Here is a 57,671-nt window from a genome sequence, read left to right as displayed (position 1 = left end):
CAAGCCCCCATGGCGGTCTTCTGAACGCACAGGATGAGGAGTCGTTTGAGGGGTCTTGATTTCAAAAGCAGAACGTAATAACCAAGCGTGCAATTTATGGCGGATGTTATATCCGACAAAGTGGCGGAATAGGCCACGTCCACGCCATGCTACACGGTATAGGTTTCGCCACAGGGCTGCATTTAGTCGTAATAGCAAAGTTGGGTTAGGCGTTGCTACGGTGGTCGGAGGTGCCATTGTAATACCGCCAGCGGATGTTGAATTAACCGTTTGCTCTTGCATTCGATGGCGGATGGGCTCGACAAAACGCTCAGCAATTTTAGCCTGCTCGGTAGCGTTGCTCACAAACCAATTGGCATAACGCAGCGCATCGACACCTAACACATCGGGAAAAGCAAGCTTCAGGTCGGAACGTTGTTGATAAAGCTTGTACGCTAGTCGAGTAATCAGCGGGTGGCTGCGGCCAATTTCCACCGCGGGCTGATTGAGATATTCAATAAACGCTTGCTCGCCTTCAGTCTGTGCCAGATTAAAACTCAGATAATCACGCTGCTCGCGGAAAATTACTCGGGCAGAATCAGGAATAGGCGTACCATCACTGAATTTGGCAAACGCATAAGGAATCTTGCCATAGCGCGCGCCCTCATGTTTCCGCAGTGCTTCCACATAGCCCTCCATCAATTCGCGCACTGCTGGTGTGAGATTTTGCAAAGTGTAGCGATCTTGGTGCTTGCTGAAGGTTTTACCATCTAGACTCACGCCAGAAAAATGAAAGAACACCAATGGCTGTGCATTGACGGTGTAACCATTCTGCTCGTGTAATACAGTGCGGTGATTGATATTCCAATAAGCAGTATTCCAACCCGGATGGCGTTCAATATGTACCCCGTCATACATACCCGGCACCATATCCATCCACTTCTGATCGACGAACAGACCACGTGGAATATCCACCACGCATTCGCGCAACATCTTCGACTGCCACCACTTCATCAGCTTTAGTGCTTCGGGTGTATTGCGCAAACCGATGTAGCCGAGGTTATAACTACCACTTTGCAAAATTGAAAGCTCTTTAGGGTGTTTGCCATCGTCTAACCAGTCACTGAGGTGGGGTGTCAGCAAAATCTGGCAATTTTGTAAAATCTCGCTCATCGGCTGGAGTGAGCTATACACACGAATATCAGGATCGAAATAGAAAATCTGCTGATAGTGTTCACGCTGAGCCAGGTACTCGAACACAAATGGTTTAATTGCGGTGTTCAGCTCTAATATGGTGTACTGAAAAATAAAAGCATCGATTTCTGGTATTGGCAAATCACGCAATGTCATCAAGCGGAAGTTATAGTCCTGTGGATCGATTTCTTCAGCGCTGTCACATAGACAGACTACTCGCTCCATCCATGGAGCATATTCGGCTACACTTTCCATTAAAGTACAAGCAAAGTGCAAGTAATTGCGCGAAACTATGGTAAATAAACAAGTGGAAGGATTCATTATTACTCGCGACGGCTAAGATAAAATTCAATGGCGTCCAAGCAAACGACGCATGATATGACGTAGCGTAAAACGCTGAAGAAGAGCTAATTCGGTATGAGCAGCCTTGAGTTCTAACTCTTTACTATGAAGATGCTCATGAGCAGACTTAAGCTCCAACTCTTTACTATGAAGGTGCTCATGAGCAATCTTAAGTTCCAACTCTTTAATATTAAGCTGCTCGCGTAATGCATCTGCATAGCGCTTTGATTCGCTGAGTGCATGATTCAGCGCTTCCTCTTGGGTCGCTGCCTGCTGATGAAAGCTATCGAGCTCTACTCGACTGCGGTGTAAGTCTTCCCGAAGGCTTTGCAGATTAACTAATACTACCTGTGCGTTCAAGCAATGCCACCATTTTTCTAGGATTCGCTGCACGCTCGCTTGAATACGTTGCTGATCTCTCCAAATGCCTGAACCCATATTATCTATGCGATAGCTAGCACTGACGCCAGGGCAGTGCACAAACTCACCCAGTTGTAGGAGTTGCAACCAGAAATCCCAGTCTTCGTGTAAATCAAAACTCTCGTCAAAGCGACAACCCTGCTCCCATGCTCGGTGAACAAACAAAGCAGCGTGAATGGGAATGTAATTTTCCATGAGTAGCCGCGCTCGCGAGAACGCCGCATCAAATACATGGGTACGCTGCGCAGGTTCACCGCGCAAGCATTCAACCCCTGCATAGGCTAAAACTGCCTCAGGATGTTCCTGGAGCCTATCTACCAAACGCGTAATGTGTTGCGGATGCAGCCAGTCGTCATCATCCAGAAAAATCAGATATTTCCCTTTGGCGGCTTCAAGACCCACATTAGCTGCTCGGCTGCGGCCCAGCCGCTCAGCGTTACTGGTCAAGCTTAGAGGAAAACGTCCGCACCATTCATCCATTTTATGATGGTCAACACCTTTGGCATTAACCACAACGATTTCGATATTCGAATAAGTTTGTAATGCTATTGAATCCAAAGCTTTCAGCAAGGTAGGGCGATCCATGCTACGAATGATGACACTGACCAAAGGTCTATCCCGGCTATCTAGTGCCAATCCCAACTCTTTCTGACGCATGTGCTCAGATTGATAAAGTTTGAGCGGATCATTGGCCAACTCTTCGGCAGCAACCAGAAAATAAGCCTCGGCAGCAGTCACTTCAGCAGGTAGCGTATAAGTCCGATAGCGATTAAGCGCAGCAATATCCAGATCGTAGCGCTGCTTTTCATTCTGCGAAACAAAACATTGCATCGCCATCATCTTGCGCTCAGCAAGATCGCTGATATCCAGCAAACAGTTCGGACGCAACGGCATCCCCACTTCGTATAACGCTAATTGAATCGCTTTACCCATTCTCCGTACAGCTTCAACTGCTGCCATTCCCACTGCACGATGGTCTGGATGCATCTCCCAAACAGAAGGAGCATAAATCAGATCAACCTCTGTTTCATTGATAGCAGTCAAAATTTCCTGGACCAGTTTCTCACTATAGCAGACCTCTCGATCTCGATATGACCAGAAAACCAGACTACCATACCCCAATATTTTGGCAGCAGCCTCACATTCACGCTGACGTTGAAGCGTATAATTTGCATGTTCCTCTGCAAGAACGCCATAACCACCATCCGAAACCACAACGACACGAACTGGAATACCTTGTTCAACATGGCGCATGATGGCCCCTCCACATCCGAATACTTCATCATCTGGATGAGGTGCCAACACTAATACATTTTTACAGGGAATGAATGACGTCGCTTGATAGGGAATAAGTAAATTTTCCAATAACTTCTCTCGCTCAATGAATAAACACTCCAAACGATGATAAAACAGTCAAGCTGTTTTCACCTGAAATCCATATCCCCGCTCATCAGCCACCAGCGATTACGTAGCGTCTCTAGCGCTGGACCGGCACTCCAGGCATTGGCTGGAATACGAATAGGTAACGCTTGCTGAATACCGCCTGTCGCAACAAAATACGAAGCAAAATTTTCGGTAATTTGGCAACTTAACCGATGATGACCACTCATACCCGCTATCCTTCTTGCATGTATTATTAGTAACGGAATTTCCTTTAATGGCGAAACGAGATCGGTGATTTCACAACCTTCTGGATTATGTCGCAGCACTAACACTCCGCGTACTTTCCTACCAAATCGATTGATTACCAATACAATCTGGTAATGCTGGTGAGGATGACTGAGATAGCGATCGCGCAAGTATGTCCAATCGCGCACGCCGACTAACGCCTCCTGCAAATCCGCAACCATACTTTGCCAACATTGAGCAATCGCCGTAGCAATCCAGGCTTCATTAACGTTGGAGCTATCCACAACATGTAATCGCGTTAGCCATCGCGGTGTTTTGGCTAAGGGCTGCCACTCTATCTCACTCATTTGCCCCGTTTCAACATATAATCCCTGCCGTTCTGCTACTTTCATGGCTCGTTCGTTGGGAAATCCAAATCCTAGCAAATATGGCTTACCATAGCCTATATAGCGTTCCAGAAAGGTAGCCGCCATCAGGAAAAAGGGGCCTTTTTTTGTCAAAGTGCCACGTTTTGCTGAATCGACCATAACATCACCAATCTGGACTGCTATTTGCGGTTGACCAAAATAAAAAATTTTCCGAACGATACCGCCATAATGAGCAATTAATTGATTCTCATGCCATACTCCGATTGCACGACCTCGCCCTGTACCATATTTCCAGTGCCACATAGCAGGGGTCATGCTGTGACCAAAAGTTTGCTCAAATAAAGTTAGCATATCAGGAACCTGATTTTTTTCGAGTAAACGCAAACGCCACCGCGGTTGCTGTTTTTTTCTGAAGTGCAGTAATGCATAGCCAAATCGTCCGCACGCATATTTTTCTTGATATAGCTGGTTAGATTCGTCCAGTTTCTCAAGACACTCAGCATTCAAGGAAAGATCATTCATCAACCGTTGCCGCTGTAGCGTCGTCACACGAAGCAAATAATCCAGTGTAGGTGCGGCCATTCTAGATAAATCTAGCTGTTCAACCAATTCAAATCCCAAGCGAGTGGCTAATGCCAGCATATCACTTAGCAAATGCAATCCTTCCACACCGGCTTCGACTCGACGCAAAGCAAATTCGTCAACTATGAGCAAGCTACCGCCTTCTGGTAGTAAATCCAACCCTTTGTTAAAAATGACTAATGGTTCAATATATTGAGCAGACTCCTGAAATAAAAGGACATCAAAACTATCTTGCGCTGCTTCAAAATCCTCCAAACGCTGGCAAGCCACTTGTGCTTGTGTGCCTAAGCGTTTATGTATCAGTGTGATTTGTTGAGCATCCGGCGTGATGCCGTTAACCTGATACCCTTTCTGGGTAAGTAAAGAAAATGTTGTTCCCAGACCTATCCCCACTTCCAGGATGCGACAAGGTGCAGAAGGCAAGCGATTCAAAAGCAAATCTGTTGAATATTGCTGCGCTGCGCAAAGATCGGTTTGATTTTCCTGGAACAATCCATAATGCAAATAATCCGCTTGACCTTCTTGAAGCAACAAAGCATGAGCATAAACATTAAGTGGAAAAGCTAAATCCTTATAGGGAGAAGAAGTATCAGAGCTTATATAGACATTATTACCATGGGGAGAAAAAGGAAGGGCTCTGTTATTGGGAGATACTCTGTTTAGATCCAAGCGGGACAATCGATCAAACTGGAGTTCCTTATTTTCCATCATCAACTCTCCAGATATGCGGTACAGCAAAATAACCCTGCAATCTTCCTTCCTGTTCTATACGCAACGTAGCCACCCCGTTTGCTGAATCATATAGATGTATACCCTGCTCGCAAAGTAGATAAACACTGATCAAATACTCCCCTTTGAGTAAGGGCAAGCGCTCAAAAACAGCACTAATCTGTCCAGCCCCATTATGAGTACGCTCCAATGTAACCTGATCTTCCCAAGTAGCTGCACTCGTGAGCATACGTCCATCCATGGCATGCAGTGTAACCGCAACTGTCGGACAGGGAATCGCAGGATCAGAAACAAACGATACTTTCACCCTAACCGTGGATTGACCACTTTTAACAATAGCGTCACAAGAACTTTTTCCCTCGATATCAACATCTACTTTATCCAAACGCGCATGTCCACTCACATATCCACCAGTAGGGGGCGAATTAGCCGGTACAACTTCCTCGCGAGGTGCAGTAGCTTGCTCGGTTGTAGCTAGGACACTTCTGTCTAAAAATGTCTGATAAGCAGATACCACATGCTTTACATCCCCTTCTGCCATCAGCTTACCCTGATTGATCCAAAGCGCCCGGGAACACATTGACTCAATTTGGAAAAGAGAATGGGAACAAAATAAGATCGTCTTGCCACTTTCTTTCAATTGCATGATGCGATTAAAAGATTTTCGTGCAAATGAACCATCGCCAACTGATAATGCTTCATCAATGATCAGAATATCAGGATCAATGCTCACTGCTACCGAAAACGCCAATCGCACATACATTCCACTCGAATAAGTTTTGACCGGTTGATCAATAAAATGCCGAATTTCTGAAAAATCGATAATTTGTTCGATTCGATCTGCGATTTCTTCTTGAGTTAGGCCCAGAATGGCGGCATTTAACCAGATATTTTCACGCCCAGTAAACTCCGGATTAAATCCAGCTCCTAGTTCCAGTAAGGCTGCCAAATGGCCATTTACCTCTACTTTGCCACAGGTTGGTGTCAATGTGCCACAAATGAGTTGTAATAAAGTTGACTTACCTGAGCCATTGCGCCCAATAATTCCTATTACTTCACCCGGCATTATTTCTAGATTGATTCCCTGTAGAGCCCATAACTCCCGGTAATACTGGCGTCTACCACGCCATAAAAACTGCTTTAAACGATCTTTAGGTTGTGCATATAGCTGATAACATTTACCAAGATCATGTGCAGAGACGGCAGGCTGTAAGGACGCTGATTTTTGGCCGATATCCAAGCTCATCAACAATTCCTTATATATTTTTAAAATTGGAATTTGGTGCTGCTGTTATAAGCACTAATAGCAAGAATCGAAAAGTAACTTCATATTGATAAACACGGCGCCTATAATAAATAATAAGCTTATTTCCACACGAAAAATACTAAATCACAAGCGCTTTATTATACTATTGTTGATTACAAAACGACGGCCTCTCAAAAATTTGGTATCAATCCTCCTCTTTAAAAGTGCAAACTTTGTTCTAATGATCAAGCACTTTTAGAATTTTTGGAAATGAGATTTCCACGCATATTCATACATCAGTGTAGAATACACCATGTAAAAATTGCAGTTTAAGATAAATTTCAGATTAACTAGAATCTTCCACTTATGCAGGCAATAGAAACTTTCTGGTACTCTTGTCTTAAGCATTTCAAGAAAGAGCTAAATGCCCAACAATTTAATACCTGGATTAAACCATTACAATTAGATATTTCTGGAAGTTGTGACGATCAACCAGTATTGATTGCACCGAATCGATTCGTCCTACAATGGGTTAAAGACAATTTTATACCTCATATTGAGGTGATGGCTCAACAACATTTTTCTAAGAAAATTCACTTTCAGTTAATAATTGGAAATACAGTTGAAGCAAAAATCTCTGACGACAAAAATTCACGCAATGTAAACAATAACTCTGTCCAGTCACTTGCTACTAAGCCTGTACCCAAAAAAAGAAATGCTAGTCATCTTAACCCAAATTTTACTTTTGATAGCTTTGTTACTGGGAAAGCCAATCAACTCGCTCGGGCTGGTGCAATCCAGGTTGCCGAACGTCCTGGAATCGCTTATAACCCGTTATTCATATATGGTGGAGTTGGGTTAGGCAAAACGCATTTAATTCAAGCTATTGGTAATTATGTCTTAGAAAACGATCATGAAGCAAAAGTACGCTACGTTCATGCTGAAAAATATGTTTCTGATGTAGTCAGTGCCTACCAACATAAGTCATTTGATAAATTCAAATTGTATTATCACTCGCTAGACGTTTTACTTGTTGATGATGTTCAGTTTTTTGGTGGCAAAACGCGCACTCAAGAAGAATTTTTCTATGCTTTCAATACACTAGTTGAAGCTCATAAACAAGTTATCATCACTTGCGATAGTTATCCAAAAGAAATATCAGGTTTAGAAGAGCGTCTTGTATCAAGATTTGGCTGGGGTTTAACAGTCGCAGTTGAACCACCAGAGTTAGAAATGCGGGTGGCTATTCTATTGAAGAAGGCATCGATAGAAAAAATCGCTCTAGATGAAAATGTCGCTTTTTTTGTCGCTAAGCATATCCGCTCCAATGTTCGTGAATTGGAAGGTGCTCTAAAGCGAATACTGGCTTATTCTCGTTTTACAGGTCATCCTCTCTCCTTGGAGTTAGCGAAAGAGGCATTGAAAGATTTGTTAGCCGTCCAGAATCGACAAATTTCCATCGAGAATATCCAAAAAACTGTTGCTGATTACTACAAAATCAAAGTAGCTGAGATGTACTCTAAAAAACGTACGCGCATCGTGGCAAGACCTAGGCAAATTGCTATGGCAATTGCAAAAGAACTCACGCAATTAAGCTTACCTGATATCGGTGAAGCCTTCGGAGGACGAGATCATACAACCGTATTACATGCCCACCGAAAAATCACAGAATTACGCTCTTCTGACCCCACTGTAAGCCGTGATTTTAACGCTTTATTGCATATTCTGCGGGGTTGACGCCGATAGTTTGTAAATAAAATTTGAATAATTTGGGGATAACTGTAACTAAAATTAAATTCTTAAATTTATCCACAAATTATCCAATTAAAATTCTTATTTTATACAAGGCAAAAATTCCATTTATATCATTGATTTTTAATTTATTTTTTAAGATATACCAGAATTACCTTATCTTTATATATTATTATTGAAATTTAAATTTTATGAATTTAATAAAAGCTAACCGGGATTTTTTGCTAAAACCTTTGCAAACTGTCAGTGGTATTGTCGAACGGCGTCATACTTTACCAATACTTTCCAACGTCCTTATCAAGAAAGAGAATGGAAAGATTATTTTTGTAACTACTGATCTTGAAATAGAAATTGAAACGTATTTTCATGCTTCTGAAACGGTGATCGCACAGGAATTCTCCGCTGTTACTGTTTCAGCAAAAAAGATGTTAGATATCTTGCGTACTTTTCCTTCCAATACAGAAGTTACCCTATCAAAAATTGATAATCGGCTACAGGTTAATGCAGATAAAAGCCGTTTCAGTTTGCAAATACTTTCTGCAGATGATTTTCCGAGAATGACTAAGGAAGAGATTCCTGAGATCGCACTTAGACTCTCGCAACAAAATTTTAAAAATCTTCTTCACTTAGTCCAATATGCTATGGCACAGCAGGATATTCGCTATTATCTGAATGGTTTATTACTTTTAATCGAAGGCAACCAATTGAAGGTTATAGCTACTGATAGTCATCGTCTTAGCTATAGTTCTATTGAATTGGAAAATGAATGGGAAAGAAAAGAAACAATCATTCCTCGGAAAACCGTGCAGGAACTTTCAAAATTGCTTAATGATAATGATGAGCCTGTTGCTATCGAAATCTTTCCAAAAAAGATACGCTTTATCTTTTCTGATGTTGTATTGATTTCCAAAGTTATCGAAGGAAAATTTCCAGATTTCAATCGTGCGATTCCTATAAATAATACCAAACAATTCAGTATAAATCGCCAAAGCTTTCTGCAAGGGTTGCAACGAGTTGCCATCCTATCCAATGCGAGTGAAAAATTTCGAGGAGTAAGACTAGTTATTTCAAGTGGCGTGTTAAGTATCGTTTGTAAAAATAGTGAACAAGAAGAAGCCCAAGAAGATCTCGAAATTGACTATAACCAAGATACTATCGATATCAGTTTTAATATTACTTATTTATTGGATGTACTGAATAATCTCAATAATGACAGCGTTCAATGTGCTTTTGAAAATGCCAATAGTAGTACTTTGATAACCATTCCAGGGAATGATCATTTTAAATATGTTGTGATGCCGATGCGACTGTAAAAAAAGAAAAAAATCCCCAAATTATTTTTATTAGGCAAAATATTTTTTCAACAAGTACTACTAAAAGTGATCAAGCATGATAAACGAAAAAAACCCCAGTAAATCTCGCGAATATAATTCAGATAGCATCAAAATTCTAAAAGGGCTTGATGCTGTTCGTAAACGTCCTGGTATGTATATCGGCGATACCAGTGATGGCACTGGGCTACATCATATGGTATTTGAAGTAGTCGATAATGCCATCGACGAGGCCTTGGCTGGTCACTGTGACGAAATTATCGTGATCATCCACCCTGACAATTCTGTTAGTGTGCACGACAATGGTCGTGGTATTCCCACTGGAATAAAGCAGGATGATGAATTGAAACGATCAGCGGCAGAAATCGTTATGACCGAATTACATGCGGGTGGAAAGTTTGATGACAATTCCTACAAAGTATCGGGAGGATTGCATGGCGTCGGCGTGTCCGTAGTAAATGCACTGTCAGAATGGTTGCGTTTGACAATTCGACGTGAAGGGAAAATTCATTACATAGAATTTCATAAAGGTGTGCCGCTTTCACCGTTAAGTGTGATAGGTGAAACTGAAAAGCATGGAACTGAAGTCCATTTTCTGGCAAGTAAGGAAATTTTCGGTGATATAACCTTTCACTATGATATCTTCGCAAAGCGATTACGTGAGCTTTCTTTTCTGAATAATGGTATCAAAATTAAACTGATTGATCAGCGTAATGATAAGGAAGAAGTATTTTCTTTCGCAGGGGGTATTCGTAATTTTGTCGAATATATCAATCGAACAAAGACAGTCTTGCATCCTGCCATCTTTTACGCTAATGGCATGAAAGATAATATGGTGGTAGAAGTCTCGATGCAGTGGAATGATAGTTATACTGAACAAGTTTTGTGTTTCACAAATAACATTCCTCAAAAGGATGGGGGCACCCACTTGACTGGATTGCGAGCTGCGATGACGCGCACGCTCAATAGCTATATCGAAAAAAATGAATTGGCCAAAAAGGCTAAGGTTGATACGACAGGTGATGATATGCGTGAGGGATTGACCTGTGTCCTATCGGTAAAGCTGTTTGAACCCAAATTTTCATCACAAACAAAAGAAAAACTTGTGTCATCTGAAGTGCGCCCTGTTGTGGAAGAAATCGTGACACAAAAACTTTCAGAATTTTTACTTGAGCACCCAAGTGATGCAAAAATGATCTGCAACAAAATCATCGATGCAGCCAGAGCACGTGAAGCAGCTAGAAAAGCACGTGAATTAACTCGACGTAAGGGTGTACTGGACAGTATGGGATTGCCGGGAAAGCTTGCTGATTGTCAAGAAAAAGATCCAGCATTATGTGAGCTTTATCTGGTGGAAGGTGATTCAGCTGGAGGATCTGCTAAACAGGGTCGGGATCGAAAATTTCAAGCGATCATGCCGCTTAAGGGAAAAATACTGAATGTGGAAAAATCTCGCTTTGATAAATTGATTTCTTCCCAGGAAATTATTTCACTCATTACTGCGCTCGGAACGGGCATTGGTAAAGATGAGTTTAATCCTGACAAACTACGCTATCATCGCATCATCATCATGACTGACGCAGATGTCGATGGTTCACATATTCGCACACTCTTATTGACGTTCTTTTATCGGCAAATGCCTGAATTGATTGAGCGTGGACATATTTACATCGCCCAGCCACCACTTTACAAAATTAAAAATGGTAAAGAGGAGCGTTATGTCAAAGATGATTATGAACTAAAACAATATATGCTTGGCTTAGCGTTAACCAATGCTGAGCTTTATGCTCATGAAAATAAACCACCTCTTACTGGTGAAACTCTGGCAAATATTGCTCGTGAATATTTGTTGGCAGAAGCGGTTATCGAGCGTATGAGTAGGCTTATTGATAGCGGTGTCTTGTATGCTTTGCTTAAGCAGCCTAATATCGATTTAAGTAACGAGGTAGCAGCATTGAATAGTGCAGCCAGGCTAACTTCAATACTTCACGATGTTGAAATCGAAGCAGAATTCAATGACGTATTGGAACATTTCCGTCTTAAGATAATTCATGTATATCATGGTAATGTTCAGATCAGTTATCTGGATCATGATTTTGTACAAAGTTCTGATTTCTTACAAATTCAAAAAGCTGCACAAGTCCTTGATGGTTTAATAGGGGAAAACGCATTCGTCAAGCGTAGAGAGGAAAAGCAGTCTGTCAAAGAATTTAAAGAAGCGCTTGATTGGTTGTTGGAAGAAGCAAAAAAAGGAGTAAATATTCAGCGTTATAAAGGATTAGGAGAAATGAATCCGGAACAATTATGGGAAACCACCATGGATCCTGCTAACCGTAGTTTGTTACGTGCACAAATTGAAGACAGCATTCTTACAGATGAAATTTTTACAACACTCATGGGAGATGTAGTAGAGCCTCGTAGAGAATTCATTGAAAAAAATGCATTGCGAGTAACCAATCTTGATATATAGAGAAATTCAGTCTCTATGAAACAAAACACTTGATCTATTTCACAAATCATTTTGAAATCATCACCTGGTATTTTATTTTTTATATTTTTTGAATCAGCCCGCGTTGACTGATAAGCCTAAGCGGGTTAAAATCAAACTCTTTTATAATGTGCGTGTAGCTGAAAAATTTTCGGTTCTAAGCGAGAACAATAATGCCTTGGATACGAAATAAACCACTGCACGTGGTGATACGCTGGCAAGTATTATTTACAGCATTTATAGCGCTAGTATGTTGGGGAGTATTTGGGTTGCATGAGGCTATTTCAGGATTTCTTGGTGGAATGGTCAGTGTGATTTCTTCAATAGTCTATGCGCTCATAATTTCTCGTCATAAGGGTTATACAGCTGGTGGTGCAATACGTACAGCGCTCAGAGCAGAGGCAGTAAAAATAGTCGTTATAATAGCTTTGCTTTGGACAGTATTTGCAGTGTATGAAGAAGTTAATGCTAACGCGTTTATCGGGGTATTTATCATAACAGTAATCATCTTTAGTATGGCTTTGTTTGTGCATGATGATTCTAAAGATATTAAATAACAAAATTAAATAGCAGATAATTCAATAATGGCATCAGATCTTGAGCTTACTCCAACCTCATATATAAACCATCATCTCACTAACTTAACTACATCTCTAGGAGAAGAGCCGTTTTGGACATTACATGTGGACACATTGCTGATGTCTATCATTCTCGGCGTCCTGGGAATGGGTGTTTTGTGGTTAGTCGTACGTAGAGCAACACCTGGCGTACCTACGAAACGACAGGCTTGTGTAGAATTACTTGTTGAATTTGTCGATACACAAGTAAAAAATACATTCCATGGTAATAGGCACACATTTATAGCACCGGCAGCATTAACTATTTTTGTTTGGGTGTTGCTGCTTAATACAATGGATTTGTTGCCAATTGATATTATGGCGTGGATTTATGAGCATGTGTTTGGGCTGCATAATTGGCGCACTGTTCCAACTACAGATGTGAATACCACTTTTGCATTAGCGCTCTCAATATGGCTCTTAATGATATTCTTTAACGTTAAGGTAAAGGGGTTAGGGGGATGGTCGTATGAGTTGTTTTGTACGCCATTCGGTAAAAATCCTATACTTTGGCCGCTGAATTTACTGTTTAACATTATTGAATATGTATCAAAGCCACTGTCTCATTCTCTGCGGCTTTTTGGGAATATCTACGCAGGAGAAATCATTTTTCTACTTTTGGGTATGTGGGCTGCTACTGGCGTTACAGGCTCTTTTTTTAGCGTGATTCTGGGTGCGGGATGGTTAATTTTTCATATTCTTATAGTAACACTCCAGGCATTTATTTTTATGATGCTTGCAGTGGTTTATCTATCAATGGCGCATGAATCACATTAAATAGATACAAGTTTTTTTAACATAAATTTTTTAAAGGAAGGAAAAAACAATGGAAAATTTGCAATTTCTCGCAATGATACAAGCTTATACCGGAATCGGAATTGGTTTGATGATTGGATTGGGTGCAGCAGGAGCATGTATTGGTGTGGGTGTTATGTGTAGTCGCTTTCTTGAGGGTGCCGCACGCCAACCAGAAATGATTCCAACTTTACAAGGTAAAGTTTTCTTGTTATTAGGATTGACTGACGCATCATTCATTATTGCCGTTGGCTTGGCCATGCTATTTGCTTTCGGTAACCCCTTATTAGCGGTAATTCAATAATATTTATTTGCAATTAATAAAACTTACACGAAGCTGGCTATGAATATTAATTTCACTCTCATATCTCAAGCAGTAGCCTTTTCGATATTTGTATGGTTTACGGTCAAATTTGTATGGCCACCTTTGTTGCGAGCAATTGAAGAGCGTCAAAAGCAAATTGCAGATGGCTTGGCTGCTGGTGAGCGTGGCAAAAAAGAGTTAGAGCTTGCAAGTCAAAGATCTTCAGAAGTATTGAAAGAAGCCAAGCAACGCGCTACAGAAATTATTGCACAATCTGAGAAGCGAGCAACGGAGATTGTTGAAGAAGCCAAGGAAAATGCAAAGATAGAAGGGGATCGAATATTGACAGCTGCTAAAGCTGAAATCGAGCATGAAATGTTTAGGGCAAAAGAAGCTTTGCGTCAACAAATTGCCGATTTAGCATTAGCAGGGGCAACAAAAATATTGCGGCGTGAGGTGAATGCCAAAGTCCATGCCGATCTACTTGCATCTATTCAAAAAGAGTTGAAGTAATGGCTGAGGAAATAACAATTGCTAGACCTTATGCTGAAGCAGTATTTAAATTAGCAAAGGAAAAGAATGCATTATCGTCTTGGTCGGATATGCTAAATGCTCTTATTGAGACAACATCAGTAGAGCAAATACGAGCACTTGTAGCAGATCCGGGTGTACCAACCGGCAAATTAGCTGAAATAATTTTAGAGGTTTGTGAAAATAAGCTCGATAATGAAGGAAAAAATTTAGTTACTTTACTGATTGAAAATAATCGTTTAGAACTGCTTCCGCAATTAAGCGCCTTGTATGAACAGCTAAAATCTGAGTATGAAGGAATACTGGAGGCAAATATTATTTCTGCGTACGCTATTTCAGATGGTCAACTAGAACAATTAGTATCGGTGCTTGAAAAAAAATTCAAATGTAAAATTAAAGCAAAAGTAAACATAGATCCAGAGTTAATAGGCGGAGTAAAGATAGTAATTGGCGATGAAGTTATTGATAGCTCCGTACGCGGTAAACTCGAGACCATGTCTGTTGCCCTCAAAAGCTAGGAGTTATTAAAATGCAGTTAAATCCATCAGAAATCAGTGAGCTGATTAAAAATAGGATTGAAGGACTTTCTATATCTACCGAAGTTCGTACTCAAGGCACCATCGTATCAGTAACCGATGGGATTGTCCGAATTCACGGTCTTTCAGATGTTATGCAAGGTGAAATGCTTGAGTTTCCAGGCAATACCTTTGGTTTGGCATTGAATTTAGAAAGAGATTCAGTCGGTGCGGTTATTCTGGGTGCTTATGAACACCTCACTGAAGGCGATACTGTCAAATGCACAGGACGGATATTGGAGGTACCAGTTGGTGAAGGTTTGTTAGGACGGGTAGTTAACGCATTAGGACAACCCATAGATGGGAAAGGACCTATCTCTGCTAAGGGAACAGAGCCCATAGAAAAAATTGCACCAGGCGTCATTTGGCGGCAATCTGTTGATCAACCAGTTCAAACTGGGCTTAAGGCCATTGATTCCATGGTGCCAGTTGGTCGAGGCCAGCGCGAATTGATCATTGGAGACCGTCAGACCGGGAAAACGGCTGTAGCAATAGATGCAATCATTAATCAGAAAGGTGAGAATATGATCTGTATCTATGTGGCAATTGGGCAAAAAGCCTCATCAATTGCAAACGTCGTGCGTAAGCTTGAGGAGCATGGCGCAATGGAGTACACCATTGTCGTTGTGGCATCTGCTTCTGAGTCCGCCGCGATGCAATTTATAGCTCCTTATTCAGGTTGCACGATGGGTGAATATTTTAGAGATAGAGGGCAAGATGCGCTCATCGTATATGATGATTTGACCAAACAGGCTTGGGCATATCGTCAAATATCGTTATTGCTCCGTCGACCTCCTGGTCGGGAAGCTTATCCAGGGGACGTATTTTATTTACATTCTCGCTTATTGGAACGTGCAGCAAGGGTAAGTGCAGATTATGTCGAAAAAAATACAAAGGGAGCGGTTAAGGGAAAAACAGGTTCGTTAACAGCGTTACCAATAATTGAAACGCAAGCAGGTGACGTAACTGCATTTGTGCCAACCAATGTTATCTCCATTACTGATGGACAGATATTTCTAGAAACAGATCTATTTAATGCTGGAATCCGTCCCGCTATTAATGCAGGTATTTCTGTATCGCGCGTCGGCGGGGCAGCACAAACAAAAGTAATTAAAAAACTAGGTGGTGGTATACGATTAGCATTAGCGCAATATCGTGAACTTGCTGCTTTTGCACAGTTTGCATCGGATTTGGATGAAGCAACACGTAAGCAACTTGAGCGGGGAAAAATGGCGACTGAGCTGATGAAACAGTCGCAATTTGCTACATTGAGTGTTTCAGAGATGGCATTGACACTTTTTGCGTTGAATAAGGGATATCTTGATGATGTCGAAGTGAAGCGAGGTTTAGCATTTGAAGCTGCTTTGAGAAGCTATATGCGTAGTCAACATGCTGGAATCATGGATAAGATTGAAACAACCAAAAATCTGGATGATGCGACTGAGCAAGCATTATCAGCAGCAATTGAAGAATTTAAAAAAACTGGGGCATATTAACTGATGGCTGGAAGCAGGGAGATACGCAATAAAATCCGAAGCGTTAAGAATACGCAGAAGATTACTCGTGCTATGGAAATGGTTGCTGCATCAAAAATGCGTAAAGCTCAGGAACGCATGAGAAAAGCTCGACCATATGGTGAGAAAATCCGCAATGTTGCTGCTCATATGAGTCGTGCGAGTACGGAATATCACCATCCTTTTTTGATAGGACGTGATACGGTAAAACGTATTGGTATTATTGTAGTGACCTCAGATAAAGGTTTGTGTGGCGGCCTTAATACTAATGTTTTGCGCAAAGCTGTAAATCAGATGCGCACGTGGGAAGCCGAAGGTGAGCAAATCGAAGTGTGTTGCATTGGCAACAAAGGCCTGGGTTTTATGAGTCGCATTGGAGCAAACATCATTTCGCATATAACGGGTCTTGGTGATACACCAAATATCGAGAAATTGATAGGTGCTATCAAGATAATGCTTGATGGATATACAGCGGATCGATTTGACAGGGTCTATCTTTTCTACAATCGCTTTGTAAATACGATGAAGCAAGAGCCTCTGATGGAGCAGTTGTTGCCATTATCTGATGAGCGCTTACGTGCAGGGGAGCAGGATACCCACCAAAGGAAATTATGGGATTATTTATACGAGCCTGAAGCGAAGCCAATAATAGATGATATTATGATTAGATATGTTGAGGCATTAATCTATCAGGCAGTAACAGAAAATATGGCATCGGAGCAATCTGCTAGAATGGTTGCTATGAAAGCTGCTTCAGATAATGCAGGTAATTTAATTAATGAGTTGACATTGATTTATAACAAATCTCGTCAGGCCGCAATTACTAAAGAATTGTCAGAAATTGTTGGTGGTGCAGCCGCTGTTTAATCAATATTTTAGTTTTTAGGGAACAATAATGAACCAGGGTAAAATTGTTCAATGTATCGGTGCAGTGATTGATGTCGAATTTCAGAGGGAGAGTGTTCCTAATGTTTATGACGCACTGATAATGAAAGGCACGGATTTAACACTTGAAGTACAGCAGCAGCTCGGAGATGGGATCGTAAGGACAATTGCTCTCGGATCTTCTGAAGGATTGCGCCGAGGAATGACAGTTGAAAATACGGAAAAGCAGATCACAGTGCCTGTAGGTACGAAAACGCTTGGTCGTATTATGGACGTACTAGGCAGACCTATTGATGAAATGGGCGACATAGGTGCTGAAAAAAGCATGCCCATTCATCGTGCTGCACCTGCTTTTGATGAACTTACGGCTTCAACTGAACTATTAGAAACGGGCATTAAAGTTATTGATTTAGTCTGTCCATTCGCTAAAGGCGGAAAAATTGGTTTGTTTGGTGGTGCAGGTGTAGGTAAAACTGTGAATATGATGGAGTTGATCCGTAATATTGCGATTGAGCACAGTGGCTACTCTGTATTCGCGGGTGTTGGAGAAAGAACTCGGGAAGGCAATGACTTTTACCACGAGATGAAGGAATCCAAGGTATTGGATAAGGTTGCTCTGGTTTATGGCCAGATGAATGAGCCACCAGGTAATCGTTTGCGTGTAGCATTAACTGGGTTGACCATGGCAGAGTCATTCCGTGATGAGGGCCGTGACGTTTTATTTTTTGTAGATAATATCTACCGTTATACACTTGCTGGAACAGAAGTGTCTGCGTTGCTTGGACGGATGCCTTCTGCTGTGGGCTATCAACCTACGCTTGCTGAAGAGATGGGACGTTTACAAGAACGTATTACATCTTCTAAAACAGGATCTATTACATCCATACAGGCTGTCTATGTACCAGCGGATGATTTAACGGATCCTTCTCCAGCAACAACATTTGGACATCTTGATGCTACGGTAGTATTGTCGCGTGATATCGCGTCGCTGGGAATTTATCCTGCAGTTGATCCGCTCGATTCTACATCTCGACAATTAGATCCAATGATCGTTGGAGAGGATCATTACAATACTGCCCGTGCAGTACAGCAAACATTGCAGCGATATAAGGAATTACGCGATATTATTGCAATTCTTGGCATGGATGAACTTTCACCTGAAGATAAATTAACTGTAAGCAGGGCAAGAAAGATTCAGAGATTCTTATCTCAACCATTCTTTGTGGCAGAAGTATTCACTGGTTCACCCGGCAAATATGTGCCATTGAAAGAAACAATCAAAGGGTTTAAAGGGATTGTCAATGGTGAATATGATGATGTACCAGAGCAGGCCTTTTATATGGTTGGTGGAATCGAAGAAGCGATTGAGAAAGCTAAAACGATTCAATAAATAAAGCAAATATAATATATAAACCAAATGGGCACAATATTTCATCTGGATATTGTAAGTGCTGAAGAATCAATATATTCTGGACCCGCAGAGTTTATTGCGGCACCTGCACTTATGGGAGAAGTGGGGATTTTTCCTAATCATACACCAATGCTTACGCGTATTCGATCAGGTATGGTGAGAATTAAAGCTCCTTTAAAAGACGAAGAAGCAGTTTATGTATCAGGTGGTATGTTAGAAGTTCAACCAGACGTGATAACGATACTAGCTGATACTGCCATACGTGGCAAAGATCTCGATGAAGCTAAAGCTTTAGAAGCAAAAAGAAGAGCTGAAGAAGCTATGAAAAATAAAATATCTGAGATTGAATATGCGCGTGCTCAAGCTGAATTAATTGAAGCAGCAGCTCAACTTACTGCTATTCAAAAACTCAGAAATCGCGGTCACTAGAATAAAATAAGTTGATAACCGTTCTATTAAACGGCTATCAACAGCACAAGCAGAGGGCCAGAAAACAGTCTGATATATATTTTGATACGCTTTGGTCATGCAATATCGTTTTTATTTTAATCTCTTCAGGTCAATTCCCTGACCCCTTGGGGTGTTAGAAACAGCAGAGGCGACTGTCCCGAAGAGGAAAAAACAACGTAATACCCCGCTGCTTGAGCGGGGATAATCGTTGTTTTAGGTCGCCACAATTTTATTCAAATCTTCTGATTTCATTTCTTATATCCAGCGCGATAATTTCATGCTGCGATATCCTTTCTTCGCTTTTTTGATAAAGTATTTAACCTAGATTTCTAGGTTGATCGCTCATTCTGGCGTTAATATTATGAATATAATGACTTTTCCTTAAATTTCATTTTTACCTTCTGAGCGTTTTCGCTCTGGGACGGGTTGCGCCTTACCCTGCACTTTCAAAACCACACACTCCATCCCGCCCAACTAAAAAATCTAGGTTTAAAGTTGATTCGTACAATAGGCTTGAGTTATTCGGTTGAACATGCTGCATGATACTTTCACCTTGAGTCTCTTAGCTTCTCAGTAAGATGAGATTGACTTACCGATAGCCTATTCTTCTGATGATCCCAACGCTATAATTTGCTTTGGACAAGAATGAAAATGAGATTAAACTGAAAATTGTTTAGAGGCATATAAATATAACATTATGAATATTCTCGTCACAGGGGGCGCCGGCTATATTGGTAGCCACACCATTATCGAACTGATAAACAATGGACACGATGTCATAATCATTGATAATTTATCAAATAGTAGTAAAGAAGCGGTTACTCGAACAGAGAAGATTGTTGGTAAAGTGCTCACGTTTTACGAAAAAGATGTACGAGACAAGCAAGCACTTGAGGAAATATTTTCAAAACATCAAATAGACGGTGTTATTCATTTTGCAGGCCTTAAAGCAGTTGGCGAATCGGTCAAAGTACCACTTAAGTATTACAATAACAACCTTATTTCTACAGTCTCTCTATTAGAGATTATGGAATCTCATGATGTAAAGCAGCTGGTTTTCAGTTCATCAGCTACCGTCTATGGCGATCCAGCAAGCGTACCGATCAAAGAATCTGCCACCCTTCCCGCAAAGGTTACCAATTCCTATGGCCAAACAAAGCTTATTATCGAAACAATGCTCATGGATCTTGTGATAACTAATAACGACTGGCAAATTACCGCACTGCGCTATTTTAATCCAATTGGTGCACATGAATCTGGAACGATCGGTGAAGACCCAAGCGATATACCAAACAACCTTATGCCCTATGTTAGCCAGGTTGCAGTTGGCAAGCTCAAGGAGCTCTCTGTATTTGGCAATGATTACCCTACCCGCGACGGTACAGGCGTGCGAGACTACATTCATGTTGCCGATCTTGCAAAAGCACACGTGGCAGCTCTCAGCACACCTGCTACACCGAACAAGTACCGCGCAATAAATATAGGTACTGGTAAAGGCACAAGCGTGCTTGAGCTTGTAAATGCGTTCGAACATGCAAGTGGCGTAAAAATACCCTATAAAATTGCTGATCGACGCCTGGGTGATATTGCAGAATGTTATGCTGACTCAAGCCTGGCGCAATCTATATTAGGCTGGCAAGCCCAGAAAACTATTGAAGATGCCTGTGCAGATTCATGGCGCTGGCAAAGTGCTAACCCTAACGGGTATAAGGGATAATTTTGTAAGGCTATGTTATCGAATTGTGTTAAGCGGTTGATATCTATGCCAAATATGAAATCCAATGAACCAAGCAATGAGTGGGCTTTCAGAGTATGAATGCGTAAACACTGCTCATGATAGATAGTTGCTTTTAATTGAAATTGTTGATTCCTAATTTCTAGCTAATTCGATAAAAGCTAAAGCAACAAGAACGTAGCCCCTGCGACGATCTTTCTCACATACGACTGAAGCAGATGTTTGACAGTGCCATGCGCTGTAGCGGCTGGGAAGATTGACTGGCATCTAGGGAAAAGTGGCGTTATAGGAAGAATATTTTTGACACGAACTGCCGATTAACTCTAGCCAGATGACGGGATTTCATATTCATATTGGAGAAGAAGGCTGTTCAGCTCGCGCGGTGTGGCAGTGATTGCTACGCAGGCAAGGTGCCAATTGTCGTTGCTCTGGAATATCTCGGTTAAAAAGGAGAGGCGCTGGCGCTGATCGTCTTGGTAGCGAAATTGCTAGCAGAACAATATAGAGAAACTCCCGGGATTGTTGCTCCACAAGTCCGTGATCCCAAGCCGTTCTTGAGGCAGCTGCGTATTTCAAAAGTCAAGGCCTTATCTATCAATAAGTCAGAGTTAGCCAGATAGTAGTGCTAATCAATGTGAATTTGCAGAAAATGTAAGCAAAATTTTGAGAGGAACATGCAGTTGTGATTAATCTAAATATAGTTATCTTGGCCGCTGGAATTGGTAAAAGAATGCAATCATCACAGCCTAAAGTATTGCATGTATTGGCTGGAAAACCTTTATTAGAGCATGTACTTGATGTTGCCAGAGCGCTGTTACCTAAAAAAATCTGTGTAGTTTATGGGCATGGTGGTGAGAGGGTGCCGAGGGCTATCAATGACAATGAAATTATTTGGGTGAAGCAGGAAGTTCAGCTGGGTACTGGTCATGCTTTATTGCAGACCTTACCATACCTGGATGCTGAGGGAGTAACACTTGTATTGTTAGGTGATGTGCCTCTAATAAAAGTTGATACGCTGGAGAGACTGATCGCAAAAGCTGCCAAAAACAATTTTGTCTTATTGACAACAGAACTAGACGCACCATTTGGCTATGGAAGAATTATCAGAAATCAAGCAACAGGTACGATTCAGGCCATTGTCGAGGAAAAGGATGCCAGTGAGTCACAGCTTGAAATCCGGGAAATCAATACAGGTATTATGGTATTGCCCAATTCACTTATACATGAGTTTTTGCCGAAGCTGCAAAATAAGAATTCTCAAGGTGAATACTATCTTACTGATATTGTTGCGATGGCCGTTGAAGCAGGTATTGAGGTAGATTCTGCTCATCCAGTTCATAGCTGGGAAGTACTGGGAGTTAATAGTAAAGCGCACTTAGCTAAGCTAGAACGTATTGCGCAGTATGAACATGCAAATAATCTTCTGAAGCAAGGTGTGATGATCTTGGATCCTTCCCGAATTGATATACGGGGGCAGCTTATTTGTGGTAACAACGTTGAAATAGATATCAATTGTATTTTTGAGGGGATTGTGCAACTTGGTGATGACGTTAAAATTGGGGCACATTGCATTTTACGGGATGTCGCTATTTCTTCAGGAACGACAATTTTTCCGTTTAGCTTGATAGAAAGTGCGGAGATAGGAAAAAGTTGTCACGTGGGACCTTATTCGCGTATCCGTCCAGGGACTAGGCTTTCTGATGAATCTCATATTGGTAATTTTGTCGAGGTAAAAAATAGTAGTATTGGCATGGGTAGCAAAGCAAATCACCTCAGTTACATAGGTGATGCGATAATTGGTACAAAGGTTAATATTGGTGCTGGAACGATAACCTGTAATTATGATGGCGCTTTTAAGCATCAGACTATTATTGAGGATGATGTATTTGTTGGTTCAGCTACACAACTGGTAGCTCCGGTAAGAGTAGCGAGAGGTTCTACCATTGGTGCAGGTTCTACAATTACCCGTAATACTCCTGAAGATCAATTAACGCTGTCTCGTTCAAAACAAATCAGTATTACTGGCTGGAAACGGCCTCAAAAAAACAAAACATAGCGTGAAAGGGATTTTATGTGCGGAATAGTGGGAGCTATCGCTAAACACGACGTAGTGCCGGTTTTACTAGAAGGTTTGTCAAGACTCGAATATCGGGGCTACGATTCTGCAGGGATCGTTGTTGCAAATGAAAAATTGCACAGATTGCGTACTACCGAGCGCGTGGCTGAATTAAGTAAACTTGTTCATACTCACAAAACACAAGGATTTACTGGTATTGCCCATACGCGGTGGGCAACTCATGGCGAACCTAGTGAGCGTAACGCGCATCCACATTTTTCAGGGAATGAAAAGAAAATAGCTGTTGTCCATAATGGAATTATCGAAAACTATGAGGCAATACGCCAACGCCTGCAATCTGAGGGATTTGAGTTTTTTTCGGACACCGATACTGAAGTAGTCGCTCACCTTATCTCATTGAATCTCAAGAGAACGGATGACTTGCTTGAGGCAGTATGTCTATCTATCGCAGAATTAGATGGCGCCTATGCTATCGCTGTAGTGGAAGAAACACGACCAGATCATATTGTAGTTGCCCGGAATGGCGCCCCATTATTGCTAGGGATAGGAACAGAGGGAAACTATGTTGCATCGGATGCTTCCGCATTAGTCCAAGTGACGCGGCGCATGATTTATCTAGAAGAGGGAGACGTAGCAGAATTATATCGTGATGGCTATCGCATATTGAATTGTGTTAGTAATTCCAGAGGTAAAGAGGTGATCCGTCCTGTTCAAGAGAGTAATTTTACTCGTGATGCAGTGGAGTTGGGTCCATACACGCACTTCATGCAGAAGGAAATATTTGAGCAACCAATAGCAGTCGCTAATACATTGGAAATGGTATTAAATGCCCATTCCATTTCTCCACAATTGTTCGGTAATGAAGCTGAGGAAGTTTTTAGGCATATCAATGGTATTTTGATATTGGCCTGCGGTACAAGCTATCATGCTGGCCTCGTTGCCAAATATTGGTTGGAGACCATGGCAGGATTACCGTGTAGTGTAGAGATTGCGAGTGAATATCGTTATCGTGATCCGATAGCAGATGCTAATACGCTTGTTATAGGGATCTCCCAATCGGGTGAGACGGCAGATACACTGGCTGCAATTAATTATGCTAAATCACTAGGACACCAGAAAAGTTTGGCTATTTGTAATGTTCCTGAGAGTGCATTAATACGCCAGACAGATCTCTGTTTTCTTACGCGTGCAGGACCTGAAATAGGCGTGGCTTCTACCAAGGCATTTACAACTCAATTGGCTGCATTGATGCTATTGACTGTGACATTAGCCAAGCTCCGTAATAAATTTTTTGACAAGTTTGAGCAAAAAATGATTGCGGCATTGCGGCATTTGCCTACTGCTATCCAGCTTGCGCTACAGATCGAGCAGCAAGTGATGGATTGGGCTGCTAAGTTCTTTCAAAAACGTCATGCATTGTTCCTTGGGCGTGGAGTGCATTATCCTATTGCTTTAGAAGGTGCACTCAAACTCAAGGAAATCTCCTATATCCATGCAGAAGCTTATGCTGCTGGTGAGCTTAAACATGGTCCGCTTGCTCTGGTTGATAAGGACATGCCCGTGATTGCCATTGCACCTAATGATGCATTATTGGAGAAGCTTAAATCGAATCTACAGGAAGTTCGAGCACGGGGTGGGGAACTATATGTTTTTGCTGATGCTGATTCACAAATTCAGGAGAGTGAGGGAGTGCATATTATCCGATTAACGGAGCATGCGGGAATGTTAAGTCCTATCCTACATACTATCCCTCTCCAATTACTGGCTTATCATGTTGCCTTGCAGAAAGGCACTGATGTAGATAAACCGAGAAATTTAGCAAAGGCAGTAACAGTTGAATAGTTGATGGAGAAAATTTCTTTAGAGATCATCGCATCTTGGGTTATTTTATACTTTTAAAATGAAAGAAACTATGAGATGGACGCAAAGAAAAAAGGGAATGATTTTTACTAATCTATTGCTAAGGGAGTTTTTAATACAGTAAATAGAGAATAGATGCTTCTCTGTATCTACCTTATACCATTGGATATTTAACAAACATAGATTAGTTATAATTATTGAAACAACTTGCAGGATTGAGCAATTACAATTTGATGTATTTTTATAATTGGGTTGATTAGCAATAACCTTTCAAACTGCTTATATATTCTAGTATTCTGGCCTCTGATATAAAATTTAGAAATATTTGTAATTCTACTTTTCGAAAATATCTTTTAATGCAGATCAAACCTGTTTAAACGGTGATTGCTTTATTCATAGGGTATGGGATGATAGGATTGTATACTTTTCAATAAGAAGGGAAATCAATGGCAGGTCACAGCAAGTGGGCTAATATTAAACACAAAAAGGCTGCCCAGGATGCCAAGCGTGGCAAAATTTTTACTCGGCTGATCAAGGAAATAACTATTGCAGCTCGGTTAGGGGGAGCTGACCTAGGAAGCAATCCTCGCTTACGGCTCGCTATTGACAAGGCATATGAGCACAATATGCCTAAAGACAACATCGAACGCGCGATAAAGCGTGGATGTGGCGATCTGGAAGGGGTGAATTATGAAGAAATCCGTTACGAAGGTTATGGAGTGGCTGGTGCTGCAATCATGGTAGATTGCATGACAGATAATCGGACGCGGACTGTTGCTGATGTGCGTCATGCCTTCACCAAATATGGCGGTAACTTAGGTACCGACGGCTCAGTTTCATTTCTGTTTAAGCATTGTGGTCAATTGGTTTTTGCACCCGGAACGGATGAAGAGCGTTTAATAGAAGTGGCACTGGAAGCAGGAGCTGAAGATGTTATTAGCAATGAAGATAATAGTATGGAAGTTATTACTGCACCTTATGAATTCATTACAGTTAAAGCTGGACTGGAAAAAGCTGGCTTTAAAGCTGACCTTGCTGAAGTCACTATGAAACCGACAAACGAGACTGTGTTGACTGGGGATGATGCGGTCAGAATGCAGAAACTATTAGATGCGTTAGAAAATATTGATGATGTACAGGAGGTTTATACTACTGCAGTCCTTGTTGAGTAATTTGGAGGGAAGGTGAGGAAATTCGTATTCTTGGTATAGATCCCGGTTTGCATATTACTGGCTTTGGGATAATCGATAAAATTGGCAGCAAATTGACTTATGTGAGCAGCGGTTGTATCAAAACATCCTCAGACAATAAGTTACCACCCCGTTTGAAGTTGATTCTTGACGGTCTTAACCACATTATTCTGCAGCATGCTCCCGAACATGTCGCAATAGAACAAGTTTTTGTTAACATTAATCCAAAATCAACTTTATTACTTGGACAAGCACGTGGTGTAGCAATTTCTGCTGCTGTGCTTAATAATCTTGAAGTATCTGAATATACTGCACTGCAGATCAAACAGGCCGTAGTTGGTAAGGGACATGCCAGAAAAGAGCAAGTCCAGGAGATGGTTGTAAGATTATTAAGGCTGGAAGGAAAACCCGGTATCGATGCGTCTGATGCGCTTGCTTGCGCGATTTGTCATGCTCATGGTGGAGTGGGTACACTTGCGAGCATATATCACCATTTAAAGAACGGAAGAGTGGTGTGATAGGAAAAATAACAGGCGTATTGTTTGAAAAACGACCCCCCTTAGTAGTGGTAGACGTGCAAGGAATTGGCTATGAAATCGATGTTCCAATGAGTACGTTCTATCATCTCCCTGCGATTGGAGAAGCTGTGACCCTTTATACCCAATTTATCGTCAGGGAGGATGCTCATTTATTGTTTGGATTTGGTACTGAGGCTGAGCGTTTTGTTTTCCGCCAGCTAATGAAAATCTCTGGTGTGGGTGCAAGAACGGCTTTGGCTCTATTGTCCGGATTAAGTGTGTCAGATATACATCAAGTAGTAGCCACCCAAGATACTGTACGACTTACCAGAATTCCAGGAATAGGTAAAAAAACTGCTGAACGTTTACTTTTAGAGTTGCGGGACAAACTTGATTTTGATACAAACAATTTTGATGCAGTAGCCGTTTCTGCAAGAAGTGATAGTGACATACTGAATGCGTTGCGCTCGCTGGGTTATAATGATCGAGAAGTGGATTGGGCAGTCAGACAATTACCCAGCAATATTACTGTTTCAGATGGCATCAAACAAGCATTAAAGCTCCTTTCAAAAGGAAAATAGTGCATTTTCTGGATAGTCGAATGATTGAGACAGATCGAATTATTGCTACAACATCGTTTTCTTCTCAAGAAGAAGTATTAGAGCGTGCCTTACGCCCCAGGCAGCTTGAGGAATATGTTGGCCAAGAAAAGATTCGAGAGCAACTACAAATATTCATCGAAGCAGCACGACGACGAAGGGAGCCTTTAGATCACGTACTGTTGTTTGGCCCCCCTGGTTTGGGTAAAACGACATTGGCGCATATCATTGCTAGAGAAATGAGTGTTAACTTGCGCCAAACATCGGGCCCAGTATTGGAGAGATCAGGTGATTTGGCCGCTTTGCTAACTAATCTTGAGCCTAATGACGTACTGTTTATCGATGAGATTCACCGACTCGCGCCGGTAGTAGAGGAGATTCTTTATCCTGCACTGGAAGACTATCAGCTTGATATCATGATTGGGGAGGGGCCAGCTGCTCGCTCAGTTAAGATTGATTTACCACCTTTTACGTTGGTAGGGGCTACTACCCGTGCAGGAATGCTGACAAATCCGCTAAGAGATCGTTTTGGTATTGTGTCACGGTTGGAGTTTTATACCGCCGATGAGTTAAGTAAAATCGTAATGCGTTCAGCAGGGTTGCTGAATGTCAAAATCTCTTTTGAAGGTGCAAAGGAAATTGCGTGTCGATCACGTGGTACACCCCGTATTGCGAACCGGTTGTTACGAAGAGTTCGAGATTTTGCTGAAATCAAGGCCGAAGGACATGTTACGCAACCCGTGGCAGATGCAGCTCTAAAGATGCTGGATGTGGATGCGATAGGGCTTGATATATTAGATAGAAAGCTATTACTGGCTATTCTGGAAAAATTTGAAGGTGGCCCAGTAGGTATAGATAATCTTGCCGCAGCAATCAATGAAGAGCGTGACACAATTGAAGATGTTTTGGAGCCCTATTTAATTCAGCAAGGATTCTTGAAACGTACCCCGCGCGGCCGTATGGCAACAGCCATTACTTATCAGCATTTTAATGTCATTCCTCCGAAGAATAGTCTAATGGATGATCTATGGAGTGAATGTTGAAATATTGATAAAAAATTTTGTAAACAATAGATTAAAAATGAGCTTCGAACATCAAACACAATTTACTTTATCGGATCATATCTTTTCCTATCCAGTGCGCGTTTATTATCAGGACACCGATACAGGGGGAGTTGTCTATCATGCGAATTATCTTAATTTTATGGAACGCGCCCGCTACGAATGGTTGCGAGAAATGGGGTTTTCGGTTGATACATTAATTCGAGCGCATAAAACGATTTTTATGGTGCGGTCACTTAATATAGAGTATTTCAAGCCAGCGCTTCTCGATGATTTGCTGCATGTTACAGTTCAAGTAACAGAGATAGGTAGAAGCCGCATCACATTATTTCAACAAGTATTGCGAGATCAGGTCATGTTGGTCAGTGCAATTATTCATGTGGTATGTGTTGGTGTGGAAAATCTCAAACCAGTAAGTGTACCCACGCCGCTTCGTCAAAAAATCGAGAAATAAATTATTATGAATACAACTGTAACTCAAGATTTATCGTTTTTTTACCTTATTAGCAGCGCTAGCTTGCCTGTACAACTGGTGATGCTGCTTTTATTGATTGCGTCATTGCTATCATGGTGGTTTATTTTTCGTAAGATGTTTGCGATTAGATTGGCGATTAAACAAAGTGACGAGTTTGAGAATACTTTTTGGAGAGGAGTAGATCTTAACGCGCTTTACCACCGAGCAGCAGGCGCACGTGACATGGCGGGAAGCATGGAGCGTATTTTTGAAGCAGGGTTTCGTGAATTTACCAAGCATCAAGCCGGTATGGATATTGGTGCGATAATGGATAGTACACGGGGTGCAATGCGTGCTGCCTATCAACGTGAAATGGACAGATTAGAATCCCATCTGTCTTTTCTAGCTACTGTGGGATCAGTAAGCCCCTATGTTGGTTTGTTTGGTACGGTCTGGGGTATTATGAATTCATTTCGTGAATTATCCAATTTAACCCAGGCGACCATTGCGCATGTTGCGCCAGGTATTGCAGAAGCGCTAATAGCAACGGCAATGGGTTTGTTTGCGGCGATTCCTGCGGTTATTGCCTATAATCGTTATGCAAGTGATACGAGTCAATTAGCAACACGCTATGAGAGTTTTATGGAAGAGTTATCTAATGTGTTGCAACGACGAGTAGCAAAATTATAAGAGGATTGTAGTCATCCCATGATAAATCGTCGTATTAAACGTCGTCTAATGAACGAAATCAATGTCGTGCCGTATATTGATGTGATGTTGGTGTTGTTGGTTATTTTCATGATTACAGCGCCACTCATTCATCCTGGTCAAATTGAACTCCCTCAAATCGGTAAATCGTCGACAGCCCCAGTTGAACCTTTGGAGGTTATTATTGCTGCGGATGGTAGTCTGACATTACGTGACCGTAGCAAAGTGGGTAGCGAGCAGAAAATGAGTCGTAGCGAACTTGTAAAGGCAATCAAAAATAAACAGGCACAAAATACTGAACAACCTGTCGTGATTGCAGCCGATAAAAATGTTCGCTATGAAGAAGTGATTAATGTCATGGATATATTACAGCAAGAACAAGTCAATAAGGTTGGGCTGCTTACAAAACCCAGATAAGAACGTAAGTGACGATGAATGTGACTGCTTGGCGAGATGCTTCCTATACAGAACCTGGATTATTCCGAGCTGCTGTACTAGCTTTGTTAGTGCATATTATTTTTTTTGCATTCATGGTTTTTGGCTTAAGCTGGAAAAATAATCCGCCTGAAAGGATGGTTGTTGATTTGTGGAGTGATTTACCACAGCCAATTAAGCCTGCTCCTGTTAGAGAAACACCGCCGCGACCTGAGCCAGTGCAACAACCACCAGCCAAAGTGAAATCTGAGCCAGTGAAAGAGACTCTTTCTAAACCTGAATCAGTCAAGGAAGATGTCCCGTCACCACCTCAAAAACCGGCTGCTGAGGTCAAGGAAAAAACGGTAAAACCTCAGCCTGCAAAGGAAGCCACGAAGCAGCCTGAGCCAGTGAAAGCGACGCCGCCTAAACCTGAACCAGTTAAGGCAGATGTCCCGTCACCGCCCCAAAAACCAGCTATTGAGATCAAGGAAAAAACGGTAAAACCTCAGCCTACAAAGGAAACCACGAAGCAGCCTGAGCCAGCGAAAGCGACTCCGCCTAAACCTGAACCAGCCAAGGCAGATGCTCCGTCGCCACCCCAAAAACCGGCTACTGAGGTCAAGGAAAAAACGGTAAAACCTCAGCCCACGAAGGAAACCACGAAGCAGCCTGAGCCAGTGAAAGAGGCTCCTCCTAAACCTGAACCAACCAAGGAGAAGATAACAAAACTAGAGGCTGCTAAGGAAACAACGAAAAAAACTGATCTGGAGAAAGAGAAGCAGCTCAAGGAGCAGCAACAAGCTGAAGAAATCAAGCAGCAGCAACGACGTGAACAAGAGAAAGAGAAGCAGCTCAAGGAACAGCAACAGGCTGAAGAAATCAAGCAGCAACAACGACGTGAACAAGAAGCCATTGCACAGAAAGCTGCTGCGGAGAAAACCAAGCAAATGGATGAAATAGCTAAATATAAGGCAATGATTCAAGCAAAAATCAGAAGTCGTATTGTCATGCCGCCCAATCTGCCCGGCAATCCAGTGGTTGAATACAGAGTGACACTCTTACCAGGAGGGGAGGTATTAAACGTAGTGTTACGCAGAACCAGTGGTTATCCTGCATTTGATGAAGCGGTGGAAAGAGCTATCTTTTTATCCACACCATTACCTATACCGCCAGATTCAACGTTATTCAGAGAATTTCGTGATTTTAATCTCACAGTACATTATCGTGAATCGTTTTGATTTTTACAGAACGCAATTTTTTTGAGAGTTGCTGCTATGCAAAATTACTTACATCGTGCTTCCTTTTATGCACTTATTTTATTGTTATCGATTATGCATGCGCCGCTAAATGCTGCACTTAATATCGAAATATTTGGTGGAGGTGCAACCAGAATTCCTATTGCTATTGTTCCGTTTTCTGCTGAATCAAGACTTCCGCAGAGTATAACCACAGTAGTAGCAGCTGATTTGGAGCGCACAGGTTTATTTAGACTGGTTGATTCATTGGGTCATACACCTCATGAACCGGAAGAGATTGCTTATGCGGATTGGCAGAGTCGAGGAGCAAGTGCGCTCGTGATAGGCAATACGACAATTCTACCCGATGGACGGATTGAGGTACGCTTTCGCTTGATGGATGTTGCAAAGCAGGCCCAGTTAACTGGATTTGCAAGTACGGTTTCGGCCGATCAGCTACGCGCTGTCGCCCATCGTATTGCTGATATCGTTTATGAAGCATTGACTGGCGATATTGGGGTATTTAGCACTCGTATTGCTTATGTATTGAAACAGGGCAATAAATATGCTCTGCAGGTAGCTGATTCTGATGGCCATAATGCTCAATCTGTAATCGAATATACCGAGCCCATTATTTCCCCTGCATGGTCACCCGATGGTAGTAAACTTGCTTATGTCTCATTTGAAAACAAAAAGCCTGTTGTTTATGTCCAGACACTGTCGACGCGCGAGCGGAAAGCTGTCGCTAATTTTAAGGGTAGTAATAGTGCGCCAGCTTGGTCTCCCGATGGAAGTAAGCTAGCTGTGGTATTGACTATGCATGGTGGATCACAAATATTTTTGATTAATGCAGATGGAAGTGGATTACAAAGACTTTCTCAAAGTTCAGGAATTGATACGGAACCAAGTTTCTCGCCGGATGGCCGATCGATTATTTTTACTTCTGATCGGGGAGGTAGTCCACAAATATACCGAATGGCGATAACAGGAAATCAAGCTGGTACAGCTGAACGCCTAACATTTGAAGGAAGCTACAACGTAAGCCCGCGTTATAGCCCCGATGGAAAAAGTTTTGCTTACATTCATCGTCATGGTGGCAGATTTAATGTTGTCGTACAAGATTTTGCTAGGCGACAAGTACAAATACTAACCGATTCAAAATTTGATGAGTCTCCTAGCTTTGCTCCTAATGGCAAGATGATTTTATATGCTACCGAAATAGGCGAGCGTGGTATATTATCCGCCGTTTCGAGCGATGGACAAACAAAACAACGTCTTACCTCACAAACTGGTGATATCAGAGAACCAGTTTGGGGTCCTTTGTTGAAATCGCAGCGCACAGGCAATTTTATTAATTAATTTTATAAGGTAAAAAATGAAAAAATTTTTGAGTGTGTTGATAATCTGTTTATTATCAGCGTGCGCAAGCAAAACTACACAGCCTACAAGTGAGTTGGAAGACCGAACTATGGGTGGTGGCGGGATGGGTGCGGGTGCACAAGAGGGTATGGGAGCGGGTGCGGGTGCGGGTGAGTTTGGCATGAATCCATTACGAGATCCATCTAACATTCTTTCTCGGCGGAGTGTTTATTTCGACTTTGATAGCTATACAATAAAAAACGAATACAGAGATTTGGTGCTGGCACATGCTAGGTATCTACGGGATAACTCAAATGCCAGGGTATTGCTACAGGGTAATACCGATGAACGTGGAAGCCGTGAGTATAATCTTGCGCTTGGTCAGCGCCGGGCGGATAGCGTAAAGAATGCTATGCTGCTTTCGGGCGCTCGTGATCATCAGATCGAGGCAGTAAGCTTAGGTGAGGAAAAGCCTCGTGCTGCAGGTCGTGATGAGTCTTCATGGATTGAGAACCGTCGGGCTGATATTCTTTATCAAGGGGAATAATAATGTTGATACGTGCTTCTATCCTATTGTTTTTGTTTAATTATAATGTAAGTTTCGCGGGACTATTTGATGACGCGCAGGCCCGTGAGCAAATAGAAATGTTACAAAAACAAGTGCAAGAGATGGATGCGCGTATTGTCAGCATGGAGGAAGCCCTTAAAAATCAGGCGATATTAGAGCTTTATACCCAGATCGAAGCGTTTAAAATTGAGCTTGGAAAACTGCATGGGCAAATTGAAATACTGAATGAAGAAAATAAGCTTTTGAAAAAACAGCAGAAGGATTTTTATCTAGATTTGGATAACCGATTGAAGCAGGTAGAGCCAGCATCTCGCGATACCTCGATTAGCTTGGACTCTCCACTAGAGACAACAGTTACAACGGTTCCTTCTACCACGCCAGCGAGTGGAACAAGTAGTGTAGCGCAACCTAAAAACCAGCCTACAGACCTATCAGAGCGCGATGCTTATAACGCAAGCTATAATTTGTTCAAAGAAGGTGATTATTCGGGAGCGATCACTCAGTTTGAGAATTTTCTTACACGTTATCCTGCTTCTAATTTAGCACCGGGAGCTGCTTATTGGATTGGTAATGCTTATTATGCATTACGTGATTTTAGTTCTGCCATCAGGGCCCAGCAAAAACTAATCGAGAATTATCCGAATAGTGGAAAGGCACCTGATGCCATGCTTAATATTGCGAGTTGTCAAATAGAAATGACTGAGGTTGCCGCAGCCAAAACAACATTGCAAAACTTAATCACAAAATATCCCAATAGTGAAGCAGCTGAAAAAGCTAGACGACGTCTTGCTAACTTAAAATAAGATTTAACAATGAAAGAGGCAGCTGTTAAAGCTGTCTCTAAAGATGTAATGCATTTCCCTTCTGTGCTACGACAACATCCTATGCAAGAAACCGAAGCAGAAGTATTGCGTATAAGTGAGATATTTTATTCTGTACAAGGAGAAACCAGTCGCATTGGTTTACCGACAGTGTTTATTCGCTTGACTGGCTGTCCGTTACGGTGTGGATATTGTGATACTGAGTACGCATTCTCAGGGGGCAAGAATATGTCAATCGCCGATGTACTGAATGAAGCTTCAAGTTATGCATCTCGTTATATTACGGTTACTGGAGGTGAGCCACTGGCGCAGAAAGCTTGTCTGACACTGTTAACAGTATTATGTGATACAGGCTATTCAGTATCGATTGAAACGGGCGGCGCACTTGATATATCCAAAGTGGATAAAAGAGTTTCCAAGATCGTTGATATTAAGACACCTGGGTCAGGAGAGGTCGCGAAGAATCGTTGGTCTAATATCGATTATTTAACTGACCAAGATGAATTGAAGTTTGTTTTATGTGACGAAGCAGATTATCGATGGGCAGTTGATGTATTTTACGAACGATGTCTCGATCAGGTTTGTCCAGTATTATTTTCGCCAGTATATGGTCAACTCGACCCAGCCAAGCTTGCTGAATGGATATTAAACGATCGTTTACCGGTTAGATTACAGCTTCAACTTCATAAAATACTCTGGGGAGAGATAGCAGGGCGGTGAAGATTCAGCAAATACATTTCTGAGAGCTATTCTTCCTTTGACAATATACGGTTTTATGAGAAAAGCTATCGTACTTTTATCGGGTGGCCTGGATTCTGCAACGACACTTGCTATTGCTCGCGACAAAGGATTTGAATGTTATGCGTTAAGTATTGATTATGGACAACGTCATCCATCAGAGTTAGCAGCAGCACTGAAGATCGGCCAATCCATGGGTGTACAGGCACATCAAACTATAAGCGTTAATTTGAGCGTATTGGGAGGATCTGCTCTTACTGATAAATCTATTGCGGTTCCTACTGAAGGGATAATCACAGGTATTCCTGTCACTTACGTTCCCGCCAGAAATACGATCATGCTTTCTTTAGCTTTAGCCTGGGCTGAAGTGCTCGAAAGTCACGATATATTTATCGGTGTTAATGCTATCGATTATTCTGGCTATCCAGATTGTCGGCCAGATTATATTGAAGCCTTCGAGAAAATGTCGAACCTTGCAACCAAAACTGCTAGAGAGGGGAATAAGCTGACGCTGCATGCGCCACTTCTTAATCTTTCTAAGAAAGAAATTATTTGTTTAGGGGTAGAACTAGGGATTGATTATGCTGTGACTGTATCATGTTATCAGGCTGATGAAAGTGGCTTTGCTTGTGGTCTATGTGATGCCTGTCGCATACGCAAGGCAGGATTTTTGGCAGCAGAAATTCCTGATCCGACGCGATATAGAATATGTTAAAGATTTGGGCAAGCATCGTTTAAAGTTACCTTGAGATCAAGAGAATTGCTGATCAAATAGAATAAATTGGATATACGGGTAGCAAAATAGGCTAGGAGGGTAATGATTTTCGTTCAATACACACACCAAGCTTTTTTATCCCTTGAATAATGCCGAGTTTAGCGACGCTTACTTTCACCCAAGGAGAATTAAACTCTGTCAAAATAATTTGAGCAATATGCTCAGCTAATGCCTCAAGTAAAGAGAATTGCTTGGTAGCTAAAGTATCATTGATGCGCTTGGTAATTAGAGAATAATCCAGCGCATCTTCAAGATTGTCAGTAAAACAAGCGCGATTGGTTGGGAGGGCAATTTCAAGGTTAAGCTCGATTGTTTGAGCAATCTTTTTTTCCCATGGATAAATTCCAATCAGCGTTTTAACTTTGAAGTCGTGAAGAAAGATGATATCCATTATTAGGATTTAAATATGATCTATAACCTTGGTTGGATAAATTAAAGAAATATTTTTATGTGTTGTTATAGCAATTCTAGTCTATTTATAAAAAGGGTGCTATTTTGGTGATGATATGGAAATAGGACTATTGTTGTTAACAGCTTATTTACTGGGCTCAATTTCATTTGCGGTTGTAGCAAGTTGGTTATTTGAATTGCCTGATCCGAGAACATATGGCTCGAAAAATCCCGGCGCAACAAATGTGCTGCGTAGCGGCAAGAAAATAGCGGCAGTTTTGACATTATTGGGTGATGCTGGCAAAGGGTGGCTGGCAGTGATACTTGCTAAATATTTTTCACAAGCTTGGGAACTGGGAAGCGAAGCAGTTGCTGGTGTTGCATTAGCTGTTTTTCTTGGTCATTTGTTTCCAATTTTTCTTGGTTTTAAAGGTGGCAAAGGGGTGGCAACATCGGCAGGGGTGCTACTCGGCTTGGATCCTTTGTTAGGGTTATTGGTAATATTTACCTGGATTTTAGTTGCAATGGTTTGGCGTATCTCTTCTTTGTCTGCACTAGTTGCTGCATTGCTTGCACCAATTTATGCGTATATTTTGCTTGGCCTCGAAATAAATGTATGGGCCATTACTACTATTTCGCTGCTACTTCTTTGGCGGCATAAACCAAATATCATCAATTTGGCTACAGGTAGAGAAGCACGCATTGGGGAAAAAAGCAAATAGTGATTTGAAATCGAAAATTCTTACAACATCTCTAGATCCCATCTGGCTCTTACCGTGAAGCTGCCCATAGTTTGTTGGTAGTTGATCTCTTGTTGTTGTAAACGCATTGCTCCAGCAAAAGCGATCATCGCACCATTGTCAGTACAGAATTCAAATTCTGGAAAATATACAGTTGCGCCTATGTCGGTTGTTTCACGAATGAGCCTTTTACGTAATTGGATATTTGCCCCTACTCCACCAGCTACGACTAGTTGACTAAGACCACTCTGCATAAGAGCGGACAAAGATTTTTCTGCTAGGATGTCTATAACTGCTTCCTGAAAAGCAAGTGCAATGTCCGCACAGGTCTGGGATGTAATATCATGATTTTTTATTAAAGTTGATACAGCAGTTTTTAATCCGCTGAAACTAAAGTTAAAGTCCCCGCTATACCGCATAGGACGAGGAAGTTTGAAACGACCCGATTGACCTTGTTCGGCAAGTTCAGCAAGTGCTCGTCCACCGGGGTAGTCTAGCCCAAGAAGTTTTGCTGTTTTGTCAAAAGCTTCACCTGCCGCATCATCTACTGTTTCACCAAGCAATATATATTGTCCTATGCTATTTACCTTTATTAACTGAGTGTGACCACCAGAAACGAGGAGTGCCACGAAAGGAAATGAGGGGGAAGGTGTCGATAATAGAGGAGACAGAAGATGGCCTTCAAGATGATGAATATTCAGTACTGGAATTTCGAGGGCGAATGCTAGTGCGGAACCGATACATGCACCTACTAATAATGCTCCTGCCAGACCAGGCCCTTGAGTGTAGGCAATAGCGTCAACTTCCTTCAAGCAAATATTTGCTTCTTTCAAGGCCTGTTTGATAAGCGGGACTACACGGCGAATATGGTCGCGTGAGGCAAGTTCTGGTACAACTCCGCCATACTCATTATGTATTTCAATTTGTGAATATAGCGTGTGACTTAATAAACCATGTTCTGTGTGATAAAAGGCAATACCTGTTTCATCACACGATGTTTCAATACCAAGTACAATCATTTTAAGTGTCAATAGAAACTATATTGAATCTCTTCGTGTCCAATTATAAACCTTTTGGCTAGAGAGGGGGCAACAGAAAGTGGTGAATGGGAAAACACAGATAATGTTAACTTGATATCTGGTTGATTGCATCCAAAAGCTTTTCTTACTGCATGCTTTTATAAAGAAAATAATAATGTTATATTTGTAAGCTTTTGCAGAATTATTAACATTCAATAGAAATAGAAGGAGACCGAAAGGGATTACTGCTTTATGACCACTGTTAAAGTTAAAGAAAACGAACCATTTGAAGTTGCCATGCGTCGTTTTAAACGATCGGTTGAGAAAACTGGATTACTTACAGAATTGCGCGCGCGCGAATTTTATGAGAAGCCAACTGCAGAACGTAAACGTAAGCATGCAGCAGCTGTTAAGCGTACCTACAAACGTTTGCGCAGTCAATTACTCCCGAAAAAACTTTATTAATCAATCAAGAGTTCGTAAGACAAACTTGTTAGGCTGCTCTGTTATGAATTTAAGGCAGAAAATCACAGAAGACATGAAGGCTGCCATGCGCGCCGGGGACTCAAAAAAGCGTGACGCTATTCGGCTACTGCAGGCAGCTATTAAACAGCGAGAAGTTGATGAGCGCATCGAATTAGCTGATACAGCTATCATTGCAGTAATTGAGAAAATGCTTAAACAGCGTAGAGATTCGATCGCGCAATATGAAGCCGCGCACCGACAAGATTTGGCTGATGCCGAAAAATACGAAGTGGATGTGCTGCTTGCTTATATGCCCCAAATGATGAGTGAAGCTGAAGTCGATAATATAGTGAACGAAGTTATTGCTATGGTTGGGGATACAGGGCAGCAGCAGATGGGGAAGATTATGGCTTTATTAAAGCCTAAATTGACTGGATGTGCAGATATGACTCAAGTAGCAGCGTTGGTAAAGAAAAAAATTTCTTCTTAATTTTATTAGATGAGCATTTATTCTTAGTATATTTGTTTGAGATAGTAGTCAAGAGTTTATTAACTTTATTGATAATCAGCTAACATATTGGCGTACTTTAATAAATGATTCCTCAATCGTTTATTCAAGAGTTGCTCAATCGCATAGATATAGCGGATGTAATTGGGCGTTATGTGCCACTCAGGAAAGTTGGTGGCAATTTTAGCGCGTGCTGTCCGTTTCATAATGAAAAAACCCCGTCATTTACAGTCAGTCCAACAAAACAGTTCTACCATTGTTTTGGTTGTGGAAAGCATGGTAATGCCATCAATTTTCTGATTGAGCATAACGGAATGAGTTTTGTTGATGCGGTTGAGAATTTGGCTGCCTCTGCTGGAATGCAAGTTCCAGCTCAACAAGTTGTAACTTATTCTCGAGTATCTGAATCTCGTTTATCTTCTACCAAAAAAGAAGACGCGGAAGATAAAGCAGGGGAGTCTGTACAACATATGGCTGAATCGATGAAAATTGCAGCTCAATACTATCGTAGTCAACTTAAGAATGCTGAACATGCTATTGCTTATTTGAAAAAGCGCGGTTTAACGGGAGAAATAGCTGTTCGTTTTGGAATTGGTTATGCGCCGGCTAACCGACAGAATCTTGCTTCTGTATTTTCTGATTATTCGTTAAAGCAATCAGAAAATGTGTTGGTGAAAGTGGGTTTGGTGATACGTGGCGATGATGGTAAACATTATGACCGATTCCGTGATCGCATTATGTTCCCAATTTTAGACCAGAAAGGCAGGATAATTGGCTTTGGTGGGAGGGTATTAGATACTGGAGAACCAAAGTATTTAAATTCTCCTGAGACGCCCTTATTTATAAAGGGGCGTGAACTTTATAATTTGTTTGCAGCCAGCAAAGCAATTCGTAAATCAGGACGAGCTTTGGTGGTAGAAGGGTATATGGACGTAGTCATGCTTGCACAACATGGTATAGATTGTGCGATTGCTACGCTTGGTACTGCCACTACGCCTTTTCATATCCAGAAGCTTTTGCGCCAAACAGATAAAATCATTTTTTGTTTCGATGGTGACAGAGCGGGAAGGAAAGCAGCTTGGCGTGCGCTCGAAAATAGTTTGGCACAATTACGGGATGGAAAAGATATAAGTTTTCTGTTTCTGCCAGAGAATGAAGATCCTGACAGTTATGTTCGTAAGTATGGTAAAGAATCATTCGAAGCACTTTTTGATCAGGCGCTACCTCTATCAGAGTTTTTTTATAGTGAATTATCTGCACGTGTAAATCTGCAAACCAGCGAAGGGCGCGCTAGTTTGGTGCAACATGCACGACCATTATTAGCTCAAATAGGAGGCGCTCCAGTTTTTGCTCTTATGCTGATAAAGCGATTATCACAACTCACTTCTATTAACCAAAACGAATTAGAGAGATTGTTGCAAATTAAGCGAAAAGATTCTTTTTCTCAGCCTAATCTGAAGCGACCACAACCAGTAACACCTTATCGTAAGTTAATCCAGTTAATCCTGCATGATCCAGTATATGTCGAGAAGCTAGATAAAGATATGCTGGCAGGATATGGTGTGCAAAATGAAGAAAAGACGCTATTGATAGACTTAGTAGATTTTTTAAATACTTTATCACCGCAAGACTTAAAAGATGCAACATTGTCATCGATTAAGGCATATTTCTGTGATAACCCATGCTATGAATTGCTAGAAAAAATAGAGAAAGAAATAAATATGTGGGAAGAGGGTGTGGATATTGGGGCGGAGTTTACAGGAATATTGTTGCGATTGGGGGAAATGCATCGCAAACAAAGAATGGCTATGCTGCATAGTAAACCTCTAAGCTTACTTACCTTAGAAGAGAAGCGAGAATTGCAGCAATTAGCTGTTTCTTAAAGAAAATTATTATCAAACTCTTTATGGGAAGAAACGAAATACAGAATTTGGATATTAATTGCTTAATAATCATCTAAATAGTTATTATATTTTGAACTTTTCATTGATTAATGGAACAAAAAATTTAAAAAGCTGCGGCATGATAAATTTTTGATATACTCAAAAGATTTAGAATTTATTTGTCCATATTATCTAAATTTCAATAAATTTAGAATACTAGTCAGCGGTGACTAAGAAAATGAGAAAAGCTAATAACTTAGCAAGCAGTAGTCCTTAAATAGAAAAATAGGCCTTGTTGCTAAAACTAATAGATGTACATAGATAAGGTAACAAAAATAAAGGTTGAATCTTTTTGCAGTTATGACTGCTAGGACACTTGAAATATGGGTACAAAGCAACTAACACAAGAAACAAATACAGAAAATCCGATTATTGCTAATCAGTCGGAATTAACCAAGATAAAATCAGCGAAAATGAAAGCATCAAAGAAAATTAAAGCATCGAATAATGACCATGTAGAAGAAATGGTTGAGGAAACCTTGTCATCTGCGCCTCAAGATATCGAGGCAAGAAAGATGCGACTTAAGAAATTGATTGTTCAGGGTAAGGAACGTGGTTATTTGACTTATGCTGAAATTAATGATCACCTGCCTGATGATATGCTAGATGCTGAACAAATTGAAGGTGTCATTAGCATGATCAATGATATGGGGATTTCTGTTCATGATGAGGCGCCAGATGCAGAAGCATTATTAATGTCTGATACAGCGACTGCTGTAACTGATGAGGATGTAGTAGAAGAGGCTGAGGCAGCGCTTTCTAGTGTGGATTCGGAATTTGGTCGTACTACTGATCCAGTGCGCATGTATATGCGTGAGATGGGTTCTGTAGAGTTATTAACACGTGAAAGTGAAATAGAAATAGCAAAACGTATTGAAGATGGTTTAAGGCATATGATACAGGCTATTTCTGCATGTCCAACGATTATTGCAGATATTCTAGATTTGGCAACCGAAGTTGAGAATGATCAGTTGCGTGTTGATGAATTGGTTGATGGATTTCTTGATGATGATGCTCAAGGAATTCTAAATGAAGAAATGTCTGATGAGTCGCTTGAACAGGATTTTGTGTCTGATGACATAGAAGATGAGGGCGGAGTTGCAGTAGCTAGTGCCAGCTTGATTAAGTTAAAAAGTGATGTATTAGAGCGTTTTGTAGAGATTCGCAAAGCCTATAACGAAATGCAAAAAATAATCGAAAAAAATGGCTCGCGAGAGGACAAAAAATATAAGTCTCTTCAGGAAAAAATTTCATCCGAACTCATGGCTATGAGATTCTCAGCCAAAATGGTAGAAAAATTATGTGATTCACAACGCGATCTTGTTAATGAAATTCGCAGCTGCGAGCGGAAAATTATGGATCTATGTGTCATTAAAGCAAATATGCCACGAAATTATTTTATCAAAGTTTTTCCTGGTAATGAGACCAATCTGGATTGGACTAAGTCAGAAGTTGAGTCTAATAAGCCTTGCAGTCAGTCATTGAAGCATTTCATGCCTGCTATTATGGAGCAGCAACAATGTATGCTTTCTCTGCAAGAACAAGCCAAAATTCCTATCAAGGAACTGAAAGAGATCAATCGCAGAATGACTACTGGCGAGGCAAAAGCACGACGTGCAAAACGTGAAATGACAGAAGCTAATTTGCGATTGGTGATTTCGATTGCTAAAAAATATACTAATCGTGGGTTGCAATTTTTAGATCTCATCCAAGAAGGTAATATTGGTTTGATGAAGGCTGTAGATAAATTTGAATATCGACGTGGTTACAAGTTTTCTACTTATGCAACGTGGTGGATACGTCAGGCAATAACACGTTCTATTGCCGACCAGGCTCGTACAATTCGAATTCCTGTTCATATGATTGAAACAATTAATAAAATGAATCGTATCTCGCGTCAGATTCTGCAAGAAACTGGGCAAGAGCCAGAGCCGGCATTGCTAGCCCAAAAGATGGAGATGCCCGAAGAGAAAATTAGAAAAATTCTCAAGATTTCTAAAGAGCCAATCTCGATGGAAACACCAATTGGTGATGATGAAGATTCCCATCTAGGTGATTTTATAGAAGATTCATCTACTGTAGCGCCGGCTGATGCTGCTGTTTATGCTAGTTTGCGCAACGCTACTAAGGATGTGCTAGATTCTCTCACGCCGCGAGAGGCGAAAGTCTTGCGAATGCGTTTTGGTATTGAAATGAATACTGATCATACCTTGGAAGAGGTTGGAAAACAGTTTGATGTGACTCGTGAACGTATCCGTCAAATAGAAGCAAAGGCATTGAGAAAATTGCGCCATCCGGCTCGTTCCGATCGCCTACGTAGCTTTTTAGATACAGGTAACTCATAATTTACTATCGCGCTACATGAGATATAATATTAGCATTCAAAATTCTTGAATTGCTAATATACCAATTTGTGAATTGGCAGATATGAAAGTACAGTCGATTTCACAAAAAGTGCTATGCTATAGAGCACAAATTAATTATCCTGCGATAGAGAACGGATTGTGCGTATAGTGTATTTTCTTAGTAAGTTGGTAGTTCGTATGGGTCTGTAGCTCAGTTGGTTAGAGCAGGGGACTCATAATCCCTTGGTCGTAGGTTCAAGTCCTACCAGACCCACCAATGAAAATGGAGAGTTGCAAATCTTAATATGCAACTCTTTTTTATTATTAGAACAAATGCAGTCAATTTGAAAAACGGATTTTTAGATTGATTCTTTATAAGATTTTGATGTTCGTCCTGGCTTTGTTGTTCTGCATAAAAATTGATGGGGATGCTCCAAGGATAATAATCACAAAATATTAAATTAATTCATTCCGATTCTCCGTTGGGTTCAACATCGACAGAAATTAAACTTGCATAGGAATAATAATGAATTTATTGACTTAGAGCTATAATACATCCATAATGCTAGATTAATTTGGAGGGGTTCCCGAGCGGTCAAAGGGATCAGACTGTAAATCTGACGGCTCTGCCTTCGAAGGTTCGAATCCTTCCCCCTCCACCACATTTTTAATTACCGAAAGAACAGTTAGAGTGCGGGCAAATCAGCACTTAGCCATAAATTATAGGGGTGGGTAGGTTTTTCTAGAGTGTGCGGGTGTAGCTCAATGGTAGAGCAGAAGCCTTCCAAGCTTACGACGAGGGTTCGATTCCCTTCACCCGCTCCAAATAGAGCGGCAAAAGTAATACAGATAAGGCGGATATAGTTTGCCCATGTAGCTCAGTGGTAGAGCACTCCCTTGGTAAGGGAGAGGTCGCCAGTCCAATTCTGGCCATGGGCACCATAGTCATGGTCATAGTTATAGTGCTGTTGTAAAATGAAGTAATTTTGATGATGAGGATATAGCATGGCGAAGAGTAAATTTGAGCGATTGAAGCCGCATGTAAACGTTGGCACAATAGGTCATGTGGATCATGGCAAAACGACATTGACCGCGGCTATTACGACAGTGTTGTCAAAGAAATTTGGTGGTGAGATAAAATCGTATGCTCAGATTGATTCTGCGCCGGAGGAGCGTGCGCGAGGCATTACCATTAATACGTCACACGTCGAGTATGAGACCGAAAAGCGTCATTATGCGCATGTAGATTGTCCTGGTCACGCAGATTATGTAAAAAATATGATTACAGGCGCGGCCCAGATGGATGGAGCTATATTGGTAGTATCAGCTGCAGATGGGCCGATGCCGCAGACGCGAGAGCATATCTTGCTGGCAAGACAAGTTGGGGTCCCATATATCATAGTCTATATGAATAAAGCGGATATGGTGGATGATGCTGAATTGCTCGAGCTGGTAGAGATGGAAATACGAGAGTTATTGTCCAAATACGATTTTCCGGGAGATGATACACCGATTATTATAGGGTCAGCATTGAAGGCGCTTGAGGGAGATCAGAGTGATATTGGAGAGCCATCGATATTTAAATTAGCGGATGCGCTGGACAGTTATATTCCTGAGCCACAGCGGGCCATAGATGGTGCATTTATCATGCCGGTGGAGGATGTATTTTCAATATCTGGGCGCGGCACGGTTGTAACAGGGCGTGTGGAGCGAGGTATAGTTAAAGTAGGTGACGAGATTGAGATAGTAGGTTTGAAACCAACATTGAAGACGGTTTGTACCGGTGTGGAGATGTTTAGGAAGCTGCTTGATCAAGGGCAAGCTGGAGACAATGTTGGAATATTGCTGCGTGGAACTAAGCGTGAAGAGGTTGAGCGTGGCCAAGTGTTGGCAAAGCCTGGGAGCATATTACCGCATACGAAATTTACAGCTGAGATATATGTTTTAAGCAAAGAGGAAGGTGGGCGGCACACGCCGTTTTTTGCTGGATATCGTCCTCAGTTCTATTTTCGGACAACAGACGTTACGGGATCGATAGAGCTACCATCAGGAACTGAGATGGTGATGCCGGGAGATAATATTTCGGTGACAGTAAATCTTATTGCTCCGATTGCAATGGAGGAAGGATTGCGTTTTGCAATTCGTGAAGGTGGCAGAACCGTTGGAGCAGGTGTTGTAGCTAAAATTATTGAGTAGATAAGTAGCGTTTAATTTTATTTTGTATGTTCTGAAGCTCCGTCATAAAAGTAGAGTATTGAATGTAAAGAGTTGTGTAGAAAGTAGGCCAGTAGCTCAATTGGCAGAGCGTCGGTCTCCAAAACCGAAGGCTGGGGGTTCGATGCCCTCCTGGCCTGCCAAAATTTAATTTTTCTCCGAAAATAAATTAAGACAAGAGGTCAATGGATTTTAATTTTTAGCTGGAAGTGGCATGCAGTTTATTCGAGCAAAGGAATGCTAATTTAACTTATTGATCTTATTTGTTGATTTGAGAATAGAAGGTTATTAGGAAGGCAAGCGGGTTATCTATCGTCAAGGATGGTGTCTGAGTGAACAAATTTAAGCTGGTACTCGCTATATTATCGATAATAGCTGGTGTTGTGGGTTTTTACTATTTGCGCGATAGCGCAATGGTTATTCGCGTATTGCTTTTATTGTTAGGCATATTTCTAGGAGTTACAATAGCTTGGTTTACTAATCAAGGCAGGCAGTTTTATGGGTTTAGCAGGGAGTCGATTGAAGAGGCAAAAAAAGTAGTCTGGCCTAGTCGAAAAGAAACAGTGCAAACTGCTGGTGTAGTCTTTGCTTTTGTTGTAGCTATGGCAGTTTTTTTGTGGTTAGTAGATACCGGATTGATGACGATCGTAAGGTATGTAATGGATCAAGAGGGGTAGTTAAATGGTCCAGGTGGTAAAATGAGCAAAAAATGGTATGTGATTCATGCATATTCTGGCTTTGAAAATAGTGTCAAGCGGGCATTACAGGAGCGTATTGCTCGTGCTGGCATGGAAGATAAATTTGGTCAAATACTGGTTCCTGTAGAAGAGGTTATGGAAATCAAAGGTGGCCAAAAAAATATCAGCGAAAGGAAATTTTTTCCTGGTTATGTATTGATAGAAATGGAAATGACAGACGAAACATGGCATTTAGTTAAACATACGGCCAAGGTCAGTGGTTTCATTGGTGGTTCTCTAACAAAACCAACGCCAATCAGTGAAAGAGAAGTTCAGAATATACTCGATCAAATTCAAGAGGGCGTTGAAAAACCCAAGCCAAAAATACTTTTTGAAATTGGCGAGGCTGTGCGTGTTAAAGAAGGGCCATTTACAGACTTCCATGGAAACGTTGAGGATGTCAATTATGACAAAAATAAGTTAAGAGTATCCGTCTCAATTTTTGGTCGACCCACACCTATTGAATTAGATTTTGATCAAGTTGAAAAATCCTAGTTTCCGATAAAAGATAGCTGAATTTAGAAAGTAGAAGTTGTTATTGTTTCGTATCACATCGGGGAGAATGTTGTAAGTATTCGGTAGAACCCAAAAAAGGAGAATTATTTTGGCAAAAAAGATTATCGGTTATATCAAGCTGCAAGTACCGGCTGGGAAAGCTAATCCAAGTCCCCCTATTGGCCCTGCTCTTGGCCAGCGCCAACTTAATATTATGGAATTTTGTAAAGCGTTTAATGCGGCTACACAAAAAATGGAGCCGGGCCTGCCTGTGCCAGTAATCATTACTGCTTATGCAGATAAAAGCTTTACATTTGTTATGAAAACGACACCTGTCTCGGTGTTGATTAAGAAGGCCGCGGGTATAAATAAAGGAAGTCCTAAGCCACACCTTGACAAAGTAGGGAAATTGAGTCGTAGTCAAGCAGAAGAAATAGCCAAACTAAAAATGCCAGATCTGACTGCAGCGAATATTGATGCTGCAGTCAGATCTATTGCTGGTAGTGCGAGAAGCATGGGCGTGGAAGTGGAGGGGCTATAAAATGGCACACGTTTCTAAACGATATGCGTTGATAGGCAAAAAGGTAGATCGCAATAAAACATACTCACTTGCAGAGGCCCTTGCACTTATAAAGGAAACTGCAACTGCAAAATTTGATGAATCTGTTGATGTTGCCATCAATTTAGGGATAGATGCAAGAAAATCAGATCAAGCGGTACGCGGATCAGTTGTTTTGCCGGCAGGCACAGGTAAAGTTGTGCGAGTTGCTGTTTTTGCCCAGGGAGATAAAGCTAAAGAAGCACTTGAGGCAGGCGCAGATATTGTTGGTTTTGAGGATCTTGCGGAAAGAGTTAAAGCAGGTGAGATTAACTTTGATGTCGCTATCGCAAGTCCAGATGCGATGCGTATTGTTGGTCAATTAGGCCAAATACTAGGGCCGCGAGGGTTAATGCCCAATCCAAAAGTAGGTACGGTAACGCCAGATGTTTCAGCTGCTGTGCGGAATGCTAAAGCTGGACAAGTACAGTTTCGAGCAGATAAAGCAGGTATCGTGCATTGTACAATTGGGAGAGCCTCGTTTGAGGCTGATGCGCTTAAAAAAAATATCTTGGCGCTAGTAGATGCGCTAAATAAATCTAAACCACCTACATCCAAAGGTGTATATCTAAGGCGAATGACTCTTTCCAGTACCATGGGTGTGGGAGTTAGAGTTGATCAATCCGGTTTAGAGCATTGATTTATAGACTTTGGGCTATTGACGTTTTGGGTCAGTAGGTTATCAAAGACCGTTGGGGTTTCATGTTTGTTATTTTAAATAAAATTAATCTAATTTGCAGACTTGAAACTTAATTACCAGGAATTTATCGAGTAGTGCCCAACGCAGATGGCGTATCCAGAACAGGACTTATTGTTTTCTCCTGAATATAGATCGCCGCTTTTTAGTATGGAAGATATCGTGATTATTCCGATATGACTCCAGAGTTTAATGTGGAGAATGTATCTTGAGTCTTAATCTTGAGCAGAAAAAGGCGATAGTTGAAGAGGTTGTCGCTCAAATAGCTGATGCGCAAGCGATTATCATAGCTGACTATCGTGGATTGGAAGTGAGTAAATTTACTCAATTACGGGCTAAAACACGTGAGAGCGGAATATATTTTCGTGTAATTAAAAATTCATTTGTACGCCGCGCAGTGAGGAATACGCCATATTCTAATCTTGCTGATCAAATGGTAGGTCCTTTGGTATATGGTATAGGTCGTGACCCGGTTGCTACTGCCAAAGTGCTTCATGAGTTTGCAAAAAATAATGACAAGTTTGTTATTAAAGCTGGAGCAATGGCGGGGACAGTGCTGTCTAACAAAGAAGTTGCAGCCTTAGCAAGCTTACCAAGCAGAGATGAGTTGTTATCGAGGCTAATGGGGACGTTACAAGCACCTATAGCCAAGTTTGTGAGAACACTTAATGAAGTGCCTACCAGTTTTGTGCGTGGATTAGCTGCGATACGTGATCAGAAATGATTTATTCGGCTTTAGAAAGCAAATTTTTGTGCATTTCTAAAATTAATCAGAATTTAATTTATTGTTAGGAGAAAAAAATGGCTGTAGCCAAAGAAGAAATTTTAGATGCAATTGCTAATATGACAGTGTTAGAACTGTCTGAGCTAATCAAGAATATGGAAGAAAAGTTTGGAGTCTCCGCTGCAGCGACTGCTGCTGTTGCCATTGCTGCACCTGTTGCTGCAGCTCCGGCCGCAGAAGAGCAAACTGAATTTTCTGTCGTTCTAACCGCTGCAGGAGACAATAAAGTAAATGTAATTAAAGTAGTTCGCGCAATAACAGGACTTGGATTGAAGGAAGCGAAAGACCTGGTTGATGGTGCTCCAAAAGTAGTGAAAGAAGGAATTGCCAAAGCTGATGCGGAAGCGATTCAGAAACAACTTATTGAAGCAGGAGCTGCTTGCGAGGTTAAGTAATATTGTTGTTATGAGAGTATTGGCTGGCAGAGATAAATATGCTGCCGGCCTTTACTTTCTTTAATGATTTGATTTTTTTGTATATCTATCGTGCCGAGCATTTACTGTAGCAGTCAGTAAATGACTATTTGGATAAATACGACTATTTAATCCTTATTATTCTGCGCTTGGAGAAAATTGATGGACTATTCGTTCACAGAGAAAAAACGTATTCGAAAAAGTTTTGCTAAACGTGCCAGCGTTTTACCAATCCCTTTTCTTCTCGCAACTCAACTTGAATCGTACGCAGCCTTTTTGCAAGAGAAAGTCGCACCTAATAAACGCGCTAACCAAGGGTTGCAGGCAGCGTTTAATTCAATTTTTCCAATTGAGAGTCATTCAAAAAATGCTCGACTTGATTTTATTAGTTATTCCCTTGGAGTACCAGTATTTGATGTTAAAGAATGTCAGCAACGTGGCTTGACTTATGCATCTCCTTTACGCGCCAGAGTGCGATTAACTATTTTAGATAAAGAGATTTCTAAGCCGACAGTAAAAGAAGTTAAGGAGCAAGAAGTATACATGGGAGAGATCCCTCTCATGACAGACACTGGTTCATTTATTATTAATGGAACGGAGCGGGTAATTGTTTCTCAACTGCACCGTTCCCCGGGGGTATTTTTCGAACATGATCGTGGAAAAACGCATTCGTCAGGTAAGTTGCTTTTTTCTGCACGTATTATTCCTTATCGAGGTTCATGGCTCGATTTTGAGTTTGACCCCAAAGATTATGTATATTTCCGCATTGATCGCCGACGCAAAATGCCAGTGACAACTTTATTGAAAGCAATGGGTTGTACACCGGAGCAAATTCTTGCTGATTTTTTTGTATTTGATCATTTTTATTTTTCTAAAAATGAAGTTTTATTTGATTTGGTGCCTGAGCGGTTACGGGGTGAGGTAGCAAGCTTTAATATTACTGATGATAAAGGTAAGGTAATTGTTCAAAAAGATAAACGTATTACAGCAAAACACGTTCGAGAATTATTGCAAATCGGTATAAAACAGATCCCAGTTCCAGAAGAGTTTTTGATTGGCAAAATATTAGCGCAAAATATTATAGATAAGGAAACTGGTGAAATTATAGCGTTAGCTAATGATGAAATAACAGAAGCTATACTTGGAAAAATAAGGCAAGCTGGAATTGAACAAATTAGTACGCTTTATGTGAATGATCTTAATTACGGTCCTTTTATTTCCCAGACATTGAGAATAGATGAAACTATTGATCAGGCTGCAGCTCAAGTAGCGATTTATCGGATGATGCGCCCTGGGGAACCTCCAACCGAAGAAGCTGTCACTGCTTTGTTTAACGGGTTATTCTATTCACCTGAGCGCTATGATTTGTCTTTTGTGGGGCGCATGAAATTCAATCGCCGGGTTGGGCGCTCGGAGCTAACGGGTTCTTCTACTTTATCTAATCAAGATATTATCGATGTGATCAAGATATTGGTGGAATTACGTAATGGCCGGGGAGAGATAGATGACATCGATCATTTGGGAAATCGTCGTGTGCGTTCAGTTGGAGAATTAGCTGAGAATCAATTTAGAGCTGGATTGGCACGAGTTGAAAGGGCGGTTAAAGAACGACTTAGTCAGGCGGAGTCAGAAAATCTTATGCCCCATGATTTAATCAATGCTAAACCAGTGTCCGCTGCGGCTCGTGAGTTTTTTGGCTCTAGTCAATTATCTCAATTCATGGATCAAACAAACCCTTTATCAGAGGTTACGCATAAGAGACGTATTTCTGCATTGGGTCCGGGTGGTTTAACACGTGAGCGAGCAGGCTTCGAAGTGCGCGATGTACATCCAACTCATTATGGACGAGTATGTCCTATTGAAACGCCGGAAGGGCCTAATATTGGTCTCATTAATTCACTGGCACTTTATGCACAAACTAATGAGTATGGATTTATTGAAACACCCTATAGAAAAGTGGTAGATGGAAAAGTTACCGATGAGATCGTTTACCTTTCTGCTATTGAAGAAAGTCAATATATGATCGCTCAAGCAAATGCAAGGCTTGATTCGGAAGGAAGATTCGTAGATGAAATCGTTTCATGTCGTCAAAAGAATGAATTCACATTGGCGCCTAAAGATCAAATCGAATATGTGGATGTTGCGCCAGCTCAGATTGTTTCCGTTGCAGCTTCATTGATTCCCTTTCTAGAGCATGATGATGCTAATCGTGCTTTGATGGGTTCTAATATGCAACGGCAAGCTGTTCCTTGTTTACGTGCGGAGAAACCGTTTGTTGGGACTGGAATTGAACGGGTTGTTGCGGTTCATTCTGGTACCGCTGTGAGAGCAGTACGTGGGGGAGTAGTCGATTACGTAGACGCAAGTCGTATCGTAGTGCGCGTACACGATATTGAAACACGAGCAGGGGAAGTGGGCGTAGATATTTATAATTTGATCAAATATACCCGTTCAAATCAGAATACAAATATTAATCAACGCCCATTAGTAAAAGTAGGTGATGTTCTAGCGCGCGACGATGTCATCGCTGATGGGGCTTCAACCGATTTGGGTGAACTTGCTTTAGGGCAGAATATGCTGGTGGCGTTTATGCCGTGGAATGGATATAACTTTGAGGATTCCATTCTTATTTCTGAGCACGTCGTATCTGATGATCGTTTTACCTCCATTCACATTGAGGAATTATCAGTAGTAAGTCGTGATACTAAGCTTGGCACAGAAGAAATTACTGCTGATATTCCCAATTTATCTGAGCGTCAACTCGCGCGCTTGGATCAATCCGGGATTGTTTATATCGGTGCTGAAGTTGAAGCAGGCGATGTATTGGTTGGTAAAGTTACTCCAAAGGGTGAAACGCAGTTAACTCCAGAAGAGAAGTTATTACGAGCGATCTTTGGTGAGAAGGCTTCTGATGTTAAAGATACTTCTTTGCGAGTACCTTCCGGTATATCCGGAACCGTAATTGATGTGCAAGTATTTACCCGGGAAGGGGTAGAGCGGGACAAGCGTTCTAAGAAAATTATCGATGATGAATTGTCTCGCTATAAAAAAGATCTAGGTGATCAGATGCGTATAGTGGAGGCAGATGCATTTACGCGCATAGAGCGTTTACTTATTGGCAAGGCCGCAACCGGTGGTCCTAAGAAACTCGCTAAGGGGACGCTTATTACGAAAGAATATCTGGAAAGTATTGATCCTCACTATTGGTTTGATATCCGCTTGGCTGATGAGGATGCAAGCGTACAGCTAGAGCAGATAAAAGATAGCATGGCACAAATGCAAAAAATGTTTGATATTGCTTTTGAGGAAAAAAGAAAAAAGCTTACGCAAGGGGATGAATTACCGCCAGGTGTCCAGAAAATGGTCAAAGTTTATGTTGCGGTCAAGAGGCGTTTGCAGCCAGGAGACAAAATGGCCGGCCGTCATGGAAATAAAGGTGTAATTTCAAGAATTGTGCCTGTAGAGGACATGCCTTATATGGCCGATGGTACACCTGTTGATATCGTATTGAATCCTTTGGGCGTACCGTCGCGTATGAATGTAGGGCAGATTTTGGAGGTTCATTTGGGATGGGCGTCAAAAGGACTGGGTAAGAAGATTAATGAAATGTTGCGTGAGCAGAGAGAAATCACCGAGCTTAGAGCATTTCTCGATAAAATCTATAATAATAGCGGTAAGAGGGAAGAAATTGCTTCTTTAAATGACGAAGAAGTACTAGAGCTCGCAAAAAATTTAGTTGATGGCGTACCCTTTGCTACGCCTGTTTTTGACGGTGCTACAGAAACCGAAATAAAGGATATGCTTGAATTAGCTGGTCTGCCAAGATCGGGACAAGTTACACTTTATGATGGTAGAACGGGTGCTGCCTTCGATCGACCTGTTACTGTAGGCTATATGCATGTGCTTAAGCTGCATCACTTGGTTGATGACAAAATGCATGCTCGTTCTACAGGTCCCTATAGCTTGGTAACGCAGCAACCTCTTGGTGGTAAAGCTCAATTTGGTGGTCAACGTTTTGGTGAAATGGAGGTGTGGGCGCTAGAAGCATATGGAGCTGCCTATACTTTACAGGAAATGTTGACCGTTAAGTCGGATGATGTGAATGGACGTACCAAAGTATATGAAAGCATTGTCAAGGGCGATCACAAAATAGATGCGGGAATGCCAGAATCATTTAATGTATTAGTAAAGGAGATTCGATCTCTGGGGTTGGACGTTGATTTGGAACAACATTGAAATCTTAGTTGAAGATGTTTTATGCCGACCTATAGATTATTAGGAGTGACAGATGAAAGCGCTGCTTGATTTATTTAAACAAGTTACTCAGAAAGAAGAGTTTGATGCAATTAAAATTGGTCTTTCCTCTCCAGAAAAAATACGTTCTTGGTCATATGGTGAAGTAAAAAAACCTGAAACGATAAACTATCGTACCTTTAAACCAGAAAGGGATGGATTATTCTGCGCCAAGATTTTTGGTCCAGTAAAAGACTACGAATGTTTGTGTGGAAAATATAAACGGTTAAAACATCGTGGCGTGATTTGCGAAAAATGTGGAGTAGAAGTGACCTTATCCAAGGTTCGGCGCGAGCGGATGGGGCATATTGAATTAGCATCTCCCGTAGCGCATATCTGGTTTCTGAAGTCATTACCTTCCCGTCTGGGATTGGTATTAGACATGACATTGCGGGACATTGAGCGTGTGCTCTATTTTGAAGCTTATGTAGTAACTGAGCCAGGCATGACACCGCTTGTTCGCGGGCAGTTGTTGACCGAAGACGACTACCTCAATAGAACAGAAGAATATGGAGATGATTTTTCTGCAGGTATTGGTGCAGAAGGTATACGAGATCTATTGAATAAAATGGATATCGTTACAGAAATTGATTCTCTCCGTCGCGAAATGCAGAGTACAGGATCTGAAACTAAGATAAAAAAAATAGCTAAACGGTTAAAAGTACTTGAAGCATTTAATAAATCAGGTATGAAACCAGAATGGATGGTGTTAACGGTATTGCCGGTACTGCCACCAGAATTGAGACCGCTTGTGCCATTGGATGGAGGGCGTTTCGCAACCTCTGATTTAAATGATTTATACCGTCGTGTGATTAACCGGAATAATCGGTTGAAACGTTTGCTCGAGCTTCGAGCGCCAGAAATCATCGTACGTAATGAAAAGCGTATGTTACAAGAGTCAGTCGACTCACTTCTTGATAATGGGCGTCGTGGCAAAGCTATGACAGGAGCCAATAAACGGCCATTAAAGTCACTTGCGGATATGATTAAAGGCAAAGGAGGGCGATTCCGCCAGAATCTGCTGGGTAAGCGCGTCGATTATTCTGGACGATCAGTTATTGTGGTGGGTCCTCAGTTGAAGTTGCATCAATGTGGCTTACCGAAAAAAATGGCTCTTGAATTGTTCAAGCCATTTATTTTCAACAAGCTGGAAACTATGGGTATTGCTAGTACCATTAAAGCAGCTAAGCGAGAGGTAGAAAGTGAGAGTCCAGTAGTGTGGGATATACTGGAGGAAGTTATCCGTGAGCATCCGGTAATGTTAAATCGAGCGCCAACACTACACCGGTTGGGTATTCAGGCATTTGAGCCGGTGTTAATTGAAGGAAAGGCGATTCAGCTACATCCTCTTGTTTGTGCTTCCTTTAATGCGGATTTTGATGGAGACCAGATGGCTGTACATATTCCATTATCTCTTGAGGCGCAAATGGAATGTCGTACCTTGATGATGTCAACTAATAACATTTTGTCTCCCGCTAACGGTGATCCTATTATCGTACCCTCGCAAGACATCGTGCTCGGGTTGTACTATATGACCAGGGAAAAGATCAATGCGCGGGGTGAGGGTATGCTTTTCCAGGATGTCGCGGAAGTGTTACGCGCGTATGAAAATCACGTAGTTGAGCTTAATGCCAAAATAGTAGTAAGAATAAAGGAAGCCGAAAAGAGGAAGGAAGAAGGCAAACCAGTAGAAAAAATAACACGTTATGAAACGACTGTAGGTCGTGCGTTATTATCGGAAATCCTACCAGATGGACTTCCTTTTTCTCTGATCAATAAGGTGCTCAAGAAAAAGGAAATTTCAAAGCTGATCAATGCGAGCTTTCGTTTATGCGGATTACGTGAAGCAGTTATTTTTGCAGATAAGCTCATGTATTCGGGTTTTTCCTATGCAACGCGAGGTGGCATCTCTATTTGTGCGGATGATTTGCTTACACCTGTTCAGAAAAATGACATCATAAAAACTGCGGAGAAGGAAGTACAGGAAATAGCGGCTCAATATACTTCAGGCTTAGTGACCCAGGGCGAGCGCTATAACAAAGTAGTGGATATCTGGGGGCGTGCCGGCGATCAGGTTGCTAAAGCGATGATGGATCAATTAAGTGTTGAACCTGTATATGATCCATTAACAGGAAAGATGAGGCAAGGCGAGAATGGTAATCCTGTAATGCAGGAATCATTCAATTCAATTTACATGATGGCCGATTCAGGTGCGCGCGGTTCAGCAGCGCAGATTCGTCAACTTTCGGGCATGCGTGGATTGATGGCTAAGCCTGACGGTTCTATCATTGAGACGCCTATTACAGCTAATTTTCGTGAAGGGCTGAATGTACTGCAATATTTTATTTCCACCCATGGCGCGCGTAAGGGACTTGCTGATACAGCATTAAAAACAGCTAATTCTGGCTATCTTACTCGTCGTTTGGTGGATGTTACACAGGATTTAGTTATTACCGAAGAGGACTGCGGCACAGATGACGGTGTTGTAATGAAAGCACTGATTGAAGGTGGTGAGGTTATTGAGGCGTTACGAGAACGAATGCTTGGCCGAGTAACCGCGCAAGACGTAGTTAATCCGGAAAACCAGGAGATTATTTATCCTGCAGGCATTTTACTTGATGAAGACGCTGTTGAAAAAATTGAATCATATGGGATTGATGAAGTTAAAGTGCGTACTCCGCTTACGTGTGCAACACGGTATGGACTATGCGCTATGTGTTATGGACGCGATTTAGGCCGGGGGACAGCAGTAAATGTTGGTGAGGCAGTAGGTGTCATTGCTGCGCAATCCATTGGCGAACCTGGGACACAGTTGACCATGCGAACATTCCATATTGGGGGCGCTGCTTCTAGAACAGTAGTGGTGAGTCAGGTTGAGAGTAAATCGAATGGTGTGATTCATTATTCTCCTACGATGCGATATGTAAAAAACGCTCGCGGCGAATTGATAGCCATCTCTCGCAGTGGAGAAGTAGCCGTGTATGATGAAAACGGGCGTGAGCGCGAACGCCATAAAGTGCCTTATGGCGCAACATTGCTAGTGCATGATGGTGAAGTAGTAAAAGTGGGCAAAGTGTTGACAACATGGGATCCCCATACGCGTCCTATCATCGCAGAATATAGTGGTAAGGTGCGCTTTGAGAATGTTGAAGAAGGTGTAACAGTAGCAAAACAAATTGATGATATAACAGGCTTATCCACACTCGTTGTAATAGATCCAAAGCGTCGTGGTGCTACACAAACTAAGGGGCTGCGTCCATTGGTTAAATTTTTGGATGAAGAAGAAAGAGAGATTAAGATCGCGGGTAGTGAATTGCCAGTTAGTATCACTTTTCAAATTGGATCTATCATTTCTGTCCGTGATGGGCAGCAGGTTAGTGTTGGGGAGGTATTAGCTCGTATTCCGCAGGAAACTTCAAAAACACGTGATATTACGGGTGGTTTGCCGCGTGTGGCTGAATTATTTGAAGCTAGATCACCTAAGGATGCAGGCTTATTAGCGGAAGTTACCGGAACGGTATCTTTTGGTAAAGATACTAAAGGAAAACAACGTCTCGTCATTACCGATCTCGATAATATTGCACATGAATATCTAATTCCAAAGGATAAGCATGTTATGGCTCATGATGGCCAGGTCGTAAATAAAGGTGAGACAATTGTTGATGGACCTGCTGAGCCACAAGATATATTACGTCTTCAGGGAGTGGAGGCATTAGCACGGTATATTACTGACGAAGTACAAGATGTTTACCGTCTACAGGGTGTAAAGATAAATGATAAACATATTGAAGTGATCGTCCGTCAGATGTTGCGTCGTGTACAAATCATTGATGCAGGCGATTCATCTTTCATTCCTGGTGAACAAGTAGAACGTGCAGATGTGCTAGCGGAGAATGAGAAACTGCTTGCTGAAAATAAAATTTCTGCAACATACGAATATATGTTACTTGGCATTACTAAAGCATCGCTCTCAACTGACTCGTTTATCTCTGCTGCTTCCTTCCAAGAGACAACCCGTGTTCTTACAGAGGCGGCAATTATGGGAAAAAGAGACGATCTGCGCGGATTAAAAGAAAATGTTATTGTAGGAAGATTAATTCCTGCGGGAACAGGGCTATCGTTTCACAATATCCGTAAAAAGCAAAAGCTACAATCAATTGCTGGTATAAGCACTAATTTACCTGAAAAAGTTGCAGAAGAAACAGAGAGTGAATCTATAGTTGTTAATAATGACCTTTCCTTAAAATAGCATTTAATCAGAGATATTGACTTTTATGTGTATTCAGCAAGGAAATAGTCGATTTTAGATGTGCGTATGCAAACTGGTAAATTAATTCATCAGTTTAATGTAGCTGATAGTTTAGCTATTGAATCTTAATCAATAACAAAATGCTGGTCGTGTCTTCCAAAGTATGAAATTTATTCTTAATTAGTATTACACAAGAAGAATAATTCATATCTCAAAATCCTTGACATAGTTATGGTTAAGAAAGTAGGCTTGGAGGTTGCGAACAAAGAAGAAAAGAAGTATTAGTTAGTATTGGTTTTATGCTCAAGCTATCGGGAGGAATAGATAGCTGTTTTTAGATGGGCATGAATGGGATAACAACATACATAAGATAAGAAGGAGAGAGGAATGAATGCCAGGAAATGGCTGAAGGGGCTAGCAATAGCCTGTGGGGTAATGTTTGCTGGAGTATTGCATGCGAACCTATCGACAGTACCGGATGAGACGTACAAGGCATTGAATCTGGATCGTAGCAAAGCGACGCC

Annotated in this window: 48 protein-coding genes and 5 tRNA genes (1 of these 53 running past the window's edge); 47 read left to right on the top strand and 6 right to left on the bottom strand. The window is 41.4% G+C overall.

Translation table 11 applies throughout. The annotated features are described in order from the left end of the window. The 4 genes in view from R2Q26_RS09835 to R2Q26_RS09820 are tightly spaced (at most 59 nt apart) and all read right to left on the bottom strand, a layout consistent with a single transcriptional unit that may run on beyond the window. On the bottom strand, positions 1-1,494 hold the 5' portion of the coding sequence (locus R2Q26_RS09835) for a glycosyltransferase family 4 protein (RefSeq protein ID WP_317536108.1). The gene continues 1,092 nt to the left of window position 1, outside the view; only the first 1,494 of its 2,586 coding nucleotides appear in the window; its start codon is at positions 1,492-1,494; its stop codon lies beyond the left edge, outside the window. A gap of 27 nt (positions 1,495-1,521) precedes the next feature. Continuing rightward, entirely contained in the window at positions 1,522-3,300 is a 1,779-nt protein-coding gene (locus R2Q26_RS09830) for a PIG-L family deacetylase (protein ID WP_317536107.1), read from the bottom strand. Positions 3,301-3,359: 59 nt separating this feature from the next. Continuing rightward, a complete protein-coding gene (locus tag R2Q26_RS09825) occupies positions 3,360-5,225 on the bottom strand; it encodes a class I SAM-dependent methyltransferase (protein WP_317536106.1) in 1,866 nt (621 codons plus the stop codon). Then, positions 5,212-6,489 (bottom strand): ABC transporter ATP-binding protein, encoded by a 1,278-nt coding sequence (locus R2Q26_RS09820; RefSeq protein ID WP_317536105.1) that lies wholly within the window; start codon positions 6,487-6,489, stop codon positions 5,212-5,214. Before R2Q26_RS09820 ends, R2Q26_RS09825 begins: the two co-directional genes overlap by 14 nt. 366 nt (positions 6,490-6,855) lie before the next feature. On the opposite strand from R2Q26_RS09820, the gene dnaA reads away from it, so the two are divergent. The 28 genes from dnaA (at position 6,856) to queC (ending at position 35,197) form a co-directional block, all read left to right on the top strand. Then, entirely contained in the window at positions 6,856-8,226 is a 1,371-nt protein-coding gene (gene dnaA / locus R2Q26_RS09815; RefSeq protein WP_317536104.1) for a chromosomal replication initiator protein DnaA, read from the top strand. 206 nt (positions 8,227-8,432) lie between these two features. After that, a complete protein-coding gene (gene dnaN, locus R2Q26_RS09810) occupies positions 8,433-9,554 on the top strand; it encodes a DNA polymerase III subunit beta (RefSeq protein ID WP_317536103.1) in 1,122 nt (373 codons plus the stop codon). A 76-nt stretch (positions 9,555-9,630) separates the two neighbouring features. After that, complete coding sequence (gene gyrB, locus R2Q26_RS09805; protein WP_317536102.1) at positions 9,631-12,042, top strand: DNA topoisomerase (ATP-hydrolyzing) subunit B; 2,412 nt, start codon at positions 9,631-9,633, stop codon at positions 12,040-12,042. 191 nt (positions 12,043-12,233) lie between these two features. Then, a complete protein-coding gene (locus R2Q26_RS09800; RefSeq protein WP_317536101.1) occupies positions 12,234-12,617 on the top strand; it encodes an ATP synthase subunit I in 384 nt (127 codons plus the stop codon). Positions 12,618-12,644: 27 nt separating this feature from the next. Further along, positions 12,645-13,454 carry a F0F1 ATP synthase subunit A gene (gene atpB, locus R2Q26_RS09795; RefSeq protein ID WP_317536100.1) on the top strand — a complete coding sequence of 270 codons (810 nt, stop codon included), beginning with the start codon at positions 12,645-12,647 and terminating at the stop codon, positions 13,452-13,454. A 49-nt stretch (positions 13,455-13,503) separates the two neighbouring features. Then, positions 13,504-13,776, top strand: coding sequence for a F0F1 ATP synthase subunit C (gene atpE / locus R2Q26_RS09790; protein ID WP_046848906.1), 273 nt, complete (start codon positions 13,504-13,506; stop codon positions 13,774-13,776). 39 nt (positions 13,777-13,815) lie between these two features. Further along, on the top strand, positions 13,816-14,289 hold the full coding sequence (locus R2Q26_RS09785; RefSeq protein ID WP_317536099.1) for a F0F1 ATP synthase subunit B: 474 nt from the start codon (positions 13,816-13,818) through the stop codon (positions 14,287-14,289). Further along, positions 14,289-14,825: a F0F1 ATP synthase subunit delta gene (locus tag R2Q26_RS09780; RefSeq protein ID WP_317536098.1), complete on the top strand. Its 537-nt coding sequence runs from the start codon at positions 14,289-14,291 to the stop codon at positions 14,823-14,825. Before R2Q26_RS09785 ends, R2Q26_RS09780 begins: the two co-directional genes overlap by 1 nt. Positions 14,826-14,836: 11 nt before the next feature. Further along, positions 14,837-16,378: a F0F1 ATP synthase subunit alpha gene (atpA, locus tag R2Q26_RS09775; RefSeq protein ID WP_317536097.1), complete on the top strand. Its 1,542-nt coding sequence runs from the start codon at positions 14,837-14,839 to the stop codon at positions 16,376-16,378. 3 nt (positions 16,379-16,381) lie between these two features. Beyond that, complete coding sequence (atpG, locus tag R2Q26_RS09770; protein ID WP_317536096.1) at positions 16,382-17,263, top strand: F0F1 ATP synthase subunit gamma; 882 nt, start codon at positions 16,382-16,384, stop codon at positions 17,261-17,263. Between the two features lie 28 nt (positions 17,264-17,291). Next, on the top strand, positions 17,292-18,671 hold the full coding sequence (atpD, locus tag R2Q26_RS09765; protein ID WP_090570204.1) for a F0F1 ATP synthase subunit beta: 1,380 nt from the start codon (positions 17,292-17,294) through the stop codon (positions 18,669-18,671). A gap of 27 nt (positions 18,672-18,698) precedes the next feature. Then, complete coding sequence (locus tag R2Q26_RS09760) at positions 18,699-19,121, top strand: F0F1 ATP synthase subunit epsilon (protein ID WP_090570207.1); 423 nt, start codon at positions 18,699-18,701, stop codon at positions 19,119-19,121. A 718-nt stretch (positions 19,122-19,839) separates the two neighbouring features. Continuing rightward, the gene (gene galE, locus R2Q26_RS09755; RefSeq protein WP_317536095.1) at positions 19,840-20,859 is read left to right on the top strand and encodes a UDP-glucose 4-epimerase GalE; all 1,020 of its coding nucleotides are present in this window, start codon (positions 19,840-19,842) and stop codon (positions 20,857-20,859) included. A 700-nt stretch (positions 20,860-21,559) separates the two neighbouring features. Next, the gene (glmU, locus tag R2Q26_RS09750) at positions 21,560-22,933 is read left to right on the top strand and encodes a bifunctional UDP-N-acetylglucosamine diphosphorylase/glucosamine-1-phosphate N-acetyltransferase GlmU (protein WP_317536094.1); all 1,374 of its coding nucleotides are present in this window, start codon (positions 21,560-21,562) and stop codon (positions 22,931-22,933) included. A gap of 15 nt (positions 22,934-22,948) precedes the next feature. Further along, a complete protein-coding gene (glmS, locus tag R2Q26_RS09745; protein WP_317536093.1) occupies positions 22,949-24,796 on the top strand; it encodes a glutamine--fructose-6-phosphate transaminase (isomerizing) in 1,848 nt (615 codons plus the stop codon). A gap of 464 nt (positions 24,797-25,260) precedes the next feature. Beyond that, positions 25,261-25,986 carry a YebC/PmpR family DNA-binding transcriptional regulator gene (locus R2Q26_RS09740; RefSeq protein WP_317536092.1) on the top strand — a complete coding sequence of 242 codons (726 nt, stop codon included), beginning with the start codon at positions 25,261-25,263 and terminating at the stop codon, positions 25,984-25,986. A 20-nt stretch (positions 25,987-26,006) separates the two neighbouring features. After that, positions 26,007-26,522: a crossover junction endodeoxyribonuclease RuvC gene (gene ruvC, locus R2Q26_RS09735; protein WP_317536122.1), complete on the top strand. Its 516-nt coding sequence runs from the start codon at positions 26,007-26,009 to the stop codon at positions 26,520-26,522. Further along, positions 26,519-27,103, top strand: a complete 585-nt coding sequence (gene ruvA / locus R2Q26_RS09730; protein ID WP_317536091.1) for a Holliday junction branch migration protein RuvA — start codon at positions 26,519-26,521, stop codon at positions 27,101-27,103. Before ruvC ends, ruvA begins: the two co-directional genes overlap by 4 nt. 20 nt (positions 27,104-27,123) lie before the next feature. Further along, entirely contained in the window at positions 27,124-28,164 is a 1,041-nt protein-coding gene (gene ruvB / locus R2Q26_RS09725; RefSeq protein WP_090571406.1) for a Holliday junction branch migration DNA helicase RuvB, read from the top strand. Positions 28,165-28,201: 37 nt separating this feature from the next. Further along, positions 28,202-28,636: a tol-pal system-associated acyl-CoA thioesterase gene (gene ybgC / locus R2Q26_RS09720; RefSeq protein WP_317536090.1), complete on the top strand. Its 435-nt coding sequence runs from the start codon at positions 28,202-28,204 to the stop codon at positions 28,634-28,636. Between the two features lie 6 nt (positions 28,637-28,642). Further along, positions 28,643-29,326 (top strand): protein TolQ, encoded by a 684-nt coding sequence (tolQ, locus tag R2Q26_RS09715; RefSeq protein WP_317536089.1) that lies wholly within the window; start codon positions 28,643-28,645, stop codon positions 29,324-29,326. A gap of 18 nt (positions 29,327-29,344) precedes the next feature. Further along, positions 29,345-29,761, top strand: coding sequence for a protein TolR (gene tolR, locus R2Q26_RS09710; protein ID WP_317536088.1), 417 nt, complete (start codon positions 29,345-29,347; stop codon positions 29,759-29,761). A gap of 14 nt (positions 29,762-29,775) precedes the next feature. Further along, positions 29,776-30,999 carry a cell envelope integrity protein TolA gene (locus R2Q26_RS09705; protein ID WP_317536087.1) on the top strand — a complete coding sequence of 408 codons (1,224 nt, stop codon included), beginning with the start codon at positions 29,776-29,778 and terminating at the stop codon, positions 30,997-30,999. Positions 31,000-31,035: 36 nt separating this feature from the next. Next, positions 31,036-32,355, top strand: coding sequence for a Tol-Pal system beta propeller repeat protein TolB (gene tolB / locus R2Q26_RS09700; protein ID WP_317536086.1), 1,320 nt, complete (start codon positions 31,036-31,038; stop codon positions 32,353-32,355). Between the two features lie 16 nt (positions 32,356-32,371). Beyond that, on the top strand, positions 32,372-32,902 hold the full coding sequence (gene pal / locus R2Q26_RS09695) for a peptidoglycan-associated lipoprotein Pal (protein ID WP_317536085.1): 531 nt from the start codon (positions 32,372-32,374) through the stop codon (positions 32,900-32,902). A 2-nt stretch (positions 32,903-32,904) separates the two neighbouring features. Then, the gene (gene ybgF, locus R2Q26_RS09690) at positions 32,905-33,726 is read left to right on the top strand and encodes a tol-pal system protein YbgF (protein WP_317536084.1); all 822 of its coding nucleotides are present in this window, start codon (positions 32,905-32,907) and stop codon (positions 33,724-33,726) included. Positions 33,727-33,807: 81 nt separating this feature from the next. After that, positions 33,808-34,464, top strand: a complete 657-nt coding sequence (gene queE, locus R2Q26_RS09685) for a 7-carboxy-7-deazaguanine synthase QueE (RefSeq protein WP_317536121.1) — start codon at positions 33,808-33,810, stop codon at positions 34,462-34,464. Between the two features lie 55 nt (positions 34,465-34,519). After that, complete coding sequence (gene queC / locus R2Q26_RS09680) at positions 34,520-35,197, top strand: 7-cyano-7-deazaguanine synthase QueC (protein WP_317536083.1); 678 nt, start codon at positions 34,520-34,522, stop codon at positions 35,195-35,197. Between the two features lie 91 nt (positions 35,198-35,288). Here queC and R2Q26_RS09675 read toward each other — a convergent pair whose 3' ends face one another. Then, positions 35,289-35,648: a dihydroneopterin aldolase gene (locus tag R2Q26_RS09675; protein ID WP_090571392.1), complete on the bottom strand. Its 360-nt coding sequence runs from the start codon at positions 35,646-35,648 to the stop codon at positions 35,289-35,291. Between the two features lie 115 nt (positions 35,649-35,763). Between R2Q26_RS09675 and plsY the strand changes: the two genes are divergently transcribed. Beyond that, the gene (gene plsY, locus R2Q26_RS09670) at positions 35,764-36,369 is read left to right on the top strand and encodes a glycerol-3-phosphate 1-O-acyltransferase PlsY (RefSeq protein WP_317536082.1); all 606 of its coding nucleotides are present in this window, start codon (positions 35,764-35,766) and stop codon (positions 36,367-36,369) included. A 20-nt stretch (positions 36,370-36,389) separates the two neighbouring features. On the opposite strand, the gene tsaD is transcribed toward plsY, so the two are convergent. Continuing rightward, entirely contained in the window at positions 36,390-37,406 is a 1,017-nt protein-coding gene (gene tsaD / locus R2Q26_RS09665; RefSeq protein ID WP_317536081.1) for a tRNA (adenosine(37)-N6)-threonylcarbamoyltransferase complex transferase subunit TsaD, read from the bottom strand. A gap of 252 nt (positions 37,407-37,658) precedes the next feature. Between tsaD and rpsU the strand changes: the two genes are divergently transcribed. From rpsU to rpoC, 18 genes are all read left to right on the top strand, one after another. After that, entirely contained in the window at positions 37,659-37,871 is a 213-nt protein-coding gene (rpsU, locus tag R2Q26_RS09660; RefSeq protein WP_046848865.1) for a 30S ribosomal protein S21, read from the top strand. 43 nt (positions 37,872-37,914) lie between these two features. After that, positions 37,915-38,361 (top strand): GatB/YqeY domain-containing protein, encoded by a 447-nt coding sequence (locus tag R2Q26_RS09655; RefSeq protein ID WP_317536080.1) that lies wholly within the window; start codon positions 37,915-37,917, stop codon positions 38,359-38,361. Positions 38,362-38,465: 104 nt separating this feature from the next. Then, positions 38,466-40,262 (top strand): DNA primase, encoded by a 1,797-nt coding sequence (dnaG, locus tag R2Q26_RS09650; RefSeq protein WP_317536079.1) that lies wholly within the window; start codon positions 38,466-38,468, stop codon positions 40,260-40,262. Positions 40,263-40,786: 524 nt separating this feature from the next. Continuing rightward, complete coding sequence (gene rpoD / locus R2Q26_RS09645; protein ID WP_317536120.1) at positions 40,787-42,667, top strand: RNA polymerase sigma factor RpoD; 1,881 nt, start codon at positions 40,787-40,789, stop codon at positions 42,665-42,667. A gap of 200 nt (positions 42,668-42,867) precedes the next feature. Continuing rightward, positions 42,868-42,944: transfer RNA gene (locus R2Q26_RS09640), tRNA-Ile, on the top strand. Between the two features lie 300 nt (positions 42,945-43,244). Next, positions 43,245-43,329 (top strand) — tRNA-Tyr (locus tag R2Q26_RS09635). A gap of 89 nt (positions 43,330-43,418) precedes the next feature. Then, positions 43,419-43,492 (top strand) — tRNA-Gly (locus tag R2Q26_RS09630). Between the two features lie 42 nt (positions 43,493-43,534). After that, positions 43,535-43,609, top strand: a tRNA-Thr gene (locus tag R2Q26_RS09625). A gap of 63 nt (positions 43,610-43,672) precedes the next feature. Then, positions 43,673-44,863: an elongation factor Tu gene (tuf, locus tag R2Q26_RS09620; RefSeq protein WP_317536078.1), complete on the top strand. Its 1,191-nt coding sequence runs from the start codon at positions 43,673-43,675 to the stop codon at positions 44,861-44,863. Positions 44,864-44,948: 85 nt separating this feature from the next. After that, a tRNA-Trp gene (locus tag R2Q26_RS09615) sits at positions 44,949-45,024 on the top strand. Between the two features lie 189 nt (positions 45,025-45,213). Further along, positions 45,214-45,558, top strand: coding sequence for a preprotein translocase subunit SecE (gene secE, locus R2Q26_RS09610; protein WP_317536077.1), 345 nt, complete (start codon positions 45,214-45,216; stop codon positions 45,556-45,558). A gap of 21 nt (positions 45,559-45,579) precedes the next feature. Next, positions 45,580-46,113, top strand: coding sequence for a transcription termination/antitermination protein NusG (gene nusG / locus R2Q26_RS09605; protein ID WP_317536076.1), 534 nt, complete (start codon positions 45,580-45,582; stop codon positions 46,111-46,113). Positions 46,114-46,222: 109 nt separating this feature from the next. Next, positions 46,223-46,654 (top strand): 50S ribosomal protein L11, encoded by a 432-nt coding sequence (rplK, locus tag R2Q26_RS09600; protein ID WP_317536075.1) that lies wholly within the window; start codon positions 46,223-46,225, stop codon positions 46,652-46,654. A gap of 1 nt (position 46,655) precedes the next feature. Further along, positions 46,656-47,351 carry a 50S ribosomal protein L1 gene (gene rplA / locus R2Q26_RS09595; RefSeq protein WP_317536074.1) on the top strand — a complete coding sequence of 232 codons (696 nt, stop codon included), beginning with the start codon at positions 46,656-46,658 and terminating at the stop codon, positions 47,349-47,351. Between the two features lie 265 nt (positions 47,352-47,616). Next, positions 47,617-48,132, top strand: a complete 516-nt coding sequence (gene rplJ / locus R2Q26_RS09590) for a 50S ribosomal protein L10 (RefSeq protein ID WP_317536073.1) — start codon at positions 47,617-47,619, stop codon at positions 48,130-48,132. Positions 48,133-48,209: 77 nt separating this feature from the next. Continuing rightward, positions 48,210-48,587: a 50S ribosomal protein L7/L12 gene (gene rplL, locus R2Q26_RS09585; RefSeq protein WP_317536072.1), complete on the top strand. Its 378-nt coding sequence runs from the start codon at positions 48,210-48,212 to the stop codon at positions 48,585-48,587. Between the two features lie 180 nt (positions 48,588-48,767). Beyond that, on the top strand, positions 48,768-52,841 hold the full coding sequence (rpoB, locus tag R2Q26_RS09580) for a DNA-directed RNA polymerase subunit beta (RefSeq protein WP_317536071.1): 4,074 nt from the start codon (positions 48,768-48,770) through the stop codon (positions 52,839-52,841). Positions 52,842-52,893: 52 nt separating this feature from the next. Then, the gene (rpoC, locus tag R2Q26_RS09575) at positions 52,894-57,147 is read left to right on the top strand and encodes a DNA-directed RNA polymerase subunit beta' (protein ID WP_317536070.1); all 4,254 of its coding nucleotides are present in this window, start codon (positions 52,894-52,896) and stop codon (positions 57,145-57,147) included. Positions 57,148-57,671 lie beyond the last annotated feature (524 nt).

The sequence above is a fragment of the Nitrosomonas sp. Is37 genome, from assembly GCF_033063275.1.
Lineage (GTDB): Bacteria > Pseudomonadota > Gammaproteobacteria > Burkholderiales > Nitrosomonadaceae > Nitrosomonas.
Note: the sequence above shows the minus strand (reverse complement) of the source record. Positions and strands in the feature narration are given on the sequence as shown.

Coding starts and splice junctions, on each gene's coding strand:
- R2Q26_RS09825 (WP_317536106.1), bottom strand. CDS start 5,225: ATGATGGAAAATAAGGAACTCCAGTTTGATCGATTGTCCCGCTTGGAT.
- R2Q26_RS09820 (WP_317536105.1), bottom strand. CDS start 6,489: ATGAGCTTGGATATCGGCCAAAAATCAGCGTCCTTACAGCCTGCCGTC.
- dnaA (WP_317536104.1), top strand. CDS start 6,856: ATGCAGGCAATAGAAACTTTCTGGTACTCTTGTCTTAAGCATTTCAAG.
- dnaN (WP_317536103.1), top strand. CDS start 8,433: ATGAATTTAATAAAAGCTAACCGGGATTTTTTGCTAAAACCTTTGCAA.
- gyrB (WP_317536102.1), top strand. CDS start 9,631: ATGATAAACGAAAAAAACCCCAGTAAATCTCGCGAATATAATTCAGAT.
- R2Q26_RS09800 (WP_317536101.1), top strand. CDS start 12,234: ATGCCTTGGATACGAAATAAACCACTGCACGTGGTGATACGCTGGCAA.
- atpB (WP_317536100.1), top strand. CDS start 12,645: ATGGCATCAGATCTTGAGCTTACTCCAACCTCATATATAAACCATCAT.
- atpE (WP_046848906.1), top strand. CDS start 13,504: ATGGAAAATTTGCAATTTCTCGCAATGATACAAGCTTATACCGGAATC.
- R2Q26_RS09785 (WP_317536099.1), top strand. CDS start 13,816: ATGAATATTAATTTCACTCTCATATCTCAAGCAGTAGCCTTTTCGATA.
- R2Q26_RS09780 (WP_317536098.1), top strand. CDS start 14,289: ATGGCTGAGGAAATAACAATTGCTAGACCTTATGCTGAAGCAGTATTT.
- atpA (WP_317536097.1), top strand. CDS start 14,837: ATGCAGTTAAATCCATCAGAAATCAGTGAGCTGATTAAAAATAGGATT.
- atpG (WP_317536096.1), top strand. CDS start 16,382: ATGGCTGGAAGCAGGGAGATACGCAATAAAATCCGAAGCGTTAAGAAT.
- atpD (WP_090570204.1), top strand. CDS start 17,292: ATGAACCAGGGTAAAATTGTTCAATGTATCGGTGCAGTGATTGATGTC.
- R2Q26_RS09760 (WP_090570207.1), top strand. CDS start 18,699: ATGGGCACAATATTTCATCTGGATATTGTAAGTGCTGAAGAATCAATA.
- galE (WP_317536095.1), top strand. CDS start 19,840: ATGAATATTCTCGTCACAGGGGGCGCCGGCTATATTGGTAGCCACACC.
- glmS (WP_317536093.1), top strand. CDS start 22,949: ATGTGCGGAATAGTGGGAGCTATCGCTAAACACGACGTAGTGCCGGTT.
- R2Q26_RS09740 (WP_317536092.1), top strand. CDS start 25,261: ATGGCAGGTCACAGCAAGTGGGCTAATATTAAACACAAAAAGGCTGCC.
- ruvB (WP_090571406.1), top strand. CDS start 27,124: ATGATTGAGACAGATCGAATTATTGCTACAACATCGTTTTCTTCTCAA.
- ybgC (WP_317536090.1), top strand. CDS start 28,202: ATGAGCTTCGAACATCAAACACAATTTACTTTATCGGATCATATCTTT.
- tolQ (WP_317536089.1), top strand. CDS start 28,643: ATGAATACAACTGTAACTCAAGATTTATCGTTTTTTTACCTTATTAGC.
- tolR (WP_317536088.1), top strand. CDS start 29,345: ATGATAAATCGTCGTATTAAACGTCGTCTAATGAACGAAATCAATGTC.
- R2Q26_RS09705 (WP_317536087.1), top strand. CDS start 29,776: ATGAATGTGACTGCTTGGCGAGATGCTTCCTATACAGAACCTGGATTA.
- tolB (WP_317536086.1), top strand. CDS start 31,036: ATGCAAAATTACTTACATCGTGCTTCCTTTTATGCACTTATTTTATTG.
- pal (WP_317536085.1), top strand. CDS start 32,372: ATGAAAAAATTTTTGAGTGTGTTGATAATCTGTTTATTATCAGCGTGC.
- ybgF (WP_317536084.1), top strand. CDS start 32,905: ATGTTGATACGTGCTTCTATCCTATTGTTTTTGTTTAATTATAATGTA.
- queE (WP_317536121.1), top strand. CDS start 33,808: ATGCAAGAAACCGAAGCAGAAGTATTGCGTATAAGTGAGATATTTTAT.
- queC (WP_317536083.1), top strand. CDS start 34,520: ATGAGAAAAGCTATCGTACTTTTATCGGGTGGCCTGGATTCTGCAACG.
- R2Q26_RS09675 (WP_090571392.1), bottom strand. CDS start 35,648: ATGGATATCATCTTTCTTCACGACTTCAAAGTTAAAACGCTGATTGGA.
- plsY (WP_317536082.1), top strand. CDS start 35,764: ATGGAAATAGGACTATTGTTGTTAACAGCTTATTTACTGGGCTCAATT.
- tsaD (WP_317536081.1), bottom strand. CDS start 37,406: ATGATTGTACTTGGTATTGAAACATCGTGTGATGAAACAGGTATTGCC.
- rpsU (WP_046848865.1), top strand. CDS start 37,659: ATGACCACTGTTAAAGTTAAAGAAAACGAACCATTTGAAGTTGCCATG.
- R2Q26_RS09655 (WP_317536080.1), top strand. CDS start 37,915: ATGAATTTAAGGCAGAAAATCACAGAAGACATGAAGGCTGCCATGCGC.
- dnaG (WP_317536079.1), top strand. CDS start 38,466: ATGATTCCTCAATCGTTTATTCAAGAGTTGCTCAATCGCATAGATATA.
- rpoD (WP_317536120.1), top strand. CDS start 40,787: ATGGTTGAGGAAACCTTGTCATCTGCGCCTCAAGATATCGAGGCAAGA.
- tuf (WP_317536078.1), top strand. CDS start 43,673: ATGGCGAAGAGTAAATTTGAGCGATTGAAGCCGCATGTAAACGTTGGC.
- nusG (WP_317536076.1), top strand. CDS start 45,580: ATGAGCAAAAAATGGTATGTGATTCATGCATATTCTGGCTTTGAAAAT.
- rplA (WP_317536074.1), top strand. CDS start 46,656: ATGGCACACGTTTCTAAACGATATGCGTTGATAGGCAAAAAGGTAGAT.
- rplL (WP_317536072.1), top strand. CDS start 48,210: ATGGCTGTAGCCAAAGAAGAAATTTTAGATGCAATTGCTAATATGACA.
- rpoB (WP_317536071.1), top strand. CDS start 48,768: ATGGACTATTCGTTCACAGAGAAAAAACGTATTCGAAAAAGTTTTGCT.
- rpoC (WP_317536070.1), top strand. CDS start 52,894: ATGAAAGCGCTGCTTGATTTATTTAAACAAGTTACTCAGAAAGAAGAG.